This window comes from Candidatus Uabimicrobium helgolandensis (assembly GCF_041508025.1).
Lineage (GTDB): Bacteria > Planctomycetota > Uabimicrobiia > Uabimicrobiales > Uabimicrobiaceae > Uabimicrobium > Uabimicrobium helgolandensis.
The window spans coordinates 7,146,090-7,203,760 of record NZ_CP165719.1; the positions used below are offsets into that span (position 1 = coordinate 7,146,090).

Sequence of the window (57,671 nt, forward strand, 5' to 3'; positions counted from 1 at the left end):
CTTGTCCTTTTTTTTCACGACTTTCGAAGCATAATGTACTCTGCTGCACTCCATCATCCCATTCTCCATGCCCATCAAAATGAATAATGTGATAATCTTTCTCGCTTACTTGTTTAATAAATTCTTTGTATGTAGGAGGACGTAATATTTCCAATTGAATCAGACTTTGCTTACTTAGATAATTTAACTCTTCAAATGTTTTTCTAGCCTCTTGTAATTGCAAAAACTTTTTGTTATCAGGTCGAGCTAATATATACAATATTTTGATTGTATCATTGCCGTTTCTGATAGATGCTGATGTTTGATTTGAATACATTATTTTACGAGTAATAGAACTTTTGTGGGCAAAATAGTATGATTCTTTAGAAGCACGTAGTAATTCCCAGGGTAATTTACCAAGTTCTGAATTTTCTAATACAAATTGAATCTCAGGAAGTTTGTGTTCTTGATAATAAGAGTCCAAAAAGTTATTAATTTTCTTATTAAAAATAATAGAAGATAAATTTTCGCTATGTAATTGTAATTCTTTTTTTGTTAATAAAGATAAATTTAATTTCTGGATCTTTTCTACTTGAAAAAAGCAAAACTTGTGGTTGATCTTTGTTTTTCTATCAGAAAGTGTTATCGAATATATTTTGCGAGGTTGTTTTAAAAACTTTTCAGTAATTTTAGATATTATCTTAAATATAAGTTTTTCTCGAACAACAAACACTATTTTATGAGATTTAGAAACATGATCGACAGCTAAATGTTCTGGAATAGAATTTTGTACTCGTGGTAAAATACCTTCCTCTGGAACAAACACTATTTCTTTCTGTCTTGTTTGTGGAAGTGCTTTATTTTCTTCTATTTTCTCATACGCTTTGTATTCGGAAAGCTTTTTAGCAAAATCGCCTTTGTACTTCGTTGTATTATCATTAGAAGCAGCAATCATTAAGGTTTCAATTTTTCCTTGCTTATCTATTTCATCAACAAGTTGGCTGCATAGTTCTCTTATATTTCGATATCCCTTTGGAAATGTTCCGTAATCAATACTAGATCGATGAGCCAATTCCTTTAAATTTTCTTCATTATCATTAGAATACTTTACTAAAAGATCACAAAGCTCTGCTCTAAAATTATTCATTTTCAACTTCTCATACTCTACACATAAAACTTGACTTTTAGAAAGACGTTAAAATATTTACACATTTCACTTAAAAGTATTTGAAAAATTTTAAATTTGTTATAATATTTTAGCAAATACTAAAAGTAGTACAATATTTTTTGATAATTCTGTATTTTTTGTAAAACAGTAATTTATGTATGGTGTTTAAAATGTCTCTTTTTCGACCTTGTAGTATTAAGTTGCAACACGACACAAGACTTTAAACGCTGTATAGGCAAGATTTAAATTTATTCAAAATCAAAGTTAAGCGAGTTTGTATGAGAGTAACTACTCAAAGTTACGAATTATTGAAAGCCATGCTTTTGCAAATTCAAACCTCTCATCAACAAGTTCAGCGAGCCATTGCTTTAAAAGACCTCTCTCATTTAATAAACTAATTGCGATAGAAACACGTTGAAAATCGTGCGGGCCTTGGGGTAGATGTTGGTATAAATTGGGAGGGACGTTCGCTTTAGCAATAAAATACTCCAGTTTGGCACGAGGTAAATCATTACATACATCATCAACTAACTTTCTTAGTTCACTTGGATTTAAAAGTCTTGAGTTTGTTTGCTTTTGAGAATTTAGGTTAAATAAAGAGTCATGAAGTTTACTAATAGATGGAAGTTCATTTTTTTTTCTATTATACCAACTTCTAAACCACTCGGGGAGGCTTTCATTTGTTTGCTCTTTGTATTTTATTGCTTCAAGGCAAAGAGAATGAACACTTTCAATATTTGCCTCTGAAAACCATAATTCTGCATTTTCATCACCTTGAAAAAGAGTTTCTATGGCTTTTTTAAAACTAGCTTGTGGCACATACTGCCAAAACTTTCTTACATCGACAAAATCTAGTTTTTTCAAATTGAAAAGTGTAAACCAATAATCTGCTTTCATTTCAAACATATCATGAAAATCACTTCGGATAAATTCAATAAGTGATTTTTTCTTATTCTCATTAGATACAATATCATCAAGTAGCCATTTTTTCCAGCTTTCAGGCATCAAAGATATATTCTCATAATCGCGAAAATCTGGTATACCTAAATCTGGATTTTGACAGATTTTTATTGATTGATATTCCAAGAAAAAACTCAGTAAAGAAACGTAGTTTTCAGATAATTTTTTTGCCAAATTAATAATACTTTTTCCGTAAGACTGCTCTGATTGTATTATAATCATTTGCTGCAAAATATGCTCTAATATTTGAGGAAGTTTACTTCTGGCATATTGTTCGACAAGATGAAAAACCGCTTCATGCCAAAAATCACCACCTTGAGATGAAAAAGAATGGTATTTTTCAAGGTATATTTTGATGTCTGGTTTTTCATTTTTCAGAAAAGCGTGAATCACCCATGCTGGACACAAAACTGTCGATAAGTTTATAATTTCTGCTGGCAAACTAATTCTAGGTATCAAATCAAAAGAAATATTCAACAGCCGTCGATAATGTTGACAACTATCATCTGCCAAATGTTTATCAGTCGTTGATAGAAAAGAACTTGGGATTTCCGAGGAAACTTTTTGATTCAAATCATCAATCCATTTTTTATCTAGTTTTTCACCCACAGGAAATAATGATTTGGCGTTTTGTGGAATTGAATCATTGTCTATAATGAGTGACAAATTCCACAACCAGCAATCTCCAATACAACGGCAACCAATATCTTTGTGTTGACGACTATATCTACGAGTTTGTGGACCATGCCATCCATTAGTATATGGCTGGATGAAAAGATCCATTTGATGAGCAAAAATCTTTTTGTATAGGTCAACATACTCTAAAAGCAAGGTTTCCGACTCTATCTTTCTCGCTATAGAGGAAAAGAAAGCCTCTGTTTCCCTTATACTAAATTGACTACCAGAATTGAACTTAACAACTGCTCGCCTAAGTCTTTCGATCCATAATTTATCATTCAGTTCGTCTAAAAAATTATCCATTTCTTCAATACTAAAGTTGTCTCTATCAATCTCACGATCTATCATATCGTGAATGTGCTCTATTTGTTTTTGCAAAAGTTCTTTTAATGTATCTAGATTTGTCTGCTGTTTTATGTCTATAAATATTTGTTGTTTACTTAATATAATTGGTGATATTGTTCCTCGTGCTTTTCCCCACGTTTTAGATTGTTGCTCATAAAAAACAGTATCAACTTCTTCTAGTTTTTTGTGCTGAACTAGAAGCTCACTACCAGCTACAAAAGTTGAAATATTATCTGTAGTTAATGGTAGATACTTTAGTAAAATAGCTATCTTATCGACATTTTGTTCTCTGACATTTTTATCGACAATGCTTTGCAAGTACGTGTCATGATCAGGATCTCTCAACATGGTAACTGGTATCATAAGATCTCTAACAGCATAAAAATATTCTTTATCCCAGCGGCATATTCCATCCGTTAACTGCCCATAATCATTTTCATTATTTATTTGCTGACCAATATCTCTTAAGCCATCTAAAGGAACGGCCTGCAAATCAAATTCTGTTGCATTTTGTAGTCGAAAATCAATAAGATCTATTACATCATCAAAAGTATCACTGCAAAAATAGATTAAGCTTTCTACTGAGAAATCAATAGCTTTCACTGTTTTTAATTTTGCAAATAATTTAGTTTTAAAATTCGCCAAAAAGTCATCGTCATCAAAACTTTTTTTATCCACAACTAAGCTTAAATAATTAGCTTCTACTAATGTTAATACATCGACATATGAAAGATATAAATCGCAAAGTTTAAGCGCAAAAAGAGCGTTATCTTTGTAGATAATAAACAAGCGGCGCAACACTAACATTCGCGTATTTTCATCTTTTTCAATAAGTGTCTTTAGCCAGACATATGTTTTTTCGGGATCGCGTGGAACTTCGAGTAAAAACAGAAAGTTCATAATATCTGTTTCAGTTGTATTCTCAATATTATGGCAAATATCCTCAGCCATTTGATCAATGTAATCAGGATTAACAAGATCCAAACCTCGATCAATATAGTGCTTAAATCTTTGTGGAATATCATTCCAACTATTGTTTCTTATTTCCACAAATGCATTTGCATTCTCTAATACCCATAGTGTAATGATTGGCATGTGTCGTATTTCTTTGCCGTCATAAAAACTCAGTAAAGTATCTAAATCATTAAAATAAGAAATAATATCTTGAGAGTTATTGTACTCATCATCTAGTATTTGAGCTATTTCTTGCAAATCTTTATTACTAATGGAACGACTCATTTGTAACACATAACTATTCCACCAGCTTGCTCGTTCTGTCATTGGAGCTAGTTTTTCTATTTCGCGAAAATGTTTAACTTTAGAGGATACAAAGTATTTAAATACTTTGTATCCTCTACTCCAGTGAATACTTCGTAGATATACATCAACATTTTCTGTCCCTGATATTTCATATGCCCACCAGTACAGAAACAACTCTTCAATACTATTCAAAAGCACAAAATGGGTTTCATTTGAAATCAATTTTGCTAACTCTTCAATCAAAAGTTTGCGTTCTTGTACAAAAGTATCAAAAAAAGGGTTTTCTACCTTAGGATTTCGTTCCCCTAGCGATGTACCTATTTTTTTTGCTATAGACACACTTGCTAAATTTACATCTAAACGCGAAAAGTTTATCATGCGCACGACAATATCAAGAGCTTTCTTCCTAAGGGCACCAACGTCCTTTGTATTTTCAATGACACGTCTTCCAGAAAAAACTCGTTCATTATCAAATTCTAAATAGCTATAAGAAGAAGCCAATAACTCGCATAGAGCCAATGAAAGAAGCTCAAGGCGTTGCGGATTTATCTCTAATAACCAGCGAGCTAAAGTGTCAATAGCAACTTGTAGAGTTTCATCATCCCTCCTTAGAGGTGTAATACACTCCTTTATCAGTGCGGATGGATTACAACGATTATCTCCACCATCTTCACAAACTTGTGCTAACAGTACAATCAAATCCATGATTTTGATAATAGGGATTTCACTGGGGCTTAAAAGTTGAGCAATAACTCTTCCATAGTTATTAGTTGTTAAAACAAATTTTCCAGTACCATCATTGTATAGTTTATTTGTTGATGACAATCCTTTTGTGCTTAAATAAGCGATAAGTAAAGAAATAACTTCTTCTGGAGCTTGGTGTGCTACTTTTTCTAAAAGTAATAAGTTTTCATTTCGATGATTCACAGGTGTTTGCGAAGCGCTGGCTCTTAAACTTTGTAGAAAAACAACTAGCCTAGAAACAGTAATATTTTCGATATTTTCCTCAGCCAACATGTTTTGTAACAAAGTCTCTTTGATAATGTTATTATCAAACTTAAATTGGGTTTCTTTGCTTTCCACTAAACGAAAACCTATATTGTTCTCTTTAGACTCACCAAGATGCCAACTACGCGCAGCAGAACGAGTAAAAATTGAATCAGAAGAAGACCAACAACCACCACGCATAACCCGAAAAGTACCAGAATTGGGTCCCACAGGATTGATAGCATTTATTGCATCATACTTCTCACTATACCAATCAAGGCACCATTCCCAAACATTGCCGTGCATTGCATAAAGCCCCCATGGATTGCATGGCAGCGCTTTTACATTAGATATTTTAGAAGAACCAAAATTTCCTTGGTCTAGAGTAATAGATTTGCCAAAACTAAACGCCGTTTTAGTACTTGCACGGCAAGCACATTCCCACTCTGCTTCTGTTGGTAAACGTAGATTTATTACTGGTATGAGGTTGTTGATTTTTTTTATAAAAGATTGGCAATCATTCCAACTTACGTTTACAACAGGATAGTTACTTTCTTTTGAATCGAAATAGCTATTTTCCATAATAGCTTGCCACAATGCCTGTGTACACGTAGTATCTGCCATCCAATATCCTCGCGATAAAGTAACTTCATGCGCGAATTCATTTTCATGCCTTCCTTGTTCATTCTCTGGCGAACCCATAGTGAATGTATTTGGCGAAACCCATCGAAAACGTTGTTCAACATCTTTAATCATAAAAGACATCCACAACCCATACTCATCTTCACCCCAAGCGTTAGCCCACTTCGCAGGAAATTCTTGTGGTCCTGAACTATGACCAAAGTCATTTAACTCTAAACTCATTTTATCCTCAAACATTACAAGTATGTTAGCGGGCAAAAAAAATACCTCTAACTTATGACCAGATACGTAGCTTCTCGGCTTGCTCCGCAGCACCTTTCGTTACTTTTTCCTTATTTGTGACCTCAGGCAAAACCGAAAACCAATGCCGTCGTCGCGGACAACGGGATCGTCCCTCTCGCGATATGCAGAGCGCACGTACCTGGATAAGTCGTACCAGCAGCCACCGCGTACGACACGATTAGTACTGCTATTAGGTCCAATAGGATTGACGACACCATCTATTTCATAATCATCAAACCAATCACTGCACCACTCCCAAACATTACCATGCATTTCAAATAGCCCCCACCGATTGCAAAGCAATGATTTTACCTCAACTGTTGTATCACTTCTATAATTCACTTGCTTTTTAGTGATAGTATCACCAAAACTAAATGCCGTTTTAGTTCCTGAGCGACATGCATATTCCCACTCTGCTTCCGTTGGTAAATCGAAATTTAGCATTGGCAATAGCCTATTCATTTTATCAATAAATTTATTACAATTATTCCAACTTACATGTTCAACGGGAAGCTGTTTTCCTTTGAAACGACTAGGATTATCTCTCATCACAGCGCTCCACAGTTCTTGTGTACAAGTAGTATCTGCTAGCCAAAATCCTGTACTTAAGATAACCTCATGTTGAATTTCACGAATAGACCTTTGTTTTTCATCTTTCGGTGAGCCCATCATAAATTTTCCAGGATTGATCCAGCGCATGCGAAAGCGAACATTTCTTACTATATAATCGACAAAGAAACCATATTGATCACGACCTATTTCCGCCATTTCTTGCGTTTTAAACACAGGTTCTATTGCAAACTTTTCATAGCTTGTTTCTAGTACAAATTTCTCTGAAGAAAGAATTTCTATATTGCATGGTTTCTTCAAGTTATACATACGCAACTTACAATTATTATCAGCAAAAACTTCTTCTTTTATCCAAGAGGTTGTTGTAAAAGTGGCGATAGGGCTCCCAAAAGATACCTTTTTCTTTAAAGACTTCGTTTCTTTTTTAACAACAAATTCCTCGCCTGTTTGTTGTAATGTATATTTCTTTTGGTTATCTTGATCTAATAGCCATTGTATTTTTTTTAAATCCATTCCCTTTTTAAGCTTTACCTTTCCTTGCTTCCAAGATTCTCTGTTTGCCATAAACCACACCGCTAAAAGCGGTTCATTATCCCATATTTCCGAATGTTGTCGTTCTGTCATTCGCTCAACCCAAGAAATAAGCCCTTGTTGGTGATTAAAATCAGAATCATCTATAGAGTGATATATTTTTTTGATAAACTCCTGTGTATTCGATGATTGTTCACCAACAAGATTTTCATATATCCACTCTTCTTCCATTCTTACTGACGCGTGAAGATGAGCATGATGCTTTCTTATAAGCGCCATCATTTCGCGGCGATATTTTTTCACGGTTTCACTGATTTTAGGAACATCTTTTTGCTTGGAAAAAACTTTACGATAATATTCATAGGCCTTATACTGCAATGCCAAAGGACTTCGCAACATATGATGATGGTTCCACACCGCTGCTTCTACCGCTGAATTCATGTTCTTAAACAAAAGTCTTGCTGCGCGCAATAAATTAGGTTCAATGCGAATAGCAGGGGAAAGTAAGCACATTAACAAATTCGCATTTGCGTCATTATTATCATTTTTTTCAGTAGAGAATATTTTGCGAATGCAATTTTTATCATATGGCAATCTCTGATCGCAATCCCAATAAACCATTGAGAAATATTGTAGTAAATCATTGTCCCAACAATTTGGGGGAACAGGAGTTAAAACAATCGGTTTAATTCCTTTACTTCTAAATCGTTGTCCAAAACGAATCCATGCATTTATCGCTATTTGCCTTGGGGTTTTATTGCAATTATTAGAGTCCGTTATGTTAGTTTCAAAACATCCCATATCACTTAAAATGAGAACTGGTTGCTGCGGCGGTGGGATTTTAAAATAACTAGGTTTGTCATGTTGCTGATGTCGACGAAATTTTTCCAACGGTCCTCGATTAAGACTATAAACCTCTAAGCCACAACTACCACGCAGTTTCTTTATTCCATCATAGATAATGTTTGTGTCTTGCCAAAAAGGTACCAATCTTTCGTCGAAATCCAAAAGTAAGTGGCAATTTGCAGCCCAAGTATTCGAACATTTCTTGGGAATTTTGGTAATACATTTCATCTCAGCAGTAAGTTGAACTATACGTTTTATATCCATACATCGATAGTAATCCATTCCAAGTACGCTTTTCAAAAAAGGCCATACCTTCGCCCATGGAACTAGAGGTTTGTAAGGTGGTGCTTTACTATAATCCACAGTCTCTTCATTATTTTGCAAAATTTCTTTTTCTTTTGTCCATTCTGGGGCATCGCTGTTTTTATTATCTTCTTTTGCCTCGTACTCTGTTACACGCCAGTACTTTATGGATTTTGATTGCCGCGAAGATTTATTTTGCGTTGCAGAACTTGGCTTAGATTTAGTGGTTTTATCCAAAAAAGAATCAATTTCTTCAACATCTTTAGATTCCTCCACATAGGAAAAACTAGCTGAGTGGGCCATATTTTTTAAATAATCTTCCCCATAGCTTAGAAAATTAATCAGATCTGCGCGATTGACACAGGTATTTTTGCAATTGCTTGTCATCTTTACTATTCCAAGTATTTTTCTAAAGCAAATTTTTTAATTTTACCTAGTATCTCTAATTGCTCATTCTCTTCGTCACTCATCTGAACCAAAGCGCGCAACATATCCAAGTATTCGGCTTGTCCTGGTGCTGGAACTTGAATATTCAAAGCTTTATCTCTATCCTTGACTAATTGCTTTGCGGCTTCTTCGTATACAGAATCTTCGCATTTATTCTCGAAATGCAAACGCCCTCTTTCGATCAACCATTTTATCAGCTCATCACCCTTAGGTAGCTTCATATGCAGAACCATACATCTGCGCAAAAATGCATTGGGAAGCTCGCGTTCTTCATTTGTAGTAATAATAACCAAAGGCTGCGGTTCTTTTAGACCCACCTCTTTTTTCATATAAGGTACACGAAATGCACCATTGCCAAAAACTTCAAGTAAGCCATTGGGCAAACTAGTGTCAGCTTTGTCAATTTCATCAATGAGTAAAACGCACCCATTTTCTTCTTGCCATTCATTGGAAGCTTGTGGTTCATAGCCGCTGTGAGCGCATTCCTTTGCTTGCTTTTTAGCAGAAGCCCAATCAAAAGCCCACCACATACAGCCAGGAGTTAGAAATCTTTTGTAAGAAAGCTTTTCATCAATATTTTCGCCTTGTTTACAAGCGACTATCGCTTGCGCTTCTCCTAATCGCGCTACAGCATCAAATTTCCATAGTAAATCTCGGCACTCACTATGCGCATAAACCACTTCCGAAATAAAAGCACGACCTAGTATTTGCGCTGCCGCTCGCGCTAACTGACTTTTTCCCGTTCCAGGCTCACCGCGAATAAGCAAAGGTCTTCCTGAAGTTAAGGCTGCGTTTATTGCCCAAATGCTATCTTCATCAAACTGGTGTATACTTTCTGGCCAAGCACCTAACTTTGGTAAGTTTACTTGCATTGGGTCTTTGTTTTCTATAATTTTAAATTTTGTTTTCATTTATACCTCTGGTTTATACCTAAAAAAATCTTTTAGCCACGATAACAATTTCATTTCTGAAATTACAAAAACATTATCACAGCTATCTTTGATAAATAAGATATTTAAATCAGGAAGTTCTTTTTGTAGTTGTTCATAAACATCTGGGATGTTAAGTGGATTTTTTTTATTGGCAATGATATAAAAATAATCCTCGTTTTTATTTTTTGTTACAAGGCTCTCATTTAAAAATTCATTATAATCTTCGTTAAATGAACCATTAAACTCTACTTTATCAATCATTTTAATAATAGTTCTTTTTATTTCATTAACATGATTTTGTACTTTCCAACCAGTTTCAGCAAAATTATATGTATGTCCATCACGACTAAAAGGAGGTTCTCCTCTTTCTTTAATATCTAATTTAGCATATGTTTTGGTAATACCTGAAAAAGCAACCTCTAAGCCCGCACATGTTTTTGCTGGTATCTCTAGTTTTTCTTTTTTTAAATCCTTTACTTTATGATCGTGTACCCATTTATCCTTAGTTGCAAGAAGTACCAACCAACCGACGATATTGGCAGCACAATCCCAAATTTGCCTTCGTTGCTCTGGGTTACATTCCAAAAGCTTGCGAGTTACAGGAGTTATAAACTCCAAAATAGATCTTCTCAACGGATATTCGACTAATATCGGCGCTGGATTTTTTTTGTTTTTTCGAATATTTTTAAAATTTTCAAGAGTGTCACTCTCTAAACGATCAAACACATCCCTACTTAAACATTCTGATAAATCTTCTACAAGCAACGATGGAATTTGGTCAACAAGCTTTTCTTTAAAAGAAAAAATTTTATCTTGTTCCAAAATAAGTGCTATTTTTTCTTGTACAACTCTTTTCATTTGTAAAGGCTCCTTGTCTTGCATTGTTTTTTCATACGTTTCGTATTCGGATAACATCGCAGCAAAGTGCTCTTTGTACTGTGTTCTATCATCGCGAGAAGCAGTTGTAACCAGATTAACAATATTGCCTTGTTTATTCATTTCATCAACAAGTCGACTGCAAAGCTCTTTTATATTTTGATATCCTTTAGGAAATGTTCCTTTATTAATATCAGATTGACGTGCTAACTCCTCTAAAATTTTTTCATTACCATCACAATATTTCACTAAAAGGTCGCAAAGTTCCGTTCTAAATTTGTTATACATTCCTAACCCTCAAAACTGCTAGGTAAAATCTGTCTTTTAAAAACTTAACCCTCATTTTATAATTAAAATATTCAAAATAAACATAAATATATTTTTTGTTATAATATTCAAATAAACATGATTTTACCTTTAACTAGAAATGATATTTTTATAAAATAGCAAATAACCTATACGTTTATACACAAAATTAGACAGCTGCTATCTAGGGGACGCGAAGCATGCCGCTACAACTAAACGAAATACAAAAGTTTGCAAACGATTGTTTGGACAACTTCTTAGATATAAATGACATTAACACAGCTCTTTACCAAATAAATATTAATCCTGCTCATATTCCTCAGAACAATTCTCAAATAGAATACATAAAAGGAGTAGTACAATATTTAGATGCAAGAGGACATTTTACTGAGTGGCTAGAAAAACTTGTAGAGAATGGTATTGTTTTTGCCAAGGAGTGGCACACACGTATGACAAGTCGAGAAAATCTGGACATCGTAGAAAACAAGCCGCAAACAAAAAAGCCGTACCTAGATGAACACCCTGTTGATTGGACACGCGCAGAGATAAATCAACTTAGAGATTTATTTATCTCTGCGTACGATCAAAAATTAACGGCCAAAGAGCTAGCTGATTCTACTGGTATTGTTGCTGGAACATTTCCTATAGCAGAAAATATGAGAAGAACATGGTATCAACTTATTAATGAAATCGCTAAACAGGGAAAACTACGCTCAATGACGGAAAAAGCTGCTGAAGATGTGTCTATCGGTTCTTATCAAAAACGCTTCCAAGAAATGCTATCGGCAAATCCTCCGATCTCTACATTGTCTTCTCAAAAAAAAGCTGACTGGTGGAAAGAAAAAAATACTAGCCAAAAAAATTCGCGCATTCACTTTGAGAGGCTAATAGCAAAGAGATCTCGGCTCTTTGATATTGACTTAGCACGTCAAGTAGCAAAAGTTTCAAGAAGTGTTGCAAAACTCAATTTGCAATTCGAAAATAAAAATGCTTACGGAACAGGCTTTCTTATTCAACCAAATTTGATATTGACCAATTACCATAATTTAAAACATGAAGAGTATGGCTGTGTACTAAACGTAACCGCTGAGTTTGATTACGAAAATATTGCTGTTGAAAACCCACTAGTGACAAAAGGAAAAATGGACACTATACAAGGCGAATCAAAATATGACTGGGCTGTTTTTCAATTAGAAAAAGTAACAGATAGAGATCCTATTTCCCTAGGCACTCCTTTTCATATAGCAAAACAAGATCATGTTGTGGTTGTTCAGCATCCTCTGGGAACGCCAAAAAAGTTTGCACTAGATCCATTATCTATACAATATGTAGACGAAGAAAAAATTCAATACCTTGCAGATACACAACAAGGTTCTTCTGGCGCACCTGTTTTTAATATACAAATGCACCTTATTGCTTTACATCACGCTGAAGCAGAAGTCGACATTGAAATAGGAAAATCCAAGGAAACCGTTTGGCGCAACGAAGGAATTCATATTGACAAAGTTATAGATGGTCTACGTACACATAACATTCCATTTAATCACAGAAAATAGGAGTTTGTAATGAGTGAAATTCATATACCAGGTTTAGTATGTATTGACGACTATCCCGACGAAACAACTTTTTGTAGTAACAAAAATGTGGTCAATTCACCGCAAAAAGAACAAAAACACCAAGAGTTAGCAATTGCTAACGAGAAAAAATGGCAGCCTGGTCAAGTCCTTCGTATTCGTTTTCTCGATGGTGAACAACAACTCCATAAAATAGTTGAAAATTATGCAAAGGAGTGGCTAAATTACGCCAACTTAGAATTTGAATTTGGCAATTTTGCCGATGCTGAAATCAGAATCACATTTAATGGAAATGGGTATTCTTCACTAGTAGGAACAGATGCTCTAAAACGTCCAGCGCCAGCTCCAACAATGACTCTAGGAGAAATGACTAAAGCGACAAATACTAAGTTGTTAAAAGCTGTTGTTCTTCATGAATTTGGTCACGCAATTGGTTGCGTCCATGAACATTCAAGCCCTTCGGTCGAAATTCCTTGGGATAAGGACAAGGTGTATGCCTACTATAAAAAACTAGGTTGGGATAAAGAAAAAGTAGATCACAACGTACTAAAACGATATACGCAGTGTGGCATTAACTTTTCTGAACATGACTCTAAATCAATTATGCAGTATCCTGTTCTTGAGGAATTAACGGTTGGTAATTTTAAAATAGGTTGGAATACAGAGCTTTCAGAAATAGACAAAGATTTTATCGCGAAAGTATACCCAAAGTAATTTAATATAGATTAAACTGTCCTAAAGCACGAAAAAAACTTTATGAAAAAAATTATACTCTTATGTATTTATTCATCCAAACAATAGCTACTTTATTACCTTCTAAAGGAAACCTAATGGATATTTCCAAAATTGATGAGTTATAAATAGTACTAGCTAAGTACTCTTCAGCAAAAGTCAAGAAAATGACGCTATTTAAAGAGAAGTTATCTAAAATAATTCAACAGCTTTTACTGTCTTTAGTTAAATCACTTTATTAGAAGCTTCTCGAAATGCCTCCAAAATGTTATGGTTCTTCGTATACAATACGAAAACCAACTTCTGCTCTTCGTGAATCATGAGCTATATTTTTTCTGTAAGCGCACCTTAGATCATAAATTGAGTCTTTATAATTTCCTCCACGGAGTACTTTTAAAGAAGTGCTCGAAGTAACGTACCTCGGATCAACCTGCGATTTTTCTGAATAAATACGCACATTATCGATGCAGCGTTCTGCAACATTACCTAACATATCATATAATCCCCAATTGTTTGGCTTCTTCTTCCCTACTAATGGAGGTGTAGTTTTTTTGTAGTTTTCCTTATTTGAAGTATATTTCAATCCTTTTTTTACTGAGCTCCCCCAATAAAAAGCTCTTGTTGACCCTGCGCGACAGGCGTATTCCCATTGAGCTTCTGTTGGAAGTTTATACTTATCTTTTCCGGCATTTGCCAAAAAAGTATCTTTTATATGCCAATATGATATGTATGTTGCCGGAGAAAAAAGATTCTTACGAACCTTACGACTCTTCCATGGAGCTGTTTCTGCAATTTTTTCCCAGACGTCTTGTGTTACTTCTGTTCTTTGTATCCAAAACCACTTCGAAATAACTACTTTATGACGTATTTCTTGAGATTTTCTATTTTTTTCTGTTTTTGGAGATCCCATCCAGAATCTTCCTGGAGGAATAAATGCGATTGCGATTTGCGCACCTCTGACTGTAAGAATTTTATTGATTGGCTTGTTTATCTCTTCGGCATATTTTTTTTGGTATGTTTTGACATAATTTCGTTGCATAGCATCTGATAATTTATTCCAAAATAGCGTTGTCATATCTAGTATTTCGTGACCGCGATGTCTATAGTACAATTTTTCCCAAACATCACTATCGATCCCATATTTTTCACGTTCGAATTTAAAATTAATCGTTTCAAAGTATACTATTTTTTCTTTCGCAGTTAGACTAATACTAAGTTGCCGCTCGCATGATTTTTCTACAATAATTGGTAAAGATATAGCTATATCGCTTTTTCCTGGGACATCAATTTTTTCCTTTGCGATTACTTTACCTTCTTTATCAGTAACTTTGATTAGTAAATTCTTTTGCGATTCCTTAGATATGTTGTTTATTGATACTGGTATTACTTGCTCTATTTTTGTAGCTAAAGGAATTTTATAGCTTTTAAAATCTATGTTCTTATGTAATTGAATAAAAAAGTCTAAGTTTTCTGACCAAATCTCATGATTTTTACCTTTATTAATAATTAGATCCCAATATTTTTTTGCTGTAACAAAATCGTTCTCGAAAAAAAAGATAAGAGATATAGAGCCAGGAAACAAAGAACTATCTTTTTGTAATATTTTTTCTATAACTTGCGCTTTGATATTTAAATACCGAAGTTTTTTGCTATTGCCTATAGTAAAAAACACGTTATTTATGGTCTTGACCGTTCCTGTAAATTCTTCCCCGTTTTTCATGGTGATCAAACCATTGTATTTTTGTAAATTCTTCCGCAGTATTTTATTAAGCGAAATTAAACTTTTTTTTATCTTTAAGAACTGTAGAATTATTTGATTTTTTTTATTCGGGTCTTTAATGCTCACGATTTGTTTTGTTATTTTTTCTGGCTGTGATATGTATTTTGATAACACTTTATGAAAGTAAAAATTATACACCGCAGGATCTAGCGTTTCTAATTTATTTTTTTCGGTATTTACTTCTTGTGGAGGATTTTCTTGTGGCTTTTCTTGTGGCTTTTCATACTTATTTTCGATGATTTTTGCATTAATATTCTTTAATCTGACAACTGCATTTTTTAAGCGAAGATTATTTTCCCCTATAATTAAAAAAAGCGAATAATTCGAAAGAAAGGTGTTCCAAAACCTATTCGATATTCTATGACCTTTCTGTAATTTCACCAAATGAATAGAAAACTCTCTTAACAACAAATATTCTATTTCTTTTTTTCTATTTTGCGCTCTTTTCCAAACAATTGTATTCTTGTATTTCGAATCAATGGCATTCAAATCTCGCCAAACATACCAAGGGACTTGTTTAAAATTTATAGTTTTTACAACTGATTGCGCTTCATTTTCTAAACTGACCTGCAATACTTCTTGGCTATTTTTTGTATCTTTTTGTGCTATTTTTTCATTATTGTCAGAATTATCGATTGTTTGTGCATTGTTATCTATATTGGGATCAATGTGCAAATGATCATTTGTCTTTGAAGAAAAATATACAGCAATTACTAACAAAGCGCACACGAATACTCCAGCAGCTACTTTAACAATTGTGTGTTTTTCTTTTTGTTGCGCATTTTGCTTGCTAATTCTTTGCGTAACACGACTAGAAATTTTTACGATTTTAGGAGCTGCAGTGCGCTGGGTTTGACGTGTAGGCTTTGTTTTGCGATCTGTTCGAATTTTATTACGCGTTGTAATCTTCTTAGCCACATTTGTTTTTTTGGGGTTTAACGTTTTTTGTGCAGGAACTGTAACTTTTCCTGAGGAAAAATTTTGTAGTGCTTCAATAAATTCACATGTATTTTGGTAGCGATTTTTTATCTTCTTCTTAAGAGCTTTTAAACAAATTATTTCTAATTCTCGCGGAATTTGAGGGTTTATTTTACATAATGAAGGTGGTTGTGTGTTTATTACCTGATTTAAAACTTGGATATACGATTGCCCGTTAAATGGTGTTTGCAAAGTTAACATTTCGAAAAGAATAGTTCCTATCGCATAAAGATCTGTGCGTTCATCAACATCTTTCAATCCCTCTGCTTGTTCAGGAGACATGTATTTTGCCGTTCCCATTATTTCACCAGTACGTGATAAACCTGCATCCGAATCTTTTATTTTTGCTAAACCAAAATCCATTATTTTAGGAATTTTATTATTCTCCATCATAATATTTTCTGGCTTTAAATCCCGATGAATTACTCCTTGCGCATGAGCATAACCTATCGCCTGAATAATTGTCATTATAATTGCCACAGATTCATCAACACTTGGCTTGTTCCGGTAAACAAATTGTTTTAAATTAATTCCTGGAACAAAATCCATGATAAAATAAGGAATATTATTTTCGACACTAGTCTCATAAATCGTAACAATATTTGGATGTTGTAAACGCGCGGTGCTTTTTATTTCTATTGCAAAACGTTTTAATTGATTAGGAGAAGCTGCCTGTCCTAAAGTAAGTATTTTCAAAGCGGCTTCTCGATCCAAACGAGGATCATAGACTTTATAAACAGTAGCTGCTCCTCCTTGCCCAAGAATGCTTTTAATTTCATAGCGACCAAATTGTCTAATACTACTTATAGGCTTGATATTTTCCACTGAAGCAGAACGAGTTTGTTGTTGAAGATTTGTTGTTTTTGCGCCTTCAATTTTTTGTTGTGGAATTTGTTGCAAAATCGCTTTTGCATCTAAACCATTGATAGCATCTTCTTCCACAAGAATCTTTTCCAAAGGTTCGCTAATGCCTCTTTCTTTCAAAAGGCGTTGTAAATCAAGATACTTTTGTAATTCTTCTTTCGTAATAAAACCAAGTTCAACCGCAGTATCTCCAAAATGTATATCTCTACTTTTTGACATATCCATTCCCAGCAAAACTAAAGTAGACTTCCCTAAAGTAGGTCTCAATTCAGGTATAAACTTTCCCACAAAGTTCACACTTTATATTAGGGCGTGTCATCATTCAAAATATTGTGTGTTTTTTCGAGCCCGAGCCCATTTGCGAGCCCGTTTCCGAAACTTTCACTAACAATTTATCAAAGAAGCAAAGTTTCTTTTTCCATCGCAAAAAACTAGTATTGAACCAATAAATCACTTTCTGTCGCTCTCAAAAAGTTTCGGGCGCGGGCTCGCAAACGGGCTCGGGCTCAATACTACTGGCGTATCATTAAATGAATCCGTTATATTTTTATCTGTATTGAATGATGACACGCCCTAATATAGAAATTATAACATGTAGTAATATTATTGCTGTAGAAAAACGCAACTATCTTTTCATTTATTTCATGAAAACACGTGACTTTGACAATAATTCTAGATGTAGCCTATACCGCTATAATTGCGATAATTACTGGTAGCTAATTGACGACATTCCCTAGTTAAATTACTTTATTAGAGTCTTCTCTCGAAATCACTATCAATTGTTTTCATAACTAAAACAATTGGTTGAGAAATTGGGTTATAAATTGCTGTCGCTGATCCCCAACTAGAAGTCGGGGACTTGAGTAGTTTTACTCTTAGGTAATTTGATGAACAGAGCGTAGTAGAATATCATGAACTTGTACGTGCGGTGGTTGAGTAAGAGCGTAGATAATCGCAGAAACTACGTCTTTAGAATCCAAGACTTTTGTTTTTGAAAACAGGTTACTAGCCTCTTTGTCTTTTAAATAATCACTCATAAGCGCTGTTTTTACTAGTGCAGGGCTAATCGAGGTTATGCGAATATTACTTCCTGCGACGCGTAGTTCTTTGCGTAGCGATTCAGTAAGAGCCTTGACAGCGTGTTTTGTAGCGGCGTAGATTCCTCCTCCAGGTGGAACACGGTGTGCTGCCATCGATGATACGTGGAGAACGTGTCCATCTACTTCCTTTTCCTGCATTTGTTGTATCGCTTCGCGTGTACAAATGCATAGTGCTAATACATTTACATTTAGCATTTCACTCCACAACTTAGTATCACCATCAATAAGTGCTGATCTATGAGAAATACCAGCGTTGTTAATTAATATATCGACTCCACCCCATTTTTCTTTGATCTGTGAAAACATATCGTGTATTTCTTGTTCTTCCCGCATGTCTACTTTTATAATATCCATGCGTTCAGGGGCGCTGACTTCTTCGCGTAATTTCTGCAATCGTTCGTAGCGCCTTGCGCAGGCGACTACTTTACAACCTTTTGCAACTAAGTCTTTTGCGATTTCACGACCAATACCACTTGAAGCGCCTGTTACTAATGCTACTTTATCTTGAAGTAATTCCATTGTTTTTTCCTATCAAACCTTCTAGTATTGGCAAAGCCGGTTAAATGAGTTAGTTAACACTAGTACAGCGTAGCTTGTGCAGCAGCAATACCAGAAAGAAATGCTCCTTCTACTTTAGGTCCGGCGAAAGCATCTCCACACATCACCAGTGAAAGATTCTTTGCAGTAAAGCATTTATGTGGATATACGTTTTTTGGACCGCAGTAACGCCAACGATGAACTTGATAACTATCCATGTCACCGTTTAACCACTTTTGTGCTTGTTGCAGTAATATATTTGCCACTTCGTCAAAATCAGAGTCCCAATTTTTTTGGGTAAAATCTGCAGTGGCGTGAATGGTAATACTTGGCTTAGAAGAAATACCTTTCTGAGTATTATCTCCTATCCATTCAATATCTGCACTCATATTTTTTATTCCGCCTGGCTGAGGGATATTTGAAGGCGCACTCATTTTTACCATTATAGCAAAACACGGCGTATATTCAATATTAGTAAGGGCTTCTCTACCATCAAAATCAACATCTTTTAAAATAGCTAACGATTGCGGAATCGGAGCAGTCATGATAACTGATTTACCAACATACTCTTGCGTTCCGTGAACATGCCAATTTCCATTATAATTGGCGCTCTCTATTTTTTCTTGTAATTTTATTTCTAAATCAGTAGAAAGCATTTTAGCAAGACTTGTCATACCTTTAGTTCCACAATAACGTGGATAACCATCATCGCGAAGTACTACCTCATTATTTTTTTCACCATACAAAAAACCGCTGCACCACTTACGCACAACATTTTGTTTTTCAGCTTCGCGAATAAAGTTTGCAAATTCCGAACTGCGTACTGTAAAAAATTGCGCTCCATGATCAAAAGTAGCTTCTGCAAAGCGACGTGTAGCCATACGCCCTCCTACTCCGCGTGCTTTATCCACAACAATAGTATTTTTACCTGCCTTCTGTAACTGTGTTGCTGCAATTAACCCCGAAATACCTGCCCCGATGATAATAGTATCGTATATTTTCGTCATTGTGCTCACCTGAATAATTTGTATACTGGATATCAAACAACCCGCTACTTAAGTGAGTCGCAAAAAGTTTTCAAGCACGTTTCAAGTCAGCGTAGAATTTGAGTGTCAGAGCAAGGAGAACCTGAGAGGCACATAACTGCGGCTATGTAACTGAAGGCTCAACGCCGTTATGATACTCAAAGGCAAGCTGCGTGCTCTTAAAAACTTTTTGCGACTTGCTTAAATACAAAATTGTATACTCGATGGGTTTACTAGTTGATAAAACACCTCAAATCCTAATCAGCTTTTTGCTGCGTATATTAGCAAATTTTGCCATAAAAAAACAGGAGATTTACATGAGTAAAAACATTATGTTGTGGTTATGTATATGCTTGTATTGTAATTTACATGCCCAAACCCTCACACTTGAAGATATCTATCATCCCAAAAAAAAAGTCAGTTTCAGTAGCAATGTCCCCACAGTAACTTGGCTAAGTGATAGTGAATATCTAGAAAGAAAACACAACAAGGAAACTTCTACACATCAGTGGTACACCCACAATATAAAATCAAAAAAAACAGCTCTCTACTACAGTGTAGAAAAAATGGCAAAGGCTTTCTCTACACTTCCAGGTATCACCGGTACTCAAGCCAAAAAAATTGCCCAAAGTTCTCATACATTTAACAAAAGCAGAACGGCAATGCTTGTTAGCGCTTTCAATGATTTATTTTACTATAAGTTAAACAGTGAAAAAGCTATACGTCTTACCCAGTCCGCCCAACGCGAAAGAGTAGCTCATTTTAGTCCTGATGGTAACTTTGTGAGTTTTATCAAAAACAACGATTTGTATGTTGTAGACATTGCGACACAACACGTTCGATCCATAACCACTGGTGGTAATGAAAATCTATTTAATGCTTGCCTAGACTGGGTATACCAAGAAGAAATTTATGGCCGTGGTAATTTCAAGGGATATTGGTGGAGCCCTGATAGCACTAAAATAGCTTATCTACAACTAAATGAAACACCAGTAAACAAATTTACAGTGATTGATCACATCCCTTACCGCGGTAATTTAGAAGTGACTTCTTACCCTAAAGCTGGTGATCCTAACCCAAGTGTGCGTTTAGGGGTCATAAATATTGCTGGAGGTACAACAAAGTGGGTCAATACTTTCAAATACCAAGCACAAGAATTTTTAATTGTTCAGGTCGGTTGGTTACCAGATAACGAACATGTTTTTTATAAACTACAAAACCGTGAACAAACTTGGCTTGATTTTAATATTGCCAAAAGTGCCACAGGAAAATCTACAACCGTTCTTCGCGAAACATCTCCCGCCTGGGTACGTGTAAATGAGCAACCTACGTGGTTAGCAAATGATGAGTTCTTATGGTCTAGTGATCGCAGTGGCTTCAAACATGTTTACCATTATAAAACTGATGGAACCTTAGTAAAACAAATTACTAAAGGTGACTGGGAAATAAAAAGACTTTACGGATACGACTCTCAGCAAAAACGCATTTACTTTTCTGCGAACAAAGACAGCTCTATTGCTGACAATAGTTATTATTGTGATATGGATGGAAATATCACAAAACTCACGCTTTTTGCAGGTAATCACCGTACTTCTTTTAGTCCAAAATTTAGTTATTTTTTCGATTACTGGAACAATGTCAATACGCCAACACAACTGCGTTTATACGACAACAATGGTAAAGAATTAAAAAAACTTGCTGTTGGTAAAGTCAAAAATTTAGCTAAGTATACATGGGGAAAAACAGAATTCCACAAGGTTAAAACCAGAGACGGCTTTGTCATGGATGCACTCATGATTAAGCCACCAAAGTTCGATAAGAACAAAAAATATCCGGTATTTTGCTATACTTACAGTGGTCCACACGCTCCTTCAGTAAGGAATTCTTGGCGTGGAAGCCAATATCTTTGGCATCAAATGTTAGCGCAAAAAGGTTACATTATTTGGATTTGTGACAATCGAACAGCAAGTGCACGTGGTATGAAGTATACCTGGCAAGTATATCGCAATTTTGGGGAATTAGAGCTCCGCGATTTAGAAGATGGTTTATCTTGGTTAAAACAAAAGTCTTATATTGACGGCGAGAGAATTGGATTATGGGGTTGGAGTTATGGTGGCTATATGACAAGTTACGCCCTTACCAATAGCAAAAGCTTCAAAGTTGGAATATCAGGAGCTCCTGTTACCGATTGGCGCGACTATGATTCGATATATACAGAGCGTTATATGGCAATGCCACAAAATAACGAAAAAGGATATTTAAAGAGCTCTCCTGTACAAAAAGCCAAAGATCTACATGGTAATTTACTACTCATACATGGGACAATAGACGATAATGTTCACATGCAAAATACCATACAATTTATATATGAACTTCAAAAAGCTAACAAAAAATTCTCACTAATGCTTTATCCACGCTCGCGTCATGGAATTCGTCATCCATGGCAAAGGCTTCATCTATACCAATTGATGACTAATTTTGTATTAGATAACTTGTAGAAAAAACTGCCAAAATATCTCGACAGATATTTTGGCAGCTAAATACCTTATTTTCAAATATCAACACGCTCTACTCGTTCACAATTACATATTCAAACGATTCTTCTTTTTCTTGCAAAGCGCTCTTTATCGAAAACCACATAAGCAACACAAGTACAACAACAGATACTTTGTAATACAAGGATAAATACCACGGCTGAAAGTAATCTAAAGAGTCAATAAATGGTAATGTCGGAAAAGCAATAGAGCTCAAAATTCCACCATTAAAATACACTAAGGCAAAACTACAAAAGCAAATAATCGAAAGCAAAAAACCTAAAAAACTATATAATCCTTCTCTTTTTACTGTCCAAACCCAACCAGGAGTCAAATGTCCAAAATACAATAACATTTTGTCTACAAATAAAAACGACTCACTTTGCTTGTGAATTTCACGTTCATTAGAGAAAAGCCCGATTAAAGTAAAAACAAGAATTACTACTGATCCCCATTCTAATCTCGACAGACTACCTATAAAAGAATACCCCACCGTCATAGGAACCAAAAAAGAAACATCTTCTCCTATTTCCGCAACACCGTTACCAGCTACAAAGATCAACTTAAGCGCGCGAAAAATAAAATTCCCTTCTTCTACAGTTATTGAAGTAAACATAGAATTTGTACAAAAAGCAATTAAGCATCTTCGTGAAAAAATTCGTAAATGCTTCTGGTAGATATTTGGTAATGAATTCATTAATTCACTGCTAACCGCCTTCTTGTTAAGAATAGCTAGGTTAACCTTAGTTAAATTTTCGTATAGTGTGCCTTGATTTTTCTCGAAATACAAGCGTGCTTTTTCTGGGTCTGATTCGCTATAAAAAACACCTAAATTATTATTTGCAATCGGATGAGTGGTTTTTTGCCAACGAGCCACCGCTTTTTTAGTATTACCTCTTTGATATTCCGCTTCTGCCATAAGAAGAGTCCAGGTCGTTTCATTCATCTTACCTTCGAGTTTTTGTAAATAGGAATAAGATCCTTTCCCTCCCATATAGCCATTCCCGAGAGAGTTAGGTAAGCTAGCGGTTTTTCCAGTATTAGCTACAATCGCCGATAGAAAAATCGCTCCAATAAAGTACAAGAGAATAAAAAAACATAGGCACAAACGTTCACTGCGATTTAGGTAAGTAATAAAAGTATAACGCGCTCTAGTGAATGGATTGGCTAAAAAAGCCATATTACGTAGAAAAATATTATGGTAACCAATTGATTCTAAATCGGATATACGCGAGACACGAGCGCGATACCACATATAAAAAATCCAACCAAGCAATAAAAAAGAAAAAAAGCTATTAAAGAAAATTAAAAAATCTGCGAACTGTAAATCAATTGAGGTCCCCATTAAACCACCACCTGCAAAACGCGATTCACGATAAAGCTTGGTAAATTTTTCTGCTTTTTGCGGAAAATTATTATTTTTTGCCCATTTAGCAAGGAATAAATATAAGTAGTAATCTCCTTCGCTAAATCCAAAAAAATCGCGCGAAACTTCTAATAATGAAAAAGCCTTTTCGTATTGTCCTGTTTTAAAATAATGATCTCCTAGTTTCTTAAAGAACCAATTTACAGACGAAATAAAGAAAACATCGAGATTGGGATTATGTAAACTCTTAACCTGTATAGAAGTCGCTTTTTCATAAAATATACTCTCAAACTCAGTAAGATTGTAAAAATTGCAGAATAACCCAAGAAGAAGATACTCGTTGAAATGTACATCCTGTTGTGACGTAATCTTTTCAACAAGCTTAAGAGCTTTATCATTTTGTTGTTTATTCTTCAAAGCAATTGCTTTTGCCAAAGAGTACCATATATTTTCTTTATCAAATTCTAAAAGTTCGTCCACATACCTCTCGAGAGCAACTATATTTTCTCGCGTCTCGGGCCATTTATTTTCAAACATATCTGTCGCAAAAATAGTAAAACCCCTGTTAGCAAGAAGCTGATTAGCCTCACGAGATCTAGAGGTTACAAGCATTAGAGTCTCATCGCAAATCCCCAAAGGTGTCACAAATTTTTGATCATCGACATCAAAAATAGCACGATACCCCTCTTCAGCCATACTAGAGCTAGACATTTCTAGAGCAAAACTACTTTTATCTATATAAGACAAGTAACGAACGCGATGTGGTAGCCTATAACGGTGCAGTATATTACCATTATCTGAATTTAACACGAAAAGGGAAAAATCACTTCCAACACACACTTGTTTTTTTCTTGGAAAAAATAAGAAATTACAAATACTTATATCCAAATTCTGCGGCGGAAAAAACCATACTTTGTTTTTTAGTAAATTAGTTCCCCAAATACGTCCTTGTTTTTTTTCTAGTTTCAATGGGCTTTGTTGTGCTTCTACCGCTAAAGAATCACCGTTATCTGTAAAAGACAATAAATGCCACAAGTCAACTGGCAAATCGATCTGTAATGCTAGCTGTTGGGCTTTCTTCAATTCCTTTTTATTATCAAATCTATTGGAATTCGCCGATAAGCACAAAAAAGCAGCAGAGCAAGCATCTTCTAACCTTTTACTAATTTGTTGCTCTGAAACTTCACAGCAGTGACGCCAAATTTTATCAAGTACCTCAACGGAACAAACAGCACTATCAGCCAAATAACAAATATTACGAAACAAAACATCTAACTTACGATTTTCAAGTAGTGGAATTGTATTATTAGGTAAAACAATATTGTTTTGCTGAAGAAAATTTAGTATTGTAAACTTTTCATTCGACTTTACCTCATCTAGCTCTTCCTTCAAAAGGGTAACAGCATCCTGATAATTTCCCATTTGAAAATATAAATAGGTAATGTTGTAACGCAAAGTAGCTAAACTAATTCCACCTATTTCTTTAATTTTTTCTGTCTGCGCTGCAAGATGTTTCATTTCAACGTGAATCTTCTTCATATCCTTAGCAACTTTAACAACAGACTGAACATCATTTTTTTGTTGCGCAAAATGAAATCTTTTCAACAATTCTCTAGATTTATCTTGATACTTCAATAGCAAATCAGAGATGCGATTTTCCTCTGCTATCGATTCTTTTACAAAAGAAACTATTCCCCAGAAAATAAAGATCGCAACAAGTGTATACATTATATTTTTACGAAAGCCACGAAGAGTATGTAACCTGTTTTCCATTTTTTGTAATTCGTCTTCAGGCTTGTTTTCTAGTTGATTTAACCTGCCAATATAAAGTTCTATCATGTTCAGATCTTCATGTCTTTGCGCCCATTTTGCTTGTAACCTTGTGATTCTTACAATGCCATCAGTGGCTATTTTATTGTTCTTTTGTATTTTCAGTGCCTGTAAGAAACAATTGTATATTTCATCTCCGGTAATATAAACATCCTGGTTAGTAACAGTATCCTTGTGTTCTAATTCGTTAAGCTGGTCCACAGCATTATCAACTATACTCATCGCATCATAGTGACGTACAAATTGTTGTATCTCTTCTTTCAAATCTAAAACGGATGAAAATCGTTCTTTAGGATCATGCGCTAACGTTTTACAAACGATTTTATCTAAATCAAAATAAGAGCTTGCCGTTTTAGGAATACCACCTTCAGCAGCATGGCACAAAATTTCCATCACTGTTTTTCCATGATGTGGCGGAACACCATATAGAACTTCATATAACATAGCACCACACAAATACACATCTGTAGCCACTCCAATATCATCGATATGATTTAATGCCATTTCAGGGGCCATATAAAGAGGTGTTCCTTCAGGCCCCTGAATTTCACTACGGTGAAGTGTTTTGGAGGTCTTTTTCTCAGAAATATCTAAAGCAATTCCCCAATCCATAACCAAAACTTCACCAAAGTCTCCAATCATAATGTTTTCGGGTTTCAAATCACGATGAATAATTTTATGGGAATGGGCATATGCTACCGCGTCACAAATTCTACACAAAATATCTAAATGATCAAACAACTCCATTTTTTCACTGCGTTCTATCTCGCCTGGAGTTTCTGGATGCAGAAGTTGTCCCCACGATATACCATTTACTTTTTTCATAGCGATAGAAACTTGTCCAGTGGCTCCTTTACTAAGAGCGTGGATAGGAATAATATTTGGATGATCAAGATCAGCAGTAACAATCGCTTCCGAAATAAAGCGTTTCTGCATTTCATTATGATTTTGTTTTGGCGAAATCACTTTAAGAGCTATTTCGCGATTAAGAGATTTCTGCCGTGCCAGGTATACAATCCCCATTCCTCCGCGCCCTAATTCCCCCACCACTTCGAAATCTTCAAAGTCGTTAAGCGAACCAGAATGCTTTTGAGATGTTCCATCACTCTCTTCTATTAGAGTCTGACTCTCTTCTATTAGAGTTTGGCGTTCTTCTAGCAGTGTGTTTTGTTGCTCACCACTAAATATTTCTGGCGTAGTTTCGCGTAGTTCGATATAATCGCACTTAATCGTACTCGAAGGTAGCTCATCTCCGCAAAGAGTAGCCTTCCAAATCGTTTCAATTTTTTTGAGTATGACGTCTTTTTCCTTCATTTTATCATCCTGTTTTGTCAAAAATAAGTGGCCCAAATGGGCCTATTGAAATGCAAATTTTTATTTACTGCTAGCACGAGGAATTTATGGACTTTGGAAAAGTAGATAATGTCGAAAAAATAGATTTTTCAATGCCTCAAGACCATGTAGATAATGAGCAGTTCTTTAATCGTTTATCAAAAGGAAAACAACCTAATATATACATAGGTTGCCCTGCTTGGGCAGATAAAAATTTTGTTGAGAAAATATATCCTCCCAAAACAAAAAACAATGAATATTTAACATATTATAGTAAAAATTTTTCCACAATAGAATTGAATAGTACCTATTATGCCATCCCTAAACAAGAAACTATACAAGGATGGAAAAACAAAACGCAACCTGGTTTTAAATTTTGCCCCAAAATTCCAGCGCAAATCAGTCATCAACATCAAATGGTAAACGCTGAAAAAACTACGCAACAATTCACAGAAACTATCTCTCTGTGGAAAGAGTATCTTGGTATTTGCTTTTTAGTCTTACCACCAAGTTTTAATCCAAGCCGTAGCCAAATTCTGACAAAGTACATCTCTGAATTTCCTTTGCCATTGGCAATCGAATTTCGCCACCCACAGTGGTTTTCCTCTTCGAAGCAAGCAACAGAAACATTTTGTGAACTGGAAAAGAGAGGAGTATCGATGGTGATTACTGATGTTGCTGGCAGACGCGATGTCTTACATCAACGTGTCACCACAAATACAGCAGTGATTCGTTTTGTGGGCAATAATTTACACAACAGCGATTACCAACGTTTAGACCACTGGATAGAGCGCATTCATTACTGGAGCACAAATGGTGTCGAAAATATTTACTTCTTTGTACACCAACCACAGTCCAACCTCGCGATAGATACAGCAATCTATTTTGCTGCGCAGCTAAGTAAAAAACACCAAATAATTACCAAATCCCCACAGCTACTTAAGTTCGACATACAACAAACTTTTTTTTAGGTAATTTTCATGAATAAAACAGAAACATACAAACAATATTTAGAACAAATAGAAAACCAATCTTTTCAATTCTTGTACGAGCTTGTCAACATCAATTCACAAACTAAAAATGCTCACGGTGTGAATGTCGTAGGAAAAAAATGTATTGATCTTTTTGCTTTACTAGGATTTACAGCGCAAATCTTTCCTTCCAAAATAGATCCCACATACGGCGACTATGTCTTCTTGACTCACCAAGGTAAGAGCAAAGAAAATATAGCTCTAGTATCGCATCTTGATACAGTCTACTCTGAACAAGAAGAAAAAAGCAATAATTTCTTCCTCCGCGAAGAAGGGGAAAGACTTTACGGTCCTGGAGTGTGCGATATAAAAGGTGGCACTATTGTTATATTCATGGTTCTAAAAACGCTAAAGGAAAAAAACCCACAGTTATTTGAAAAGTATACTTGGAATGTTTTTCTCAATGCCCGCGAAGAAGAAGGAACTGATGAATTCGCAGAGCGCGCAATGGAATTTGTAAATAATGAGACAAAAGCTGTACTAGTCTATGAAGCAGGAGGTGAGGAAGTAAATGGCAGCAACATTGTAACAGCGCGCAAAGGAGTTGCAAGGTTTTATATGGAGACTATCGGTCGCCAAGCTCACTCGGGGACTGATCATCATCGCGGAGCAAATGCTTTGCTTGAACTAGCCCATAACATAGTAAAAATTGAACAAGAAACATGTTATAAAAAAGGTTTAACCTTTAACATCGGTGAGGCCCAAGGAGGAATAGCAATCAATCGTGTTCCTGACCATGCGTACTGTTACATAGATATTCGCACAAAAACACAACAAGACTTCGACTATGCTGTAGATTTCATACACAAGTTCGCAGGGAAAGGTATTGTCAAAAGCCGCAGTGGTGACTTCAAATGCCAAACCATTATTAGACAAATGCCGTCGTATCCATGTTGGCCAGAAAACCCTAGCAGTGACAAACTAGCAAACATTTTTGTAAAGGCTGGCCAAGACTTAGGACAACAAATACACCCCAAACCTCGTGCTGGTGCAAGCGATGGTTCCTTTTTTTGGCAAATAGCCCCCACAGTAGACGGATTGGGTCCTATTGGAGCAAACGATCACTGCTCTATTCACAAACCAGAAGAAGGTAAAGAACAAGAATACATCATTAAGTCCTCACTTTGCGAAAGAGCACTTCTCAACATAATTGCTATTGAAAAATGGCTACAACAGTAGAATATTCACACCAAGAATGCCGCAGGAAAAGTTTGCCACTTTTCCTGCAATATTGAAAACCACTAGAATAATTCCTCAATAGTTTTTTTCTGATCTTCACTTAATTCCTCTGGCAAACGAACCTTAAATTTTACTAGCAAATCACCTGCATCACGAGACGTCTTTATCCCATGTTTTTTCACGCGAAGAGTTGCACCAGGTTGTGTACACGGCGGAACTTTCAATTCTAATTCTTTATCTAACGTTTGTACTGTCACGCTTGTTCCTAAAAGAGCTTCTTTTAAACTAATCTCTTTTTCACAAATTAAATTACTTTTCTCGCGACTAAATATTTTATGTTCCAATACATTTACTTCAATGTAAAGATTTCCTGGTCGTCCGCCATGAGATCCTTGCTGGCCTTCTCCAGCGATTTTTATTTTCTGCCCTGTTTCTACACCCACCGGTATATTCACCGCTATTGTTTTTTGGCGATTTTGGCCAATTTTCATATTAGATTTGCCACCTTTTGCAGCAACAATAAAGGGAACATCTAACTTAACCTCTATATCACCCCCTTTACGAGGACTAGGTCTCCGTCTGCGATTATTAAACCCTCCTCCTCCTTGGCCACCATTTGTAAAAAATGAATTCAAAATATCGTTTAAATCCATTCCTCCCCCAGAAAAACCATCAAATCCTCCGCCACCAAAATTTTGAAATCCACCTTCTTTCATGTGGTCATACTTTTGGCGTTTTTCATCGTTGGAAAGAATTTCATATGCTTCAGCAGCTTCTTTAAATTTTTTCTCTGCTTTTTCATCACCTGGGTTTTTATCAGGATGATATTTCTTTGCTAATTTGCGATAGGAATTTTTTATATCCTGACCGCTCGAATCCTTACTAACTCCGAGAATATCATAGTAATCTTTCATCATGTTGTCCTCATTAACAGCGGTTATAGTATCTTCTATCTTTTGCCACTTACTTCAATAAGAAATATGCAAAATTCATACCGTTTATATTGAATTTATATTTTATATTCACAAAAGTAAAATGTAATTGCCTTTTTCCCCTAATATTTATTACAATAAAGAGAAAGATTAATGTATTTAGCTACGAGATTTGCAAACAGCTTTCTTTTTACTTTGTTAAAATATTCGTTATACAAAATTAAATCTCTGCCAAAATTGCTAGGACGTGTTCCTATTTCGATTTTACAACAAACGAGTGTCTAAAAGTACAATCAAACACTCTTTAGTATAGGTAAATATATGTCAGACGATTTTTTGTGTTTTATCGAAGATACAAACTCTTTGACTTTTCTTAGTAAACAAATCGTTAAATTTTGGCAGACAATAACATATGTTGCCATTATCTATATCGTATTCTCTTCTCTGTTTTTTGATCTGTACCGCGTAACTAGTAATTCTATGTATCCTGCCTTAAAGGGAAATAAGAACATTTTTTACGATGACCGCATTCTCGTTTTTAAAGGCCTATTAAATCTGCAAAAACCTATGCGGGGTGATATCATTGTATTTATGTCCTTATACAATAGTAAAAAATTTTTAGTAAAACGAGTTATTGGTTTACCTAGAGAAAAGTTATACATAAAACCAAACCGTAATATATACATTAATGGTAAACCTCAAGCTACGCTTTTTTATAATAAATATAAATGGGCCAAATATCTCGATCGCAGTGATATGCCCGAAAATGGATGGGGAAGTGTACCTATTATTGTTCCCAAAAATAGCTATTTTGTTATGGGAGACAATACTGTGAGTAGTGAAGATAGTCGTATGTGGGGCTTTGTACCACAAGATCGCATTATAGGAAAATTGTCTTCTATATGGTTTCCTTTTTTTCGAATAAGGAGTTTTCGCAATGAAAATCTCTCCAGGTGAAATAGTTGCCAAAAAATACAAAATAGAAAAAAAAATCGGCGAAGGTGCAACGGGAATTGTATATTTAGCCAAAGACGAAATTTTAACAAAGTTTGCCGCTATAAAATTTTTACGCCTAGAATATTCTCTAAATGTAGCTCAGAGAAAGCGTTTTTTAAATGAAGCGCGTGTGGCTTCACACTTCATCCACGAATCAATTGTTGTCATACGTGAAGTTAGTGAATGGCAAGGACACCTCTACATCGTAATGGATTACCATGAAGGCAAAACCCTCAAAGAAATAATGCAGGAAAAGTTGCTCACTAAAGATGAAATACACACAATTACCAAACAACTACTTTTGTGTTTAGAGGACGCTCATAAAAAAAACATCATTCATCGTGACATAAAACCATCAAATATAATTGTTTACTATGACAAAAATAATAATCTTCGTTTAAAAATACTTGATTTTGGTTTAGCTTCTTGTGAAGAATACCAAAATAACATTAGTGGTGGTACTTTAAACTATGTTTCTCCTGAACAATTACTAGATGACCCGGTCGATCACCGTAGTGATCTCTATTCGGTAGCCGTATGTATTTATGAAATGTACACTGGAATATTACCGGTTTCAGGAAGTACAGCAAATGAATTTGTATATAACTTACTCGACACCCAGTCTCACGCAAAACAAAAACCGCAACGAATGTTACCTTCGCAACTGCGTAAAATTCTACTCAAAGGGTTGGCTTCTGATCCAGAATCTCGTTATCAAAATGCTAATTATTTTTGGAAAGAAGTTCGTGGAAAAATTAAGTTCTCTTATAGTATTGTTATTGAAAAAGTAGTGACCGCTGCCGCTTTATTATTAATACTGTGGTCAGTATCTTCACTATGGAGCAAGTATTCCACTCATAGTTCTCACAAGTCGCTACTTAACGAAGCAATCGCCTCTTACGAAAATAAAGAATGGCAAAAAGCAATTGAATTCGCTAGAAAAAGCCAAGAAATAGCGACTTCTTACAAAGCAAAACAAATAATAGCAAATAGTGCATATGCACAAGTGCAACAAGATTTAGTTACAGGGAAAATTTCTCCACAAAAAGTTAAATTCCCACAAGAATTTAACAAAAAAACCCAGCAAATATTAACTGAATATATAAAATTCTATCAAACTTCTCAGGAAATAAATCAAAAAGTAAGCAAACAAGAATACGACATAGCGACATCCATTATAAAAAGCTATCGTGGACTAAAAAACCATGAACAACTACTACACAAACAGCTACAAAGACTGCAAGTACAGTCTTACCGCAAAAAGTTAAATAATGCTCTACAACAAGGTGAAGCTATAGATGCTAAAAAATGGTACGATAAACTTCAAAATGATTTTTCTCCTGAGGAAAGCAAAAGACTACACGATAAAATATACAATCTCAACAAGCAAAGTAGTTACGAAAAAGCAATGCAAAACCGTAATTACTGGAAAGCTATAAAAGTTGCCAAAACGCGATTGCCATTATGGCAGACTAAGTATGAAGCAGCTCAACAGTCATTGAGAAGTGAGTTACAAAGTTGTTTAATCGTCTCACCCACTACTGGTAAAATATTATCTCAAAGACTCAATGTTGTAGAGATCAATATACCTCCTCATATTTCCAGTGAATATCTACGCGTTAATGGTGCGCATCTTAATTACAGCGGTAACATTTATTCTGCAGAAATTATTCTTCCTCAAGGGCAACAGCATATACGTTTAGAATACTACCGCGAAAACTACAAAGATCTTATCCATAAAGTCATGGTAAATGTTGATATTATTCCTCCTAAGCTACAAGTCACAAAACACTTCATAGAAGATAACTCTCGTAATATTGTTATCGAAGGAACAGTACAAGAAAACACTCGCGTTGATACAATTTTTTACGGTGAATATGAAGCACAGCCCCTCAACGCTTCTTTTAGTAGGTGGCAAATATCTTTTCCTTTAGCGCTTCGCGAGCAAAGCATCGAGTTAACAGCAAGAGATATTGCAGGAAACAACAGTACCTACAAATATGCATTTACAACAGATAACACAGCACCAGAAGTCTATATAGAATTTCCCAAAGAAAATGAAAAGATCTATAGCCGTAAGGTTATGGTTCAAGGCATTGCCATCGATGATTCTCAAATCGAAGAAATCACAGTAATGTCAAAAAAAGTATCCAAGTTTAAAAAAGACAAATGGTACATATCTATACAGCTTCCGAAGAATTTACAAAGCGAAAAAGCAGTCATTCCCATTACCGTAAAAGATATATGGGGTAACACTAAAGAACACAAGGTAACAGTTCTTGCTGAATTCTTAAAATGGAAAGATATGCGTATTTTTCGAAAACTGAATCTATATTCGGATAGAATATGGGGGCTTTGTTTCGACCACGAAGGAAAATATTTAGTAGGTGCTGGAAATGACGGCAAAAAAGTAGTATGGAGTACGAGTAGCTACAAACCAATCAGTATACAATCTACTTCACCAGTGACTTCGCAGCATTTAAAAATCTCTCCAGCAATTCGTTTTACAGCATCTTTTTTCGCCGATATTACTGGAAAATCAACACCTGATTTTTTTAACCACTCGCAAGTAGGTGGTGTTTGGCGCGTAAGTCACTCAGATCTATATGATCGAGATTTAGGTGATCTCATCCGTTTCTTTGATCGCCATATTTCATGTATGGCTTTGTCACCTGATGGACGATATTTAGCAATGGGACACCACAGCGGCAACTTGCGCATCATAGATTTACACAGAAGACGATACGTATTACACTCTAATGTACACAACGGTGTCGTTCTTTCTTTATGCTATTCACCTGATGGCAAATGGCTAGCTTCTGGTGGTGGCGACTATCGCGTAAAATTGTGGCCTATTTCAAAAAAATACAACAAAAAACTTCGCGAAAAGCATGTTTTAAAAGGACATAAGATGTCGGTTACGGCATTATCGTTTACACATAATAGCACTGTATTAGCTTCGGGATCAAAAGATAAAAAAATACACTTATGGGATGTAGAGAAAGGTACCTTCATCAAAAAGCTATCGGGGCATACCTCGCAAATTGAGTCAATTTCTTTTTCACCTGTAGAAATGACTTTGTGTAGCGCTAGTGCTCAGGGAGAAATGTTTATTTGGAAATAGAGCGTATCAACGCGTTCTAATTTTACAAAGGCGAAAATATGGCTTCACATAAAGACTTTTTTTTCAAAAAAGCAGCGATAAAAACAAGCTACTTAGATAGACCACAACTACAAATGCTCAGCGAAAAGCAGTCTCAAGGCAGCGAACTTAGTTTAGAAGAAATTGCTTTAGAAGAAGGAATTATTACCGAGGAACAGTTAGAGGTTATTCACAAACAAATCCAAAAAGAAATGAACTTGGGTGCGACAAGGGAACTACCAGGTCTTGTAAAGCGTTCTCGTGGACCTCAAAAACAATATGCTCATTATGAAGTACTAGAAGAAATTGCCCAAACTTCTGTAGGAAGAATTTATAAAGCGCGTAATACTAAAAACGATAATCGTGTTGCCATCAAAGAAATCTCTCCAGAAAAAGAATATACAGCAATAGATTTAGATCGCTTTTTTCAAGATATCGAAAGAACAAAATCTTTAGAACACCCACACATCGAAAGAATATACAATATATACAAAGATAACGATCCGCCATTTTTTGTTGCAGAGCTCATAGACGGTCACTCACTAAAAAAACTGAAATCACGCGGTATATCAATTCCTCGTGCAGTGGAAATTGTTCAAAAAATAGCGAGAGCTTTACATTTTGCTCATCAAAAAAATATTTATCACCGTAACCTAACTCCTGATAATATTTTTATTGATAGCGCTGGAGATCCAATCATAACCGAATTTAGCATTATACAAAGCGAACACAATATAGGAGGAATCAAAATCCTTGGCACTCCTCACTATATGTCTCCAGAACAAGCTAAAGGTATACAAAGACAAGTCGATCAACAAAGTGATGTTTTTTCATTGGGAATTATTTTTTACGAGCTCATAGGCGGAAAATTACCTTTTGAAGGAAAAAACATCGAAGATATTATCGGTAATATCCAGGTGCAAACTCCTGTAGCACTATCTAAAATCAACAACGAAGTTCCAAAAGCTATTGAATATATTGCAGAAAAGTCTTTGCAAAAACAGCGTAAAAAACGCTACAAAAACGCTGAAGAAATGAAACAAGATTTAGATCTATATCTACAAGGAAAAACAATCGTTCAAGATAGCTTCTTGCAAAAAAATCGCATAATTATCATCACTGCGTTTATTCTTACTATAGCAATCATTTATTTTAGTTTTTTTAGGTAAGCCAAAATGCAACTCAATGAACCACTACAAAAAAAGCTGTCGAGATTTATGGCTCTTATTTTAAGGCATAGACCGGAAGTCATAGGACTTGAACTTGATCACGAAGGTTGGTGTGAACTACAAGTTTTACTACAAAAAATACAAAAAAGTTCTCCTACTTGGCGTACATTAAACGAAGAAAATATACGTCAAGTTGTCGAAAACTGTAATAAGCAACGTTTTACCATTAAAAATGGTCGTATGCGTGCGAACCAAGGACATTCAAATAAAAACGTCGAAGTTCAATTCTCTAAAATTATTCCGAAACAAAATTTATACCATGGAACATCGAAAAGAGCATGGCAAAAAATACAAAGCAGTGGACTTCTTCCTATGAACAGGCATCACGTGCATCTCTCCGCAGATATTAAAACCGCAGTAAAAGTGGGAAAACGCTATGATAAAAACCCCATTCTTTTAAAAATAAACATTGAAAAAGCTCTTGCTGATGGTATCCAGTTTTATATTTCAGAAAATAATGTTTATTTATGTGAGCATATACCAGCTGACCTGTTAGAAATGTGCACTGACAAATGAAATATAATATACAAGCAATAAACCCAGTGGAAAGTCGGGTACTCGCTGATCCACAGTTTCAAATAGCACTTGATTTAGGAAAAGTAAGAAAAGGACATTTGGAAGGACAATTAGGTTACCACATTGAAAATATTCTACAATATATAGAAGCCAATTTCAAAAGTGATCGCGATTATGAAAAACTAAGAATTATTGGAATAATACATGATATGGGAAAACTAGGAGAATTAGTTGACAATATCAATAAATACATGCCTTCAAACGCAAAAAATTCAAAATTTTATTTAGAAGCAAGCCAAAATTTTATCAAAGAAATAGGAAAACAACCTGACAAAGGCTATGTCCCCGCCCATGCAATGTATTCATACGAATTTGCCAAAAAACACACAATAGATAAACAAGTTCTCGAAGTAATAAAATTTCATGACACAGCGTTTAGATTAAGTAAATTAGAAAAAACTTTGCCTTACAAAATCTACAAAAAAATAGGCATACACATAAAAAAAGTTTTTGCCTCTTTAGATAACGAGCTAATGTTAAAATTCATGGAAGTTGACAACTCAGGTAGAGACACAGAAATCGTTACTTGGCTAAAAACAAAACTACAAAAAGAGAAGATTATATAGTAAAAATTGCTGCTTTTATTTTGTTTACATTATGCTTAGGATATAGACACAATAAACAACGAAACACCACTAAGTTGCGTAGTTTATTTTATCTACGTTAAATGTTTCATTTAATGACATAGATCGATTACCAAAAAAAATCACAATGCCAGAACCTAAGAGTTGTTGATCTTTCCCATAATAATTTTATTCCTTTTCCTAAAGAGCTTTTGCAATTTCCAAGTTTGTCTGTTGTCAAACTACAAGGAAATCAAATCATAAATTTGCCGGATAAGTCTGAATAGAATATAAACACGGTTGTTATCAATTTTACATTTACCGCCTTCGGCACTCTTATCTCGATCAGAAATTTATGAAAATTGGTTTAAAGATTGTCCATTATGTATCTTCTTACTTTTCTCCGTAATTTCCCAAAGTTATACCACCTGTCTTTTTTTTCCATTATTTCTACCGCCCGAGAACCGTAGGCATAGGCATTTTGTTCATCCATAGTCTTAAAGTTTTCTTTACTGTGATAGCAAAGAATAGAGACGATCCGTTTCTTTTTTCCATAGACACATTTAACGCGATGCATCGAGTTCATTCCTTGAAAGAGAGTCAGAGTACCAGCGCGTAATGTTAATGTTTCTTTACGAGTATGTTCGCCTGTATCAAAGAGCTTTTCTACTTGTGGATAGTTTTGCTCTTTTTCATTTCGTATATTAGGTACAAATTCAAATTCACCACCTATTTCTGGTTCTTGCAATAATATAGTGATAATAAAATCATTAAAGTCGTAATGCCAATTAAAGTGATCACCGTCTTGCATAAATGAGATATTTAATGCTTGAAATTCATCATTGAAACAGTAAATTTTTTTCATTTGTAAAATACTTGCGATGAACTCAGCAAAAATATCACAGTGGTATAACTTATAAAGTTTGAATTCTTGCGGAATGTAATTATAAGCCAACAAATTATTACTTGAATAAAACCACCTATTTCTAGGGTGATTATTTGGAAAATCTAAATCACCTTTGGGATCGTAATTATTATAAGACTCTATGTTATGATAAGCTAGATGAGAGAGTGTATCGCATTCTTTTGCTATTTCGTCAATAACTTCTTTTTTCAAAAAGCCGGGAAGTACACATGAACCATTTTTTTTGATTTGCTGATGACAGTCAGCGATCATTTTTACTCCAGATGGGCTACTCATTTGTGTAATCGGGTAACGCTCTAGATCTATTAATTCTAAAGGCGACAAATTAGAAATATCCACATTCAACTCCTATTATTTCGTATAGGGAAACCCCTACCTTTTGACATATTATTCTGTATTTTTGATATTCACACTAAAACGCACTTAACTCAGCCACTTCATAGAAGTTTTTCCGAGAAAAGGTAATTTTATAAATGAAATTAGGTTTTTTATAGTGTTGGCAGGAACCCAATGCACTTTCTTTTTGTGGGCCGCTTTCCATACAGTTTTTGCTATTTGTTCAGGGGTTAAATTAACACCCATTTTTCTTACTGTATTCGCTTGGTATTTCTGGTCATTAATCATTGGTGTTTTTACATAATAGGGCATTAAATCACTAACAGTAATATTGTATTTTTCTAATTCTAGATTGAGCCCTTCAGTAAAGCCGCGAACAAAAAACTTTGTGGCTGAATATGTTACTAATTCAGGTGTTCCATAAAAAGCAGATGCCGAGCTCATCGAAATAATATGAGATTTTGGTGTGTTTTTCAACAGTTCCAAAGACGCTAAAACACCGTTTACAACTCCAACAATATTGACATTGATAGCCTTCATATGATCATTGCGCGATATTTTATCGAAAAAATCCATATGCATGATACCAGCATTGTTAAATAATACATTCATTTTGTTATTTGTTTTTTCTGCAAAATAAGCAACTCCTTCTTCAGTTTGTTCATAAGAAGTCACGTCTAACTTTCTATAACAGACATTACTTCCAATTTGATCCGCTAACTGTTTTAGACCATCTTCATTGGTATCGAAAAGACCAACAAACCACCCTTCTTTGGCAAATGTAATCGCTGTTGCTTTTCCTATTCCAGAGGCAGCACCTGTAATAAAAATTGATTTTTGTTCCATATGTTCTTTTCCTAAATAAGATCGTATGATTTGGGGTTTGGTTTGCGAGCTAAATACCAATACTTTGTGCAACTGTACGGCCATATCGCTGGTATTTTTCCTTCTTTGGTTTTATACCAGCTAGAACAGCTTTCTTGCCAAACTGTATTCTTCAAATCTTCATGAATGTGATGGTTAAATTTCTCCATAGCGCACTTCTTCACTACAATATACTTATTATCCCTTAATTTTTTGATACATCTCAAAATATGTTGCACTTGAACTTCTATCATAAATATAATCGAATTATGTGCTAGTCCGGTGTTAGGGCCTAACAAAAGAAAAAAATTAGGAAAGTTCGCAACAGAGACTCCATAATATGCTTGAGGTCCACTTGACCACTGTTCTTGCAATCTAATATTATTAAGTCCAATAATCTCCATCGAAGAAAGAAATTTTACCGTCTCAAACCCCGTAGCCATAACAATAGAATCTACTTCATAACTCTTATCATCTGTCGTTATAATTCCTCTAGGCACAATTCTACTAATTGGAGCAGTAATTAGCTCAACATTTTTTCGGGACAAAGTAGGGTAAAAATCATCAGAAATAAGAATACGCTTACACCCCAAAGCATATTTCGGGGTTAATTTCGCGCGTAATTCTAAATTGGGAACTTGCCTTTGCAAATGCCTAAGCGAGATCTTTTTAGCTAATTTCCGTACCACTCCATTTGTCAGAAACATGGAGAAAGTAAGATCTCGATAAAAATACATACATGTTCGAATAAACCGTAGAAGAAGTGGAAAATAACGAAAAGTAGTTTTTTCTATCGATAAATAACAACGATTTCGACGAGGAATAATATAGTTGGGGCTTCTCTGGAAGATATTTAGCTTTTCTACCGCAGGTGCCACTTGCGGAGATATTTGTACGGCACTCGCTGCACTACCAATAATAGCGACTTTTTTATTGGCCAAATTGTCATTATGATTCCAGCGCGATGAATGAAATACAGTGCCGCGAAAATTTTTGAGACCTTCGATATCAGGAATGTTTGGTGTATCGAGTAAACCACAAGCACTTACAACAACGCGAGCAGATATCTCTGTACCTTCGACTGTAATTAACTTCCAAATCGCCTTCTCTTCATCAAAGCAAGCTCTACAAATAGACTTTCCAAAATGTATTTGCGACTTAATTTGGTATTTTTCAACACACTGCTCAACATATTTTTTAATCTCTGACTGAGTAGGATATACGCTTGACCAGTTAGGATTAAGTTCAAAAGAATAACAATACAAATACGAAGGGATATCGCAAGAGGCTCCAGGGTAATCATTTTTATGCCAAGTTCCACTAATTCCATCCGTTTTTTCAAAAATGCAGTAGTCATTGATACCTGCTTTTTGTAGCTGTATCGCCATGCAAATTCCTGAAAACCCTGCTCCTATAATCGCTACATTCGTAGAAATCTTTTCGTATCTTTTCATTTTGTAGGTCGCGTTCTATTTTGAGGTTTGCTTGGTGACTCCTCCAGAAGTATGTGTACATTTACACCGCTATCAGCAAATGAATTGACTCCTGCGCGAATAGGGCATTCCCCTAACTCATCAAAGTGCAAATTTCTATTTGCAAAATATAACGGATGCGTACTAGATTTAATATCAATAAGTTCACTCATTGTTTTGCAGGTAATTGTTCGCGGAAATAGCTTATGTGACATTGCCAGAGCAATTTTAATAACACTTACAACCCCACTTGCAGGCTCCAAATGCCCGATATTTCCCTTAACGCTACCTAACGCACAATGCTTTTCAAAGGCACTTAGATTATTCATGAAGACTTGCTTGATTCCTTGATATTCCAGTGCATCGCCTTTCTTTGTGCAGTAGCCATCCACTTCAATATAGCGTATTGTTTTTGGGTCAATATTTACTCTTTTGTAACAGTCTTTCATTACATTCGTAATACTACTTGGATTGATATGTGAAATTGTTTTGGCAAAACCTCGATTATTTTGGCAAGAAGATTTTATGGTTGCGTATATATAATCTCCATCTCTTTTGGCATCATTGAGCCGTTTGAGAATAACAATACCACACCCTTCACCGCGTGTATACCCATTAGCATTCTGATCAAAAACCCCACAACTGCCATCAGCAGAAAGCAGTTTACTTGTTGCAATATAATCTTCAGGAAAAAGATGTAAGCAAACTCCTCCTGCAATTGCTATATCACTCTCATAATTTAATAAAGAATAGTACGCTCTGTTTATCGATACTGCAGATGAAGCACAATTTACATTGATTGCTTCACTTGGTCCTCTTAAATCGAGCAAGTACGATACGCGATTTGCCAAATAATACGATGCGATAGAAGAACTCAGTGGTAACTGATCTTTATTTCTTATTTGTTGCAAATACTGTTGATGTTCAGAGTATTCATAGCCAATGAATACTCCGGTCTTTGAACCGGCTAGAATCTTTATAGGTATGTTAGCGTCTTGTAAAGCTTTATATATTTCAGTAATAACTATTTTTTCTTGGGGATCTATTGATTTCGCTTCTTCTGGTGAAATCTGAAAAGGAGAAAGGTCAAATTCACTAATATTTTCGAGAAGAGCTGCCCACTTACTTTTTGTTTTTCCCACTTCTCTATTTTCAGAGTAATACTTTTGCCAATCCCATCTAGACTTGGGAATTTCGCTAATCGAATTTTGGCCACTGATCAAATTTTTCCAAAAAATCTCTAAATTCGGCGCATTTGGTAATGAGGCGCTCATTCCTACAATAGCAATATCGTTTTGCGGTACTTCATCAGAAACAGAAATCTCTATATTTTTAGATGCACATTTTTCTTTGCTCGGTGCAGCATTTTTTACAAAAACTTCGTTATAATCGGTAAATAATGTTTGCGATAACTTAGTAATTGTATTGCTGGTTGCTAGTTTGACAGAAGAAAACTCAATGGTGTATTTTTGGGATATGATTATCGCTAGATTAATTGCAATAATAGAATCCACTCCCATGTAGCTAAAGTCCTCCTCCTCATCTATATTTTCCAGAGCTATTCCAAGAACATCTACCATCATCAGTTTTAAATCATTGACAATATTTTCACAAGAGATATCAGAAGATAAATTTTCGGCAACATTGTTACCGTTTTGTAATGATAATGTATCGTAGAAAAATCGTTGCTCTAATAAAATATCGAGACTATTTTCTACAGCAATAACAATCTCGTTTATATCTTCATCAGTGTGTGTTGTTGTTAAAAAGCAATTTCCTTGGACGAAAGTCTCTACACCATGCATTCGCAACAAGTAGAAAAACAGTGCCTCTGTTAAGCCGAAATAGTAATCAAGAAATCTAAAACGGAAAAGAGAACCAAAACATTCTACTTTAATTGGTATTCTTTTTTTATCAAACAGGTTATTTAACTGTTGTACTAAGCCTTGCGTTTTTACATTCAAATCCTTTTGCAACTTCGGTCCCTGCTCCTTTAATTCGCTGAGTATAGCGTACATAGTATCTATTTTGAGAGGGTTTTTTGCATGGGTTCCTCCGGTGACAGTTCTTTGTAATCCAGGAATTGAGTCATCGTGAAACGACCATTGACCTCCGTCTACCCAATCCATATATTTTGAACTTCCTGCAACAACACCTGTTGGTATACCACCAGAAACTAGTTTGCCATATGTTGCTATATCAGCTTGCACCCCAAAATAGCCTTGGGCTCCTTGAGGATGAACGCGAAAACCAGTGATCATTTCATCAAAGATTAGTGCTATGCCCCTTTCGCGAGTAATCGCTCGTATTTTTTGCAAGTACTCACAAGGTTGTAAATAAGGATGCCTACTTGGAACAGGCTCGATCAATACAGCAGCGATATTCTCCTGTTCTGCGATAATTTGTAATTGTTGCTCTTCCCCGTAATCGAGCACAATCAAATCATCGGCATAACTTTGTTGTAAGCCAGGGGCCTTAGGAACGCTTGAGCCTTCTTGTCCTTTAGATGCCAAAACTACGTCTGCAAGACCATGGTATGCTTCCTCGAAAATCACTATTTTATTTTTTCCTGTTGCAGCTCGAGCAAGTCTAACAGCCCACATAACAGCTTCTGTCCCTGATTGGGCAAACATTACGCGTTCAAAACCGGTCATTTCTTTAAAAAGTTCTGCGGTTTCACCAATCTTTTTAGAATAACCAGTGAGGTATACACCTTTATTCAGAGATTCTTCAATGGCTTTTTGTATACATGTAGCTTGATGACCAAGTAAATTCACTCCCATATCACAAGATATATCAATATATTTATTACCATCTATATCAAACACATACGCCTTTTCTCCCTTTTCATAGGTCAAAGGATAATGAAAATCTTTGAGCATTTTAATAAAGTGTAGAGGTCTTCTAGGATCAGCAAATACACGATGAAACTGTTCTGAAAGCTCTTTCGATTTTATAGTAAACTGGGAATACTGGTTTGACAATTGGCGAATAAAGTCCTCTTGTTTTTCATCGAGTTGCTGACGTTCTATTGTTTTGAGCAAAGTGTATTTTGTTTTTGTAAGATCTGTTTTTTTCAAATCTTGGCAAAGAAAATTACTGTCTGTCACCCAATAATTTTCTTTGTCAAAAGGATATGTAGGGAGACTTATTCGCTGTTGTTTTGTGTCGTAAAATTTTAGCCAATTAACAAGTGATCCATTCACCCATAACTCTGCTACATTTATTAGCTTTTTCTGTTGAATGTACAAATCCAAACTTGGCTGAGCTCGCTCATTACCATGAACTGTACCTAGGTATATATTCTCTGCTTGATCATCACTTAAAAATCTTCTCAAGCCTTCTTTTAAATCATCTACAGATTCTGCGACAATAGCCAGTCTTTCTTTCATAGCCTCTCGTCCAACTTGTAATGTATAAGCAACAGACGAAAGATCAATTGGTATGTCTTCTTTATTTAAACATAAGTAATCTAATAAGTCTTGTGCTCGTTGCTTCAGCTGTTTCCTTGTTTTTGCTGAAAGAGGAACAATAGCAGATACTTTTATTTCAGCAGACAACCTCTCTGGCCTATTATATTCTTCTAAAACAACATGAGCATTGACTCCACCAATACCAAAAGAGCTCACACCTGCTCTCTTGGGAATTTCGTGCCCAAAATCATCTTTTATTCGTATCCACTTTTGATTTTCTTTTAAAATATAAAAAGGGCTATTTTCTAAATCTAGATGTGGATTTACTTCATTACAATGCAATGATTTGACGAGTTTTTCGTACTTAAATTGCAGTAATATCTTAATAACACCAGCAATTCCTGCTGCGAACTCTAAATGACCAATATTTGTTTTTAGGGAGGCAATTGCACAATGAGATGTCAAATGGTTATTTACATTTTCTTGTTTATACAAATCCTCAAAGGCCATCTTTAATCCATTTAACTCCACCTCGTCTCCTAGTGGAGTACCAGTACCATGAGTTTCTATATAGGTAATTGTTCTAGGATCTAGTTGCGATTTTAAATGAGCTGCTTTAATTACTTCGGCTTGAGCTCTTGGACTAGGAGCCGTTAAGGAAACAGTTCTTCCTCCATGATTTTCTGAACTTCCGCGAACAACTCCGTAAATATGATCACCGTCGATTTCTGCTTGTGTTAATTTTTTTAGAAACAAAACGCCTATGCCTTCGCCACGCGCGTAACCATTAGCATTAGAAGAAAATGTTTTGCATTTCCCATCCTTACTTAGCATACCCGCTTTGCCAAAACTAATATGAGCCTCTGGCGTTATCATCGTATTGACACCACCTACAAGAGCAGCGTCACAATTCCCTGTATTTATTGACTGTACCGCCCGATGTATCGCAACAAGAGAAGAAGAACAAGCTGTTTCAATAGGTTCACTTGGACCGTGTAAATTTAAAAAATAGCTCATGCGATTAGGCCCCATAGAAGGCAACATTCCCGTAAATGAATATCCTTCAATGGGTAGGTTTGCTTTGGCAATGAGAGTTTTATAATCACTACTAGTCATTCCGACAAAAATACCAGTATTACTTCCCGATAGTTCGCTCGCGCTATACCCGGCATCTTCTAACGCATGATATACATGCATCATGAGTAATCTTTGTTGAGGGTCCATTAATTTTGCTTCTTGGGGAGAAATTTTAAAGAAAAGAGGATCAAATTCTGCGATATTTTCCATGAACCCACCCCAAATAATATCGGTCTTATTTGATTCTTGCGTAGGATCACCATAATGTTCACGCCAATCCCAACGATTTTCAGGTATTTCACTGATACAATTTTTTCCTGTGACTAGGTTCTTCCAAAATTGTTCGATGTTCTTGGCTCCGGGAAAACAACCACTCATTCCTACAATAGCAACTGCCTCGTTTCCATTTTCAGGAACCATGGTATGTAAAGGTCGTATTTCTCTAAAGGTATTTAGTTGTGTAGATTTAGAAACTTCTTGTGTAAACAATTCATCTTCTGAAATTACAGGTATAGAAAATTCGGTAGTAAAAGAAGATTCAAACTCACTTATAAGATAATTAGTAAGCTCATCAATAGTTGGGTATTCAAAAAATATCGCTGGAGTTAAATTTAAATCATATCTTTCATTTAACTGATTGGCAAATTCCGTAAAAGTAATAGAGTCAAAACCATACTCACTAAGCTCCATCGATGAGTCAATATGACACTCCTCTATTTTAGATGTAGTAGAAGCGATTTGGACAAGAATAGTGCGAATTTTTTTAGATCCATCGTTACTTGTTTTTTGAGGAATCTTTTCGACAGTGTGCAAAGCAAGACATTCTTTTATTTTTGCAAGCACACCTGTCATCACTAAAATTTGAGGGTAATCATAGCTTAGACTTTTATAAAATGCTTCTATACCAATGGATGTTTTCATTGGTATAATTCCCCAAGTTTTCTTCATCATTATTTCGGTGGATTTCTCCACTTTCATTCCACCATTTTCCCACAAAGGCCAAGCAATAGAGACAGTTTTTCCAAAGCGTTGTTGTTGTGAAACGAGCGTCTTGCGATATGCAGCAAATTGATCCATAAAGGCGTTTGCTGATGCATAATCTGCTTGCCCTACGTTTCCTATTACTCCCATACTTGATGAAAATAGTACAAAAAAATCGAGAACTATGTCCTTGGTAGCCGTATCTAAATTTATAGTTCCTGTAACTTTAGGTGCAAAGACTTTTTTAAACTCTTCTGCTGTTTTGTTTATCATCAAATTGTCAGAAATAATTCCAGCTCCATGAATAACCCCACGAAGTGGATTGGACTCCTTTTTTATGCTTTTAACTAACGCATCTACTTCTTCTAAATTTGAGATATCAAGAGAGTGATAACTGACTTCCCCCTGCAACTCTTGAACTTGCAATTCTTTTTGTGTGCAAAGCTTTGACCGACCAACAACAACAAGCTTCGTATTATTTGTTTGTGAAAAAATATGCTTGGCAAATAAAAAACCTAAACCACCTAAACCACCTGTAATGAGATATAGACTATTATCTTCGAATTGAAATGTTACTTCTTTTGTCGAATCACTTAGTTGTTGCCAAGTTAAAACAAAGCGCTTTTTTTGTTCGTATTTAATAGCAAAATCGTCGAGATTATCTTTCTCTTTATTTAGCTTGTAAGCTAAGTCTTTTGAGATTTCTTCGTCAGCTATGCTAATAATTTGCCCTACAATTTTTGTATTTTCTAACATTGCTGTTCTCAACACACCTGAGATTCCAGTAAGTAGTGACGATTCAGGCGCGCACGGAACAACCACTTGCACAACAATTTTTTTCGCAAAATTTTTGTTTAATATTTCTTTAATTAGCTGCATACAACGAGTAGCGTATTCTGTATAACGCAACGCAATACTTTGTTTTTGAGAATGTAACTCACAGCATTCACTTTGGGTCAGTAAATTTTGTAGTTGATGTTTGTCGCCTGATATTTCACACAACACAACAAAATGGTGCAAATCGCGTTTCTCGGCAATTTGTTCTCTGTGTGGTTGATGTTCCCACACAGGAGTTGACAACAAAACACTTTGCTCATTGGTATTTGCTACTTCGCTAAGCATTCGAAATGCCAGTTCTCTTATTTCTATACAAACACGGCCTTCTTTATCACAAAGATCAATGTCTAAAGAACTATTATTATTCGCGTAACGTACCCAGGCGTACATTTCCTCTGTGCAGGATTTTAGTATCCTGATTTCTCCTAGGGTAAACGGCAGATACTGTCCATACTGAAGGCGGTGTGTAATAACAAACTGTATCGCTGATTGAAGCGCTGAATCAACCAAGCCTGGATGAATAACATACTCATTGTCTGCTTCTGTTATAGGTAAATGCAACTTTGCTATTGCTTGATTTTCAGTGTAAAAAATCCGCTCAATCCCTCTGTGTTTTGGACCATAAATCATCCCAGACGACATAAAGTTTTGGTAACAGCGACTAGCTTCAATGATTTTTTGCGAAGCTTGCGATTTTAATTTTGTAATGTCTAGCGTTCGCAGCTCTGCTTTTTTTTGCAAAGTGGCACTTCCTTGAGTATAAACAACGCGTTTTTCTTCACATTGCGTATAAACTTCGTAAATAATTTCTTCATCATTTGATGGAGATAGTCGAATATGTAACTCGGAACTCACATCCTCAACAATAAAAGGCTGTATCCATACACTATTTTTAATGATAACTACCATATCTTTTCTTGATTTTCCAAGCGATTTTTTTACAGCAACGCGAACCATTTCCAAATAAGCCACAGCGGGTAGGACTTTTTGTTTATTGATATGATGATCTTGCAAAAAAGATTCTTGCCCTGTAAACGTTGAAGTAAAACGTTGCTCCGATAAATTCGAAGTATTTTCGTGGAGTAAAGGATGAACACCACTTCTACTAGATAACCGCTTTGCTTCTATCCAATGTTTTTTCCTAGAAAAAGGGTATGTTACAATAGGAATTTTCTGCGGTAAATTTTTGTACAACGACCTCCAATTAATATCAATTCCCAATATCCATAACTTAGAAAGTTGCTGCAAATTCTGCTCTTCAGTAGCGTTCTTTATATATTCATGAAGAGCATTCCCTTGTGGTAGGTTTTTAAGTTCACCTTGTGATTGTGAAATATTTTTTTGCCAGCAATTCTCAGGTATTTTTTCAGAAAGCCATTTACGTAATTTATATTGCAAATCTGAAAAACTCCTTACTTTCATCGCTAGACGTTCAGTCATATTTGTTCGAGAAATTTGAAGCGTATAAATAAAGTCCATAAAAAGCGTAGAATGCTGGTGTTCATTCGTCCATGTTAATATTTTTTTTACATAGTTGCGCAAAGAATCAATGTTTTTCGCAGAAAGCGTAAACAGATATACATCTTCTGCGGGAAATGTGCAATAAGACATAGGTGTGTGTTCTTCAACAACAATGTGGGCATTAGTACCTCCTGAACCAAAGCTACTCACTCCAGCGCATAACAAATCATGATTTGCATTCCATTTTTGGTATTTATCTACGATGTGCAGAGATTTTTTTAGATCAATTTTGGGATTTAAATTTTGAAAATAAATCGAGGCAGGTAACTCTTTATACTTTAGACATAGCACTAGTTTTAATAGTCCGGCAATTCCTGCAGCGGCCTCTAAATGTCCTAGATTTGTTTTTAGAGAACCAACTCCGCAAGATTTTGTAGTAGAAGATAAATGAAAAGCTTTTTGTATTCCACTAATTTCAATAGGATCTCCTAAGGAAGTCCCTGTCCCATGTGCCTCTAAATAACTTAAATCTTCAGGAGCTATTCTAGAATTTTTCCACGCGCCAACTAATAATTCTGCTTGTTTTTCGGGATTAGGAACAGTTACTCCTCCAGATAATCCACCGTGATTTACGGCGCTACCTTTAATAACAGCATGGATGAAGTCGTGATCTTGTTGTGCGACATCTAGTGGCTTCAACAATAAAACAACAGCCCCTTCCGAACGAACATAACCATTTGCCTTGGCATCAAACGTTTTGCATTTCCCATCGGGAGCTAACATACCTGCTTGTTGGTAAGCAATGCTATTCGCAGGATGGCAAATTATATTAATCCCTCCCACCAAAGCTTGACTGCATTCTTGTCGCTGTATAGCTTGCACAGCGTTATGAACAGCAACTAAGGACGAAGAACAAGCCGTATCAATCTGCATACTTGGACCACAAAAATTAAAAAAATATGAAATCCGGTTTGCCAGCAAAGCCAAAGAACTTCCTACAGGATAGTGCGGACTAGCCTCCACTCCTTCTTCTTGAAGTAAACGCGTATAGTCAGAACCACTAGCTCCAATAAATACTCCAGTATCTTCGTTGGTAGATTCTTCAATATTGACACCTGCATTCTCCAAACAAGACCAAGACAATTCCAATAGTATCCTCTGTTGAGGGTCCATGTATTCTGCTTCTCTTGGAGAAATTCGAAATAAATTCGCATCAAAACTTTCAACATTAGAAATGAAGCCACCATAATTGATCGCTTTGCGAATCATTGGATTTATGTCTTGTGGCCATGCAACTCTTCCTTCGGGGCATTGAGAGATGACATTCTCTCCATTCTTTAAAATTTGCCAAAGTTCTTCTGGGGTTTCAATCCCCCCAGGAAGTTTGCAAGCCATACCGACAATAGCAATATCTTGCGTACCTAGTTTGTGCGTAGGTTGTTTTTGCGTAGAAATAATATTTGTGATTTCTTGTTGTTCTATAATAAGTGCTTCAATTAGATAATTCTCTACCTTTTTAAGTGTGTTATACTGAAAAAAGAATTCCGACTCTAGCTCTATATTGTAGTTATGAGATATTTTGTCCTGCAGTACTAACAAATCCAAGGAATCTAGCCCCATTTCCATGAGAGGACTGCTCAACGAGAAATTCCCTTGTTTCTCCCCCAAAGCGCTCTTTACAATTTCTTCTAAATAAGTGTAAATCTCTTTTGTCGTATAAGCTGTACTTTTGCACTTGCTTTTCTTAGTATCTATCTTTTGTAGAGAACTGCGATTAAGAAGGTTATATCGTACTAAAACTCCGTAGCATTCATTGGCTGTGTCAAGAGAACGATAATTTGGTAACACTCCTTCAATTGTGGCTCCATGAGATTCGTGAAAAAAAAGTATGGGATCTTCGGTATTTCCATACTTATTTCGCTTTTCAATATATTCTAGAAAAGACAGAGACTTCTTTGTGTCATAATTTTTACACAATGTTACGCCAACAATCGATTTTATTCCTATTTCTTCGTAGTAACGTAAAATAAATTCCAATAAGAAATTTCCCAACTCCAAATTTTGCGCGCCAGGATCAATGTTAACTGCCAATAGTTGTACTATTGATGCAGATGCATCGTGAAGTTCGCATACAGTTACAGATGTCTTTCCTTCCAACTGTTTTACACTCTGAATTCTTTGGCTGTAAACAACGCCTACAATAGAATCACGATAACAAAGCACAAATTGCCCTTGTGGGTAATTCTTTATGCGATTTCTTATATCTTCATCAGATGATTTTAGCTTTTTCCAGCATAGCTTTTCTAACACGTAAAGCCACTCTAAATCAACAAGTTTGACATGGCGAATCGTATAATCATTTTCCAAATGGCCAAAAGTTGCGTTCACTAGCTCTTGTACAATAGGCTGAACATCTATCATCTTATCTCCATATTTTAACTAGAGGACTTAGAGAAGCAGAAAAAATTAATATCCCCATTTTACTTGTTCTTTTGTTCATTCGCTTCGTTGTTCCTCTGTTACAGAGTAAAGACTATGTGCCTTCGTCACGCCTTGCGAATGAACAAAATCTCTGTATAAAATTTGGGTATATTATTTATTTCCACTTCCCTTACGGTTAAGTACGTTTTTGATCGCTGTGAAAGAAAGGTTTGAAAAATTCTTATTTTGAGAAAGAATATCCTGTAAAGCTTGAACGAAATAATCTATATCGCTCTTGGTGATTGTCAACGGCGGTTCTATCCTCATGACATTTGAATTGTTCAAAGTAGAAATAGTGAGTAGCTTATGCTTTGCTAATAACTCTGCGGAAATCACAGCACTAGTACACTCATTTAATGTTTTCTTGAGTATACCTAAAGTTAACTTATCAACAAGACCAGTAATTTCTTTGAACTCAACACCTATAAACAGCCCTTGGCCGCGAACTTCGTGAATCAATTTAAAATCTTCAGCAAGATGACATAATTTTTTCAAAAAATATTGACCTAGCTCTTCTGCTTTCTTTACTAAATCTTCCTCAACAATGATCTCGATGGCTACCAAAGCAACAGCGCATGCAAAATTATTCCCACTAAACGTCGAAGTGTGTAAGATATAATTTTTATAGTTTCCATAAGCACGTTGCCAAATCTTATCTGTTGTTATGTAAGCCCCAATAGGATATATTCCTCCCCCTAAAGATTTGGCCAAGCACATAATATCTGGTTCAACATCTTCATGCTCACAAGCGAACATTTTCCCTGTTCTACCAAATCCAGTTTGAACTTCATCAACAATCAACATCGCTTTGTACTTTGTACATAAATCTCGTGCTTTTTTTAAAAAACCACCAGGAGGAACATTAACACCTCCTTCACCTTGTAATGGTTCAAGAATGACAGCTGCGGTATTACCTTTTTTTAACATTTGTTCAAGGATTTCGACATTACCATAAGGAAAATATGAAAAGCCAGGAATCAACGGCTCAAAATCTTTCCTGTACTTCTCTTTACCCGTAGCAGAAAGCGCTCCCATTGTTTTTCCATGAAACGAATTTAGCGCTGAGATAAAATGACTTTTACCTGTAGCAATACGAGCTAGTTTTAGAGCCCCTTCAATTGATTCAGCTCCACTGTTACAGAAAAAGCTTCTTTGCAGTTTTCCTGGAGTTATTGTGGCTAAGTTTTTTGCTAAAGCACCTGCCATTACTCCCAACGTTTGCAAGTTTGGTGTATGCTTCAATTTTTCTAGTGTACTCATCACTTTAGGATGATTATGCCCAATATTAATTGAACCGTAACCACCGATAAAATCTATATATCTGTGACCATCTTCATCCCATAGATATACATCTTCAGCGCGAACAAATTTTTTGTCTTGCCCAATAAAAGACATTAACTCATAGAGAACGGGATTCAAATGATCTTTATGCCATTTTGCCATTTCTTTCTGAGAAATATTTAATGCCATATCAAAAGAGATTAACTCGTTCATTTTTGCTCTTTTCTTGCCCAAAAAAAGTTCCATCCCCAATGCCGTTTTTTTAATCCACGAACAATTACATTTGCTACGATACTCATCATTAATGGCGATGTCCAAAAGGAACTTTGTTGTTTAAATGGCGCAATAAACGTTTTGAAATTTTCTTTTTTACTGTACTCAAACATTCTTATAAAAGATATCTCTGTAACATCAACACTCTCTATATCTAGAAAATTTGCTTCTTTCAGAAATGCATGATGTTCCTCTAATGTTTTGGTATGCCTCACATCAAAAGTCATCCAATTGGCCATTGTTTTTGAAACCAATGAACAATTTTTATTTATAAACGGATCACTATAAGCAATCATTCCTCCTGGTTTTAGCGCCTTATAAATCTTAGAAAAGACTTTGGTTTTATCTGGAACGTGAAAAAGAACACCTAGAGAAAGAATGTAATCAAATTCTTCATGAAAATCCATGTCAACTGCATCCAAAGTTTGAAACTGTACACGATCTTCAACACCAAACTTTTTTGCGTACTTTTTGGCTTGCTGAATTTGCACATCGACAATATCGATCCCTAATACTCTGCAATCCAAATTTTGCGCCAACCAAATAGAAGTTTTCCCAAAGGCGCAGCCTAAATCTAACACATAAGAACCTTTTTTTAGGTATTTAGTCATTTCTTCAACATACCTAATTTGCCCACAGTGAACATCATCAATCGATTCTTCGGTAGGGAAATAACCGAAGTGCCGAAAAGGGATTTCTGCGAATGTATCAAACTCATCTAATTCCACGGCATAGGCTTTTTCCATTAATCCATGGTAAGAAGCATCGGTCATTTGTTATTCCTTAAAACACTGTCAATATCTAACTGAATTTTGGTCCCTATTTCCTTAGCCCCGGGTCCCGAAAAAAAATTGAAATGATGTCCTTCAATATCATAAAATGTACATTTCACGAGCTTACTCCATTTTTTGTAATTGACGACAGTGAAGTACTTTGTCTTTTGCCTTGGTCTGAAAAAAGCCACCTTACCAGGATATTTTTTGGGAAAATAAATAAAATTGGCAAGATAATTCACTCCGGCAACATCTGATATTTTTTTGAATTTTTCTAATGTAACATGGGAAGCAAAATGCCTTTCTTGTTTAAGCATATTCAGGCAATGCTCATATTGTTCGTTCTCTGTTTTAAAACTAAGAAGTTTTTCCAAGGACAGCTCTATTTGCCACAAAAGTTTAAATCCAACAATCATTTCTTTGAGCAAAGCTCGCCCCATCTTACGTCCAGGAAAGGCGAAATACAAAGCGTTATGCCATATTGATTTCATTCTTACCATACTATTTACAAACGTTTGTGGATGAAAACTAAATCCAGAGGAATCAGGATCTAGCAAAGCAAGAACAGCAACTTTTTTTCCATTTTTCATTAGCTGTTGAGCCATTTCATAAGCAATTGTTGCTCCAAAAGAATACCCCATTAGCATGTATGGCCCCTCTTCCTGGATTTTTGTCATCAACTGTAAATAAAAAGCAGATATTTCTCTTACCGTTTTGAGAGGTTTTTTGTCGTCGTGAATGCCTGGAGGGTAAAAACCATAAATCGGCTGAGGTCCTTTCAAATGTTTTAAGATAGCAGTATAAGATGCCGTATCTCCTGCGACATCAGGTACAATAAAAAGAGGTATTCCCGAACCAGCTTTTAGCAAGGTAACATGTAGGTCTAAACGTTTTTCATTTTGGTTAATCAGATTTGTCACATTAGAAAGACTTGGATTTTCGTATATCGATTCCAATGAAATATCACATCCAAATACCTGTTTTATCTCAAGAAGCATCTGCGTTACCAAAAGTGAATTCCCCCCTAAAAGAAAAAAATCGCTTTTACTATCTATTTGAGATATCGGAATACCTAAAAAGCTAGACCACAGATTTATGATTTTTTCTTCCGTTGTATCGTTATATGCCGTATATCCACGTTTAGATTGGAGATCCATTTGCGCAAGTGCTTTGCGATCTATTTTTTGATTTATTGTTAAAGGAAAAGCGGTCATGATTTTAAAATAAGGAGGAATCATATGTTGCGGTAGTTTTTGCTGTAAATATTGCTTAATTTTTTCTTCGCAGGTATCCTGTAAAGAACTTACTTCTACATAGCCCACCAACCTCAAATCGTTATTATTATCATTGTACTTTTTAGCCAGAACCACAGTTTTGTTTACCTCAGGAATTGTTGCCAAAGTTTTCTCAATTTCCTCAAGTTCTATACGAAAACCTCTAATTTTAACCTGATTATCAATACGCCCGACAAATTCAATTTGGCGATCACTAGTGTAACGCGCTAAATCACCTGTTTTATAAAGTTTTCCAGATCCAAAAGGATTTAACACAAACGCTTTTTCTGTTAGATCTTCTCTATTAAAATACCCAAGACCTACACCGTCCCCACCTACATAAATTTCTCCGACTTGATCATCTTCAATAAACTCCATTTTTTCATTGAGAATGTATACGGTGGTATTAGAAATTGCTTTTCCTATCGGAATAGGTACATCGTCGCGAATTTCTTTTACGTAGTAAAACGTAGAAAATACACTATTTTCCGTAGGACCATACATATTTAACAAGTTTGTCAGTTCAGACTGCAAAGCTATTTTCATCCACTTTGGATGAACAGTTTCTCCGCCTGTTAAAACAAACTCTAAAGACCCAAAAATATCTGGCTCTACTGAAACTAATTGATTAAAAAAAGACGTTGTTATAAAAGCAATACTAACGCTATTTTCCTCAAGATATTTCTTAAATTGAGATGGAACTAGCATCTCACTTTTTGGAATAATAACAACTTGCCCACCGTTTAATAGCCCGCCCCAAATTTCAAAAGTCGCAGGATCAAAGCATGCACTGGATGTATGTGCAATCACATGGTGCGATTGTATATCAATGTAATTGGTATTTTTAACTAAGCGAACAATTCCTTGGTGATGAATACAAGCTCCTTTTGGAACACCAGTACTTCCAGAAGTGTATATTACATATGCCAAATCCTGCGGAGATATTTTATTTTCAAAATCGCTCGTTGAGTAAGAGGAATAATCTTCATCCAAATAAATCGTTTTGGTACCACCAATTTTTTGATCTAATTTTTTTGAAGAGAGAATTACCGATAGTTTTGTTTCATCCACGATATATTTTAATCGCTCTAAAGGATAAACCGGGTCGAGAGGAACATATACAGCGCCTATTTTAAGGATGGCAAGAAACGCAGTAATCATTTCAATACTACGTTCAACAAAAACCCCCACAAGCTCACCTTTATCAATATTCTGTGTTTCTAGGTAATGAGCAAGGCGATTTGCTTTATGATTAAGTTGCTGGTATGTAAGTGCCTTTCCCGCAAATTTAACAGCAATATTTTGAGGAAACTCGTGAACTCGTTCCTCAAAAATTCGATGTACACATTTATTGGGATAAAGCATTTGTTGATTTGTATTTGACAACATGATTTTTACTTTCATTTAAAAGAAGATAGTCCAACGAAATTTCACTATCCCTTCATAGTCGAAGCGCTCGCCTATTATGCAGTATTAAAGAAAGTAAATCACCACCCACTTTCAGGTGGTTTTGTAAAATTTATCACGATTTCTTTGATACAAGCTCGTCAATAAAGAAACGAAAATTCCCTGGCTAGAAGAACTCGATAACAAAATAAGTTGAAAAAAGTTGTATCAAAGAAATCGCAATTTGTTTAGGATATTTTTCCAGCCTCTGTGGCTTCTGGAATTTCTTTTAACTCTCCGGAGGCAACATCAAATATATAACCATAAATTGGAATATCTTTAGAAACTAAAGGATGATTTCGTATTCTCAGTACATCTTCTAAAACACTTTTAGCATTGTCAGAAATAGTTAACCAATTGATATATTTTCCTTCTGTTGAACCTGGTCCCTCACCAGAATCATGCCATCCTGAAGAATCAACTGATGCTGTTTTCAAACTACTTGCAAGCAAATCGTTCATGATTTCATCGGTGAAAGATTCCATTCCACAATCTGTATGGTGAATTACAAACCACTCTTTTGTACCAAGTAGCTTATGAGAAATAACAAGAGAACGAATCGCATCATCACTTGCTCTACCTCCCGCATTGCGAATTACATGCGCATCTCCTTCGGAAAGTCCAGCATATTTAGCAGGATCAAGTCGCGCATCCATACATGTTAAAATTGCAAAGTGCCTCGCCGGTGGCATAGCTAACTTACTTTTGTCTCCAAATGTCTTTGCGTAAGACTGATTAGCTTCTATGACTTCTTTAAGTACTTCACTCATTATTTTTTCCTTAATATGTTTATACTATCGGTAAATAAAATCTATTCTTTATAGCTGCTTTTAGTCTCGCGCTCCCTTACAAAATTTTTACACCTCTCAATATAACACTAAATTCTTTACGCCGAAAAATAAAAAAATGTTGCTTCAAGAGACGAAGTTTTCCTCATAAGTCTTGGTGAGATAATTGGCTCATTCGGTGATGAAGAAGATAAAGCACACAGTTATTCAACATAATCTTTTCAAAGTTAATAACTAAAATCTGCGATATCATTCTTCGAAGTTTTCGCAAGATTCAACATACTACAAAACAAAACTCCAAAACATCTTTCCGGTGAATTTCCTTCTAAAAAATGATATCTATTATTTTTTATTCCTTCTATCCACACATGAGATCCATCGCAATTCAGTTCTTTTTCATGAGAGCGTAGTTCCCAAAATAAAGTTGTGCGTATCAATCCTTGTAGTTTATCCCAATAAATATCACCTACAAATTCATCTCTTCTCACAACCCATTCATCTTTTTTCTGTACAGTATACATTTTTTCATACAGATTAATATGTATACCTTGTGTGGTTTTTTTTATTTCAGCAAAGATATCTTCTCCACTTGATAAGCATATCAATGTTAAACGATAACCTTCTACAATATTTATATACTGATGTAGTTCTTTAGTTGTTGGTAAGGAATAATAATGCAAAATGTTATCTCTACTTGGTGGTAAACAAAAACTGATATTATCACTGGCTTCTATTGGGGGTTTTTTAAAGTCGAAATTTTGCTGTGATTTAAATCTCATTTTTGTTGCGATAATAAAACCTTTGTAGAGCCAACTACTAGCAAGCCGTTTTCCCAAACTCCACCTTGATTTACCCGAAACGAAGTACACCTCACATCTGAATTCACTATTATGTATGTAATTTTGCAGATATTTTGGTAGTTCTCCAACATCACCGAATTCTATATTTTCGATAACTTCAAAATGATGAATGTTGGTTCTGTAATTCTCAAAAACAAGTGAAAATTGCCACGAATTACCATCTTTACGTAGCATCAGCTCTTCGAATACTAAATCTAACTTTTTATATTCTTTTATATAAAATATCGGATTATGTTTTAAAAAAGATTGTACATTTTTTAAAACAAAGTGTCGCTTATTCGGCGATTTATTTTTCAATAAACATTTTTGCAATTCATCAACATTTTTTTTTTCAAATGTAATGTTGCTAAATTATTCCAGTCGAAATTTACATCGCACTTCTGCACTGTTGTTGTAATAAAATCGTCATCCAAACCTAGTTTTTGTAACTCTTCTATATTTTTAATAGTTAACTTATCAGACATTTATAGTATTTTCCTGTCTTTGGTAATTTGGCAACAAAATTTAATAAGCAAATACACGAAGCAACCAAAAAAGTGATTTGGAATTTTTATTATATAAGCATAATTCGCTGAACAAAACTCAATATCTAATCGTCCAGTTATCGATATCATCCACTTCATTTTTGTTACATTTTGTTGCTGTTGTACTTTTTAGCGAATAGCCATCTTTCCCATCCAAGCCAACAGAGTATACATCCACAGCCTCAAACCAGCG

31 protein-coding genes (2 of these 31 cut by a window edge) are annotated in these 57,671 nt (G+C 35.4%); 10 read left to right on the plus strand and 21 right to left on the minus strand.

Annotation, left to right across the window (positions count from 1 at the left end; translation table 11 throughout):
* From UABHE_RS26480 to UABHE_RS26500, 5 genes are all read right to left on the minus strand, one after another.
* Positions 1 to 1,126, minus strand: the start of a protein-coding gene (locus tag UABHE_RS26480) for a CHAT domain-containing protein (protein ID WP_372366320.1). The gene continues 1,553 nt to the left of window position 1, outside the view; only the first 1,126 of its 2,679 coding nucleotides appear in the window; it begins with the start codon at positions 1,124 to 1,126; its stop codon lies off the left edge, out of view.
* Between the two features lie 309 nt (positions 1,127 to 1,435).
* Positions 1,436 to 6,277: a formylglycine-generating enzyme family protein gene (locus UABHE_RS26485; RefSeq protein WP_372366321.1), complete on the minus strand. Its 4,842-nt coding sequence runs from the start codon at positions 6,275 to 6,277 to the stop codon at positions 1,436 to 1,438.
* 63 nt (positions 6,278 to 6,340) lie between these two features.
* Entirely contained in the window at positions 6,341 to 8,938 is a 2,598-nt protein-coding gene (locus UABHE_RS26490) for a formylglycine-generating enzyme family protein (protein ID WP_372366322.1), read from the minus strand.
* Positions 8,939 to 8,943: 5 nt separating this feature from the next.
* Complete coding sequence (locus UABHE_RS26495) at positions 8,944 to 9,909, minus strand: AAA family ATPase (RefSeq protein ID WP_372366323.1); 966 nt, start codon at positions 9,907 to 9,909, stop codon at positions 8,944 to 8,946.
* Complete coding sequence (locus UABHE_RS26500; RefSeq protein ID WP_372366324.1) at positions 9,910 to 11,094, minus strand: hypothetical protein; 1,185 nt, start codon at positions 11,092 to 11,094, stop codon at positions 9,910 to 9,912. It abuts the gene before it with no gap.
* 218 nt (positions 11,095 to 11,312) lie between these two features.
* Between UABHE_RS26500 and UABHE_RS26505 the strand changes: the two genes are divergently transcribed.
* Together UABHE_RS26505 and UABHE_RS26510 are read left to right on the plus strand one after the other, a co-directional pair.
* Positions 11,313 to 12,668, plus strand: a complete 1,356-nt coding sequence (locus tag UABHE_RS26505; RefSeq protein ID WP_372366325.1) for a trypsin-like peptidase domain-containing protein — start codon at positions 11,313 to 11,315, stop codon at positions 12,666 to 12,668.
* Positions 12,669 to 12,677: 9 nt separating this feature from the next.
* Positions 12,678 to 13,400, plus strand: coding sequence for a M12 family metallopeptidase (locus tag UABHE_RS26510; protein WP_372366326.1), 723 nt, complete (start codon positions 12,678 to 12,680; stop codon positions 13,398 to 13,400).
* Between the two features lie 286 nt (positions 13,401 to 13,686).
* Here UABHE_RS26510 and UABHE_RS26515 read toward each other — a convergent pair whose 3' ends face one another.
* From UABHE_RS26515 to UABHE_RS26525, 3 genes are all read right to left on the minus strand, one after another.
* Entirely contained in the window at positions 13,687 to 17,259 is a 3,573-nt protein-coding gene (locus UABHE_RS26515) for a bifunctional serine/threonine-protein kinase/formylglycine-generating enzyme family protein (RefSeq protein ID WP_372366327.1), read from the minus strand.
* Between the two features lie 656 nt (positions 17,260 to 17,915).
* On the minus strand, positions 17,916 to 18,659 hold the full coding sequence (locus UABHE_RS26520; RefSeq protein WP_372366329.1) for an SDR family NAD(P)-dependent oxidoreductase: 744 nt from the start codon (positions 18,657 to 18,659) through the stop codon (positions 17,916 to 17,918).
* A gap of 59 nt (positions 18,660 to 18,718) precedes the next feature.
* Complete coding sequence (locus tag UABHE_RS26525) at positions 18,719 to 19,684, minus strand: NAD(P)/FAD-dependent oxidoreductase (protein WP_372366331.1); 966 nt, start codon at positions 19,682 to 19,684, stop codon at positions 18,719 to 18,721.
* Positions 19,685 to 20,019: 335 nt separating this feature from the next.
* Between UABHE_RS26525 and UABHE_RS26530 the strand changes: the two genes are divergently transcribed.
* A complete protein-coding gene (locus UABHE_RS26530; protein ID WP_372366333.1) occupies positions 20,020 to 22,200 on the plus strand; it encodes a S9 family peptidase in 2,181 nt (726 codons plus the stop codon).
* 70 nt (positions 22,201 to 22,270) lie between these two features.
* On the opposite strand, the gene UABHE_RS26535 is transcribed toward UABHE_RS26530, so the two are convergent.
* Positions 22,271 to 26,746 carry a protein kinase gene (locus UABHE_RS26535; protein WP_372366335.1) on the minus strand — a complete coding sequence of 1,492 codons (4,476 nt, stop codon included), beginning with the start codon at positions 26,744 to 26,746 and terminating at the stop codon, positions 22,271 to 22,273.
* An 86-nt stretch (positions 26,747 to 26,832) separates the two neighbouring features.
* On the opposite strand from UABHE_RS26535, the gene UABHE_RS26540 reads away from it, so the two are divergent.
* Both UABHE_RS26540 and UABHE_RS26545 read left to right on the plus strand, forming a co-directional pair.
* Positions 26,833 to 27,735 carry a DUF72 domain-containing protein gene (locus UABHE_RS26540; protein ID WP_372366337.1) on the plus strand — a complete coding sequence of 301 codons (903 nt, stop codon included), beginning with the start codon at positions 26,833 to 26,835 and terminating at the stop codon, positions 27,733 to 27,735.
* A gap of 9 nt (positions 27,736 to 27,744) precedes the next feature.
* Positions 27,745 to 28,974 carry a M20/M25/M40 family metallo-hydrolase gene (locus UABHE_RS26545; RefSeq protein WP_372366338.1) on the plus strand — a complete coding sequence of 410 codons (1,230 nt, stop codon included), beginning with the start codon at positions 27,745 to 27,747 and terminating at the stop codon, positions 28,972 to 28,974.
* 62 nt (positions 28,975 to 29,036) lie between these two features.
* Here the strand turns inward: UABHE_RS26545 and UABHE_RS26550 are convergent, their stop codons facing one another.
* Positions 29,037 to 29,891 carry a DnaJ C-terminal domain-containing protein gene (locus UABHE_RS26550; RefSeq protein WP_372366339.1) on the minus strand — a complete coding sequence of 285 codons (855 nt, stop codon included), beginning with the start codon at positions 29,889 to 29,891 and terminating at the stop codon, positions 29,037 to 29,039.
* A gap of 336 nt (positions 29,892 to 30,227) precedes the next feature.
* Between UABHE_RS26550 and lepB the strand changes: the two genes are divergently transcribed.
* Genes lepB through UABHE_RS26575 form a run of 5 tightly spaced genes read left to right on the plus strand, consistent with a single transcriptional unit; the run spans position 30,228 to position 36,415 of the window.
* On the plus strand, positions 30,228 to 30,863 hold the full coding sequence (gene lepB, locus UABHE_RS26555; protein WP_372366340.1) for a signal peptidase I: 636 nt from the start codon (positions 30,228 to 30,230) through the stop codon (positions 30,861 to 30,863).
* The gene (locus tag UABHE_RS26560; protein ID WP_372366341.1) at positions 30,844 to 34,026 is read left to right on the plus strand and encodes a WD40 repeat domain-containing serine/threonine protein kinase; all 3,183 of its coding nucleotides are present in this window, start codon (positions 30,844 to 30,846) and stop codon (positions 34,024 to 34,026) included. The genes lepB and UABHE_RS26560 overlap by 20 nt, the downstream gene beginning before the upstream one ends.
* Positions 34,027 to 34,064: 38 nt before the next feature.
* Positions 34,065 to 35,213, plus strand: a complete 1,149-nt coding sequence (locus UABHE_RS26565; RefSeq protein ID WP_372366342.1) for a serine/threonine protein kinase — start codon at positions 34,065 to 34,067, stop codon at positions 35,211 to 35,213.
* Between the two features lie 6 nt (positions 35,214 to 35,219).
* The gene (locus UABHE_RS26570; RefSeq protein ID WP_372366343.1) at positions 35,220 to 35,789 is read left to right on the plus strand and encodes an RNA 2'-phosphotransferase; all 570 of its coding nucleotides are present in this window, start codon (positions 35,220 to 35,222) and stop codon (positions 35,787 to 35,789) included.
* A complete protein-coding gene (locus UABHE_RS26575; RefSeq protein WP_372366344.1) occupies positions 35,786 to 36,415 on the plus strand; it encodes a hypothetical protein in 630 nt (209 codons plus the stop codon). The genes UABHE_RS26570 and UABHE_RS26575 overlap by 4 nt, the downstream gene beginning before the upstream one ends.
* Positions 36,416 to 36,779: 364 nt before the next feature.
* Here UABHE_RS26575 and UABHE_RS26580 read toward each other — a convergent pair whose 3' ends face one another.
* The 11 genes from UABHE_RS26580 to UABHE_RS26630 all read right to left on the minus strand — a co-directional run.
* Entirely contained in the window at positions 36,780 to 37,676 is an 897-nt protein-coding gene (locus tag UABHE_RS26580; protein WP_372366345.1) for a hypothetical protein, read from the minus strand.
* Positions 37,677 to 37,760: 84 nt separating this feature from the next.
* Positions 37,761 to 38,519, minus strand: a complete 759-nt coding sequence (locus tag UABHE_RS26585) for an SDR family oxidoreductase (protein ID WP_372366346.1) — start codon at positions 38,517 to 38,519, stop codon at positions 37,761 to 37,763.
* 11 nt (positions 38,520 to 38,530) lie between these two features.
* A complete protein-coding gene (locus UABHE_RS26590) occupies positions 38,531 to 39,991 on the minus strand; it encodes a flavin-containing monooxygenase (RefSeq protein ID WP_372366347.1) in 1,461 nt (486 codons plus the stop codon).
* Positions 39,988 to 50,199, minus strand: coding sequence for an aminotransferase class III-fold pyridoxal phosphate-dependent enzyme (locus UABHE_RS26595; protein WP_372366348.1), 10,212 nt, complete (start codon positions 50,197 to 50,199; stop codon positions 39,988 to 39,990). The genes UABHE_RS26590 and UABHE_RS26595 overlap by 4 nt, the downstream gene beginning before the upstream one ends.
* A 171-nt stretch (positions 50,200 to 50,370) precedes the next feature.
* On the minus strand, positions 50,371 to 51,753 hold the full coding sequence (locus UABHE_RS26600) for an aspartate aminotransferase family protein (protein ID WP_372366349.1): 1,383 nt from the start codon (positions 51,751 to 51,753) through the stop codon (positions 50,371 to 50,373).
* On the minus strand, positions 51,750 to 52,586 hold the full coding sequence (locus UABHE_RS26605; RefSeq protein WP_372366350.1) for a cyclopropane-fatty-acyl-phospholipid synthase family protein: 837 nt from the start codon (positions 52,584 to 52,586) through the stop codon (positions 51,750 to 51,752). Before UABHE_RS26605 ends, UABHE_RS26600 begins: the two co-directional genes overlap by 4 nt.
* Positions 52,583 to 55,249, minus strand: a complete 2,667-nt coding sequence (locus UABHE_RS26610) for an amino acid adenylation domain-containing protein (protein WP_372366351.1) — start codon at positions 55,247 to 55,249, stop codon at positions 52,583 to 52,585. The genes UABHE_RS26605 and UABHE_RS26610 overlap by 4 nt, the downstream gene beginning before the upstream one ends.
* A gap of 245 nt (positions 55,250 to 55,494) precedes the next feature.
* A complete protein-coding gene (locus UABHE_RS26615; RefSeq protein WP_372366352.1) occupies positions 55,495 to 56,076 on the minus strand; it encodes a beta-class carbonic anhydrase in 582 nt (193 codons plus the stop codon).
* Positions 56,077 to 56,321: 245 nt separating this feature from the next.
* Entirely contained in the window at positions 56,322 to 57,251 is a 930-nt protein-coding gene (locus UABHE_RS26620) for a hypothetical protein (protein ID WP_372366353.1), read from the minus strand.
* Positions 57,248 to 57,418 (minus strand): hypothetical protein, encoded by a 171-nt coding sequence (locus UABHE_RS26625; protein ID WP_372366354.1) that lies wholly within the window; start codon positions 57,416 to 57,418, stop codon positions 57,248 to 57,250. The genes UABHE_RS26620 and UABHE_RS26625 overlap by 4 nt, the downstream gene beginning before the upstream one ends.
* A gap of 118 nt (positions 57,419 to 57,536) precedes the next feature.
* A protein-coding gene (locus UABHE_RS26630) for a hypothetical protein (RefSeq protein ID WP_372366355.1) crosses the window boundary here: on the minus strand, positions 57,537 to 57,671 show its end. The gene runs 477 nt beyond the window's last position; 135 of the gene's 612 nt are visible here — the last part of the coding sequence; its start codon lies off the right edge, out of view; its stop codon occupies positions 57,537 to 57,539.

Excerpts from the sequence above, each read along its gene's own strand:
- UABHE_RS26545 (WP_372366338.1), top strand. The coding sequence starts at position 27,745 with ATGAATAAAACAGAAACATACAAACAATATTTAGAACAAATAGAAAAC.
- UABHE_RS26540 (WP_372366337.1), top strand. The coding sequence starts at position 26,833 with ATGGACTTTGGAAAAGTAGATAATGTCGAAAAAATAGATTTTTCAATG.
- UABHE_RS26560 (WP_372366341.1), top strand. The coding sequence starts at position 30,844 with ATGAAAATCTCTCCAGGTGAAATAGTTGCCAAAAAATACAAAATAGAA.
- UABHE_RS26525 (WP_372366331.1), bottom strand. The coding sequence starts at position 19,684 with ATGACGAAAATATACGATACTATTATCATCGGGGCAGGTATTTCGGGG.
- UABHE_RS26610 (WP_372366351.1), bottom strand. The coding sequence starts at position 55,249 with ATGTTGTCAAATACAAATCAACAAATGCTTTATCCCAATAAATGTGTA.
- UABHE_RS26505 (WP_372366325.1), top strand. The coding sequence starts at position 11,313 with ATGCCGCTACAACTAAACGAAATACAAAAGTTTGCAAACGATTGTTTG.
- UABHE_RS26510 (WP_372366326.1), top strand. The coding sequence starts at position 12,678 with ATGAGTGAAATTCATATACCAGGTTTAGTATGTATTGACGACTATCCC.
- UABHE_RS26565 (WP_372366342.1), top strand. The coding sequence starts at position 34,065 with ATGGCTTCACATAAAGACTTTTTTTTCAAAAAAGCAGCGATAAAAACA.
- UABHE_RS26595 (WP_372366348.1), bottom strand. The coding sequence starts at position 50,199 with ATGATAGATGTTCAGCCTATTGTACAAGAGCTAGTGAACGCAACTTTT.
- UABHE_RS26535 (WP_372366335.1), bottom strand. The coding sequence starts at position 26,746 with ATGAAGGAAAAAGACGTCATACTCAAAAAAATTGAAACGATTTGGAAG.
- UABHE_RS26530 (WP_372366333.1), top strand. The coding sequence starts at position 20,020 with ATGAGTAAAAACATTATGTTGTGGTTATGTATATGCTTGTATTGTAAT.
- UABHE_RS26615 (WP_372366352.1), bottom strand. The coding sequence starts at position 56,076 with ATGAGTGAAGTACTTAAAGAAGTCATAGAAGCTAATCAGTCTTACGCA.
- UABHE_RS26590 (WP_372366347.1), bottom strand. The coding sequence starts at position 39,991 with ATGAAAAGATACGAAAAGATTTCTACGAATGTAGCGATTATAGGAGCA.
- UABHE_RS26600 (WP_372366349.1), bottom strand. The coding sequence starts at position 51,753 with ATGAACGAGTTAATCTCTTTTGATATGGCATTAAATATTTCTCAGAAA.
- UABHE_RS26515 (WP_372366327.1), bottom strand. The coding sequence starts at position 17,259 with ATGTCAAAAAGTAGAGATATACATTTTGGAGATACTGCGGTTGAACTT.
- UABHE_RS26520 (WP_372366329.1), bottom strand. The coding sequence starts at position 18,659 with ATGGAATTACTTCAAGATAAAGTAGCATTAGTAACAGGCGCTTCAAGT.
- UABHE_RS26550 (WP_372366339.1), bottom strand. The coding sequence starts at position 29,891 with ATGATGAAAGATTACTATGATATTCTCGGAGTTAGTAAGGATTCGAGC.
- UABHE_RS26575 (WP_372366344.1), top strand. The coding sequence starts at position 35,786 with ATGAAATATAATATACAAGCAATAAACCCAGTGGAAAGTCGGGTACTC.
- UABHE_RS26625 (WP_372366354.1), bottom strand. The coding sequence starts at position 57,418 with ATGTCTGATAAGTTAACTATTAAAAATATAGAAGAGTTACAAAAACTA.
- lepB (WP_372366340.1), top strand. The coding sequence starts at position 30,228 with ATGTCAGACGATTTTTTGTGTTTTATCGAAGATACAAACTCTTTGACT.
- UABHE_RS26570 (WP_372366343.1), top strand. The coding sequence starts at position 35,220 with ATGCAACTCAATGAACCACTACAAAAAAAGCTGTCGAGATTTATGGCT.
- UABHE_RS26490 (WP_372366322.1), bottom strand. The coding sequence starts at position 8,938 with ATGACAAGCAATTGCAAAAATACCTGTGTCAATCGCGCAGATCTGATT.
- UABHE_RS26605 (WP_372366350.1), bottom strand. The coding sequence starts at position 52,586 with ATGACCGATGCTTCTTACCATGGATTAATGGAAAAAGCCTATGCCGTG.
- UABHE_RS26585 (WP_372366346.1), bottom strand. The coding sequence starts at position 38,519 with ATGGAACAAAAATCAATTTTTATTACAGGTGCTGCCTCTGGAATAGGA.
- UABHE_RS26500 (WP_372366324.1), bottom strand. The coding sequence starts at position 11,094 with ATGTATAACAAATTTAGAACGGAACTTTGCGACCTTTTAGTGAAATAT.
- UABHE_RS26495 (WP_372366323.1), bottom strand. The coding sequence starts at position 9,909 with ATGAAAACAAAATTTAAAATTATAGAAAACAAAGACCCAATGCAAGTA.